The sequence below is a fragment of the Collinsella aerofaciens genome (genome assembly GCF_028209395.1).
GTDB lineage: Bacteria > Actinomycetota > Coriobacteriia > Coriobacteriales > Coriobacteriaceae > Collinsella > Collinsella aerofaciens_AZ.
Window position 1 is genome coordinate 1 of record NZ_JAQLDQ010000003.1, and the last position, 57671, is coordinate 57671.

Annotated in this window: 48 protein-coding genes and 1 riboswitch (1 of these 49 running past the window's edge); of the genes, 32 read left to right on the forward strand and 16 right to left on the reverse strand. The window is 59.9% G+C overall.

Annotated features, from left to right (window positions below; all coding sequences use genetic code 11):
* Positions 1-155 precede the first annotated feature (155 nt).
* Complete coding sequence (locus PMW67_RS02110; protein ID WP_271738615.1) at positions 156-1241, forward strand: Mbeg1-like protein; 1086 nt, start codon at positions 156-158, stop codon at positions 1239-1241.
* Positions 1242-1352: 111 nt separating this feature from the next.
* A complete protein-coding gene (locus tag PMW67_RS02115) occupies positions 1353-2357 on the forward strand; it encodes a nucleoid-associated protein (protein ID WP_022094136.1) in 1005 nt (334 codons plus the stop codon).
* Positions 2358-2608: 251 nt separating this feature from the next.
* Here the strand turns inward: PMW67_RS02115 and dapD are convergent, their stop codons facing one another.
* Genes dapD through dapA form a run of 3 tightly spaced genes read right to left on the reverse strand, consistent with a single transcriptional unit; the run spans position 2609 to position 6410 of the window.
* Complete coding sequence (dapD, locus tag PMW67_RS02120) at positions 2609-3328, reverse strand: 2,3,4,5-tetrahydropyridine-2,6-dicarboxylate N-acetyltransferase (protein ID WP_271738616.1); 720 nt, start codon at positions 3326-3328, stop codon at positions 2609-2611.
* A gap of 39 nt (positions 3329-3367) precedes the next feature.
* Positions 3368-4108 carry a 4-hydroxy-tetrahydrodipicolinate reductase gene (dapB, locus tag PMW67_RS02125; protein WP_271738617.1) on the reverse strand — a complete coding sequence of 247 codons (741 nt, stop codon included), beginning with the start codon at positions 4106-4108 and terminating at the stop codon, positions 3368-3370.
* A complete protein-coding gene (dapA, locus tag PMW67_RS02130; RefSeq protein ID WP_271738618.1) occupies positions 4101-6410 on the reverse strand; it encodes a 4-hydroxy-tetrahydrodipicolinate synthase in 2310 nt (769 codons plus the stop codon). The genes dapB and dapA overlap by 8 nt, the downstream gene beginning before the upstream one ends.
* Before the next feature lie 65 nt (positions 6411-6475).
* A riboswitch (Lysine riboswitch) is annotated at positions 6476-6644 on the reverse strand.
* A gap of 145 nt (positions 6645-6789) precedes the next feature.
* On the opposite strand from dapA, the gene PMW67_RS02135 reads away from it, so the two are divergent.
* The 5 genes from PMW67_RS02135 to PMW67_RS02155 all read left to right on the forward strand — a co-directional run bounded on the left by PMW67_RS02135 (position 6790) and on the right by PMW67_RS02155 (position 10841).
* Complete coding sequence (locus tag PMW67_RS02135) at positions 6790-7977, forward strand: N-acetyldiaminopimelate deacetylase (RefSeq protein WP_271738619.1); 1188 nt, start codon at positions 6790-6792, stop codon at positions 7975-7977.
* Positions 7978-7979: 2 nt separating this feature from the next.
* Complete coding sequence (locus tag PMW67_RS02140; protein ID WP_271738620.1) at positions 7980-8300, forward strand: hypothetical protein; 321 nt, start codon at positions 7980-7982, stop codon at positions 8298-8300.
* A 164-nt stretch (positions 8301-8464) separates the two neighbouring features.
* Complete coding sequence (locus PMW67_RS02145) at positions 8465-8908, forward strand: FxLYD domain-containing protein (protein WP_055309781.1); 444 nt, start codon at positions 8465-8467, stop codon at positions 8906-8908.
* A 32-nt stretch (positions 8909-8940) separates the two neighbouring features.
* Positions 8941-9363, forward strand: coding sequence for an XRE family transcriptional regulator (locus tag PMW67_RS02150; RefSeq protein WP_148332723.1), 423 nt, complete (start codon positions 8941-8943; stop codon positions 9361-9363).
* Positions 9364-9461: 98 nt separating this feature from the next.
* Positions 9462-10841: a serine/threonine protein kinase gene (locus PMW67_RS02155; protein ID WP_271738621.1), complete on the forward strand. Its 1380-nt coding sequence runs from the start codon at positions 9462-9464 to the stop codon at positions 10839-10841.
* 37 nt (positions 10842-10878) lie between these two features.
* Here PMW67_RS02155 and PMW67_RS02160 read toward each other — a convergent pair whose 3' ends face one another.
* Positions 10879-12012 (reverse strand): coiled-coil domain-containing protein, encoded by a 1134-nt coding sequence (locus tag PMW67_RS02160; protein ID WP_271738622.1) that lies wholly within the window; start codon positions 12010-12012, stop codon positions 10879-10881.
* A 234-nt stretch (positions 12013-12246) separates the two neighbouring features.
* Positions 12247-12879, reverse strand: coding sequence for an MOSC domain-containing protein (locus tag PMW67_RS02165; RefSeq protein WP_271738623.1), 633 nt, complete (start codon positions 12877-12879; stop codon positions 12247-12249).
* A 220-nt stretch (positions 12880-13099) separates the two neighbouring features.
* On the opposite strand from PMW67_RS02165, the gene PMW67_RS02170 reads away from it, so the two are divergent.
* Positions 13100-14356, forward strand: coding sequence for a carboxylate--amine ligase (locus PMW67_RS02170; RefSeq protein ID WP_271738624.1), 1257 nt, complete (start codon positions 13100-13102; stop codon positions 14354-14356).
* An 84-nt stretch (positions 14357-14440) separates the two neighbouring features.
* The gene (locus PMW67_RS02175; protein WP_254881658.1) at positions 14441-15187 is read left to right on the forward strand and encodes an aspartate/glutamate racemase family protein; all 747 of its coding nucleotides are present in this window, start codon (positions 14441-14443) and stop codon (positions 15185-15187) included.
* 126 nt (positions 15188-15313) lie between these two features.
* Here the strand turns inward: PMW67_RS02175 and PMW67_RS02180 are convergent, their stop codons facing one another.
* The 5 genes from PMW67_RS02180 to PMW67_RS02200 all read right to left on the reverse strand — a co-directional run bounded on the left by PMW67_RS02180 (position 15314) and on the right by PMW67_RS02200 (position 22265).
* Positions 15314-16060 carry an energy-coupling factor transporter transmembrane component T family protein gene (locus PMW67_RS02180; RefSeq protein WP_055309787.1) on the reverse strand — a complete coding sequence of 249 codons (747 nt, stop codon included), beginning with the start codon at positions 16058-16060 and terminating at the stop codon, positions 15314-15316.
* Positions 16053-17804 (reverse strand): ABC transporter ATP-binding protein, encoded by a 1752-nt coding sequence (locus PMW67_RS02185; protein WP_271738625.1) that lies wholly within the window; start codon positions 17802-17804, stop codon positions 16053-16055. The genes PMW67_RS02180 and PMW67_RS02185 overlap by 8 nt, the downstream gene beginning before the upstream one ends.
* Positions 17805-18016: 212 nt before the next feature.
* Positions 18017-18589: a hypothetical protein gene (locus PMW67_RS02190; protein WP_271738626.1), complete on the reverse strand. Its 573-nt coding sequence runs from the start codon at positions 18587-18589 to the stop codon at positions 18017-18019.
* A gap of 400 nt (positions 18590-18989) precedes the next feature.
* Positions 18990-20939 carry a C69 family dipeptidase gene (locus PMW67_RS02195; RefSeq protein ID WP_271738627.1) on the reverse strand — a complete coding sequence of 650 codons (1950 nt, stop codon included), beginning with the start codon at positions 20937-20939 and terminating at the stop codon, positions 18990-18992.
* Between the two features lie 408 nt (positions 20940-21347).
* Positions 21348-22265, reverse strand: coding sequence for a diacylglycerol/lipid kinase family protein (locus PMW67_RS02200; protein ID WP_138339781.1), 918 nt, complete (start codon positions 22263-22265; stop codon positions 21348-21350).
* Between the two features lie 98 nt (positions 22266-22363).
* Between PMW67_RS02200 and rnd the strand changes: the two genes are divergently transcribed.
* The 7 genes from rnd (at position 22364) to PMW67_RS02235 (ending at position 29304) form a co-directional block, all read left to right on the forward strand.
* A complete protein-coding gene (gene rnd, locus PMW67_RS02205; RefSeq protein ID WP_006234315.1) occupies positions 22364-23497 on the forward strand; it encodes a ribonuclease D in 1134 nt (377 codons plus the stop codon).
* A gap of 64 nt (positions 23498-23561) precedes the next feature.
* Positions 23562-24266: a zinc metallopeptidase gene (locus tag PMW67_RS02210; protein ID WP_161159686.1), complete on the forward strand. Its 705-nt coding sequence runs from the start codon at positions 23562-23564 to the stop codon at positions 24264-24266.
* Between the two features lie 115 nt (positions 24267-24381).
* Positions 24382-25833 carry an exodeoxyribonuclease VII large subunit gene (xseA, locus tag PMW67_RS02215; protein WP_334204041.1) on the forward strand — a complete coding sequence of 484 codons (1452 nt, stop codon included), beginning with the start codon at positions 24382-24384 and terminating at the stop codon, positions 25831-25833.
* Between the two features lie 42 nt (positions 25834-25875).
* Positions 25876-26142 (forward strand): exodeoxyribonuclease VII small subunit, encoded by a 267-nt coding sequence (gene xseB / locus PMW67_RS02220; protein WP_271738628.1) that lies wholly within the window; start codon positions 25876-25878, stop codon positions 26140-26142.
* A 156-nt stretch (positions 26143-26298) separates the two neighbouring features.
* The gene (locus tag PMW67_RS02225; RefSeq protein ID WP_035137921.1) at positions 26299-26634 is read left to right on the forward strand and encodes a histidine triad nucleotide-binding protein; all 336 of its coding nucleotides are present in this window, start codon (positions 26299-26301) and stop codon (positions 26632-26634) included.
* A 148-nt stretch (positions 26635-26782) separates the two neighbouring features.
* Positions 26783-27961, forward strand: coding sequence for an acetate/propionate family kinase (locus PMW67_RS02230; protein ID WP_055309796.1), 1179 nt, complete (start codon positions 26783-26785; stop codon positions 27959-27961).
* A gap of 164 nt (positions 27962-28125) precedes the next feature.
* On the forward strand, positions 28126-29304 hold the full coding sequence (locus tag PMW67_RS02235) for an acetate/propionate family kinase (protein WP_271738629.1): 1179 nt from the start codon (positions 28126-28128) through the stop codon (positions 29302-29304).
* Positions 29305-29654: 350 nt separating this feature from the next.
* On the opposite strand, the gene pta is transcribed toward PMW67_RS02235, so the two are convergent.
* The gene (gene pta, locus PMW67_RS02240) at positions 29655-30635 is read right to left on the reverse strand and encodes a phosphate acetyltransferase (protein ID WP_271738630.1); all 981 of its coding nucleotides are present in this window, start codon (positions 30633-30635) and stop codon (positions 29655-29657) included.
* A gap of 231 nt (positions 30636-30866) precedes the next feature.
* On the opposite strand from pta, the gene glf reads away from it, so the two are divergent.
* A complete protein-coding gene (gene glf / locus PMW67_RS02245) occupies positions 30867-32069 on the forward strand; it encodes a UDP-galactopyranose mutase (protein ID WP_271738631.1) in 1203 nt (400 codons plus the stop codon).
* Entirely contained in the window at positions 32062-33093 is a 1032-nt protein-coding gene (locus PMW67_RS02250) for a glycosyltransferase family 2 protein (protein WP_271738632.1), read from the forward strand. The genes glf and PMW67_RS02250 overlap by 8 nt, the downstream gene beginning before the upstream one ends.
* 343 nt (positions 33094-33436) lie before the next feature.
* Here PMW67_RS02250 and PMW67_RS02255 read toward each other — a convergent pair whose 3' ends face one another.
* The 5 genes from PMW67_RS02255 to ppk1 form a co-directional block, all read right to left on the reverse strand.
* Complete coding sequence (locus PMW67_RS02255) at positions 33437-34438, reverse strand: P1 family peptidase (RefSeq protein WP_271738633.1); 1002 nt, start codon at positions 34436-34438, stop codon at positions 33437-33439.
* A gap of 101 nt (positions 34439-34539) precedes the next feature.
* A complete protein-coding gene (locus tag PMW67_RS02260; protein ID WP_055309802.1) occupies positions 34540-35121 on the reverse strand; it encodes a Maf family protein in 582 nt (193 codons plus the stop codon).
* On the reverse strand, positions 35118-35660 hold the full coding sequence (locus PMW67_RS02265; protein ID WP_055287259.1) for a DJ-1 family glyoxalase III: 543 nt from the start codon (positions 35658-35660) through the stop codon (positions 35118-35120). Before PMW67_RS02265 ends, PMW67_RS02260 begins: the two co-directional genes overlap by 4 nt.
* 105 nt (positions 35661-35765) lie before the next feature.
* Complete coding sequence (gene rlmD / locus PMW67_RS02270) at positions 35766-37094, reverse strand: 23S rRNA (uracil(1939)-C(5))-methyltransferase RlmD (protein WP_117745918.1); 1329 nt, start codon at positions 37092-37094, stop codon at positions 35766-35768.
* A gap of 98 nt (positions 37095-37192) precedes the next feature.
* Positions 37193-39601 (reverse strand): polyphosphate kinase 1, encoded by a 2409-nt coding sequence (gene ppk1 / locus PMW67_RS02275; RefSeq protein WP_416378090.1) that lies wholly within the window; start codon positions 39599-39601, stop codon positions 37193-37195.
* A 549-nt stretch (positions 39602-40150) separates the two neighbouring features.
* Between ppk1 and arcA (PMW67_RS02280) the strand changes: the two genes are divergently transcribed.
* The 14 genes from arcA (PMW67_RS02280) to PMW67_RS02345 all read left to right on the forward strand — a co-directional run.
* Positions 40151-41392: an arginine deiminase gene (arcA, locus tag PMW67_RS02280; protein ID WP_271738635.1), complete on the forward strand. Its 1242-nt coding sequence runs from the start codon at positions 40151-40153 to the stop codon at positions 41390-41392.
* A 149-nt stretch (positions 41393-41541) separates the two neighbouring features.
* Entirely contained in the window at positions 41542-42666 is a 1125-nt protein-coding gene (locus tag PMW67_RS02285) for an aminotransferase (RefSeq protein WP_148332923.1), read from the forward strand.
* A gap of 573 nt (positions 42667-43239) precedes the next feature.
* Positions 43240-44481, forward strand: a complete 1242-nt coding sequence (gene arcA / locus PMW67_RS02290) for an arginine deiminase (RefSeq protein ID WP_055309804.1) — start codon at positions 43240-43242, stop codon at positions 44479-44481.
* A gap of 105 nt (positions 44482-44586) precedes the next feature.
* Positions 44587-45582 carry an ornithine carbamoyltransferase gene (argF, locus tag PMW67_RS02295; RefSeq protein ID WP_006234279.1) on the forward strand — a complete coding sequence of 332 codons (996 nt, stop codon included), beginning with the start codon at positions 44587-44589 and terminating at the stop codon, positions 45580-45582.
* Between the two features lie 138 nt (positions 45583-45720).
* On the forward strand, positions 45721-47208 hold the full coding sequence (locus PMW67_RS02300) for a YfcC family protein (protein WP_411161277.1): 1488 nt from the start codon (positions 45721-45723) through the stop codon (positions 47206-47208).
* 605 nt (positions 47209-47813) lie between these two features.
* Positions 47814-49295: a DUF1846 domain-containing protein gene (locus PMW67_RS02305; protein ID WP_006234276.1), complete on the forward strand. Its 1482-nt coding sequence runs from the start codon at positions 47814-47816 to the stop codon at positions 49293-49295.
* A 256-nt stretch (positions 49296-49551) separates the two neighbouring features.
* Positions 49552-49890, forward strand: coding sequence for a helix-turn-helix domain-containing protein (locus PMW67_RS02310; RefSeq protein WP_040358312.1), 339 nt, complete (start codon positions 49552-49554; stop codon positions 49888-49890).
* 178 nt (positions 49891-50068) lie between these two features.
* Positions 50069-51730, forward strand: coding sequence for a CTP synthase (locus tag PMW67_RS02315; protein ID WP_055286060.1), 1662 nt, complete (start codon positions 50069-50071; stop codon positions 51728-51730).
* A gap of 2 nt (positions 51731-51732) precedes the next feature.
* Positions 51733-52674 (forward strand): site-specific tyrosine recombinase XerD, encoded by a 942-nt coding sequence (gene xerD / locus PMW67_RS02320; protein ID WP_271738636.1) that lies wholly within the window; start codon positions 51733-51735, stop codon positions 52672-52674.
* Positions 52675-53135: 461 nt separating this feature from the next.
* Positions 53136-53570 carry a division/cell wall cluster transcriptional repressor MraZ gene (locus tag PMW67_RS02325; protein ID WP_271738637.1) on the forward strand — a complete coding sequence of 145 codons (435 nt, stop codon included), beginning with the start codon at positions 53136-53138 and terminating at the stop codon, positions 53568-53570.
* A 20-nt stretch (positions 53571-53590) separates the two neighbouring features.
* Positions 53591-54556, forward strand: a complete 966-nt coding sequence (rsmH, locus tag PMW67_RS02330) for a 16S rRNA (cytosine(1402)-N(4))-methyltransferase RsmH (RefSeq protein WP_006234266.1) — start codon at positions 53591-53593, stop codon at positions 54554-54556.
* 90 nt (positions 54557-54646) lie between these two features.
* Positions 54647-55117: a hypothetical protein gene (locus PMW67_RS02335; protein ID WP_055309808.1), complete on the forward strand. Its 471-nt coding sequence runs from the start codon at positions 54647-54649 to the stop codon at positions 55115-55117.
* A 260-nt stretch (positions 55118-55377) separates the two neighbouring features.
* Complete coding sequence (locus PMW67_RS02340) at positions 55378-57000, forward strand: peptidoglycan D,D-transpeptidase FtsI family protein (protein ID WP_271738638.1); 1623 nt, start codon at positions 55378-55380, stop codon at positions 56998-57000.
* Between the two features lie 126 nt (positions 57001-57126).
* A protein-coding gene (locus PMW67_RS02345; protein WP_117746964.1) for a UDP-N-acetylmuramoyl-tripeptide--D-alanyl-D-alanine ligase crosses the window boundary here: on the forward strand, positions 57127-57671 show its beginning. 880 nt of this gene lie beyond the right edge of the window; the window shows 545 of its 1425 coding nt (coding positions 1-545); it begins with the start codon at positions 57127-57129; its stop codon lies beyond the right edge, outside the window.

Consider the following 57671-nt stretch of genomic DNA (forward strand, 5'->3'; position numbering starts at 1 on the left):
GGCGTGTTGGCACCACCAGCGTAGTGGCGGCGGGGAGGCACGGTGGCCATTATTCGGTGACCGGGATTGGTCAAAATCGTTTGACTATTAGCGGCTAAAATCGCCCGGCGCTAACAACGGCGTTTGATCCGTTTGAGGAGCGGCCGTTCTGCGCGGTGGATAGCCTGGTCTTTGCGTGGCTGTCCTATTTGCGTTTGCCGGGTGATATGGCGGAGCTGACGAACTGGCAGGGCCTAGACGTACGCGAGCTGCTGCGTGCCGAGTGCTACCGGGACATGATTGACGACTTGTGGGACCCGGAAGGGAGCAGGGCCTTGTTGGAGGCCGTGGCAGCAAGTCCTCGCTACCGCGGCGTGCACGTTTGCGGCTATCGTGCCGTGAGCGATGTGGTGGCGACGGAGCAGTTTGCAGCCATGGCGTTCCGGTTTCCGGCGGGGTTTAGCTATCTTTCCTTCCGGGGGACCGACAGTACGATTGTGGGCTGGAAAGAGGACTTTAACATGGCGTTCCGGTGTCCTGTGCCGGCCCAGGAATCCGCGGCGCGCTATGTGGACGAGGCGGCGGATGCGATTGACGGGCCGCTTTTGTGCGGAGGTCATTCCAAGGGTGGAAACCTTGCGGTGTACGGTGCGGCAATGTGCTCCGATGTCGCCCGTGAGCGAATCGAACGGGCGTATTCTCATGATGGTCCGGGCTTCGTCGAGGAGTTTCTGAACGGCAACGCCTTTGCCGGTCTTTCCGGTCGAATCGACAAGACGCTTCCTCGGTCGTCGATCTTTGGCATGATGTTCGAGACACAGGAGGACTATGCCATCGTTGAGAGCACCGAGTTCAGCCTGCTGCAGCACAATCCCTTTAGCTGGGTGGTTGATGGTCGCGACTTCGTGTACTGTGAGCGCCTGTCCGCCGGTGCTCGATACGTTGATGGTTCCATTCGCGAGATGCTGCTTGCAGTGTCGCCTAGCGAGCGCGAGCGTTTTGTAGATGCGTTGTTCTCCGTGTTTGAGGCTACGGGTGCCGAGCGGTTTGCGGATATCGCTGGGAATCTGCGCGAGAGCCTGCCCGTGATGCTCCAGGCTGCACAAGACTTTGACAAGGATACACGACGTTTTGTCTCGCAGACCATCGTGGCAATCCTTAAATGCGCACTGCTGCCCAAACGCCCTCAGATCGACATGCCCGCTGCCGGCAAGAGTTTGGCAGAACAGCTCGAGGCTTGGCAGTCCGAGCTCCTGCGCTAGCCATTGGTGCAAAGCAGCCTGTCCCCGATGCGCCAATCTTCGATGCGCCTGGGGCGGGCTCGACCGCTATACTGGTTCGTGCCGAAATCGATCTAGAACGGAATGCCGTATATGAAAATCAATCACGCGATCCTGCATATCCTGGACTTTGACTCTGCCGTCAACGTCATGAGCCAGCGCGAGCTCGATATCGAGAGCCGTACCGTGCGCAACTTCGTGACCACGCATCTGCGCCGCGCGCGTACCTCGGCCGACAATAAACGCGCCACGTTTGCCGAGAACTCAGCGTTTGGCGGCGAGCTCAAGGGCTATTTCTTTGGCGAGCGCGAGTTCGTGGACCTGTCGCAGCAGATTGCGGAGTTTATCTCCTCCGAGCTCACCAAAGCCGAGAAAGCCGAGTCCACCGACGTACTCGTGGCCGATTTTGACGACGATGAGGATGCCCGCTGGTTTGCCGTGATGCTGCTGGGCTCCAAGCAGGCTTTTATGCACGAAGTGGGCCGCGAGGAGGGGGAGGTGCGCAACGACATCGCGCGCCACTACGCCATTCTGCCAAACCCCTCGCAAAAGGTGCCGAGCTATGCCATCGTGCGCGCGAGTACCATGGAGATCGGCTACGTGGACAAGAAGCGCAAGATTGCCGGCGAGGATCGTATGCTCATTCCCGACGGCCTGCTGCAGTGCGACACGGGCGTATCGGGCAAGGAGGTCATCGACACCGTGACGCGTGTGGTCGAGGAAGTCGCCGAGGAGCACGGTGCCAACACGGCTGTAGCGCTCGCTAAGGTTAAGGCTGCCGTTGCCGAGAAGGTTGAGGATGACGAGGAGCTGCCGCCTTGGGATATCGTCGATGAGGTCTTTGAGGACGAACCGGTTATCAAGGAGAGCGTGCGCGCGGCACTGACCGAGGAGAAGGTGCCTGAGCGTGTGCCCGTGGAGCGCAAACAGGTCGAACGCGCGGCGGTGCGCAATCATAAGATCCGTACCGACACGGGTATCGAGATCAGCTTCCCGGCCGAGATGGGTTCGAACTCCGAATACATCGAGTTCGTCAACGAGCCCAACGGCCTCATCTCCATCGAGCTCAAAAACATCGGCAGCATCGAGAATCGATAAACTGCGCTTGGACGCTGTGGAAAACAAAGGCCGAAACCCTTCGGGACTTCGGCCTTTTTGTTTTCGGCTTGGTCGCTGACATTGCGCCGTAGGTTGAGCATACGCCAGCGAAAACGCCCCTAGGCGAGCAAGGTGACGCGAAAGAGGAGGGCATTGACCTTCTGGTCATGCCCGACGATTGAACGTCAGATTGCCGCCTAGGGGCGTTTGCAGCGTCGACCTGTTACGCGGTTTGGTAAAACCGCGTAACCCTACAGCTTGCGCAGACCTTCCTCGAGACCGGTCTTGCTGTCGGTCTGGGCATCGCGCATCTTGATGACGCGGGCGGGAACGCCAGCCACGACGGCACCGGCGGGGACGTCCTCGATGCATACGGCGCCGGCGGCAACGACGGCGCCCTTGCCCACGCGCACACCCTCCAGGACCACGGCGTTGGCGCCGATCATGACGTCGTCTTCGATGATGACGGGCGTGGCGCTGGCGGGCTCCACGACACCTGCCAGCACGGTGCCGGCGCCGATGTGGCAGTTCTTACCCACGGTGGCGCGGCCACCCAACACGGCGCCCATGTCGATCATGGAGCCTTCGCCAATGACGGAGCCGATGTTGATGATGGCACCCATCATGATGACGGCGCGGTCGCCGATCTCGACGCGGTCACGGATGATCGCGCCCGGTTCGATGCGGGCGTTGATGCCCTTGAGGTCGAGCATGGGCACGGCGGAGTTGCGGCAGTCATTCTCGACGTCGTAGTAGTCGATGGAGTCGGCATTGGCATCGAGGATGGCCTTGAGTTCATCCCAGTCGCCAAAGACGGTCTTCCCACGACGACCGCCGTAGACGTGTGCGTTGCCCCACTGGACCTTCATGCCCGGCTTCTCGCGCACGTACAGTTTGACGGGCGTCTTTTTGGGCGCGGTGGCGATGTAGTTGATAATCTCCTGTGCATCCATCTCGGCTGCGTTACTCATATGCTGTTTCTCCTTTGCGTGGATACGGTTGATATCTGGTTAGGCAAACATGACCTGGTCGAAGGTGTAGAAGCCGGGGTCGCGGGTGACGAGCTTCTGGGCGGCGGCCAGGGCGCCGTTGACAAAGATCTGGCGGCTCGTGGCACGGTGTGTAAGCGTGACTTCCTCGTCCTGGCCAAAGAAGCTCACCTCGTGCACGCCGGCGACGGTGCCGCCGCGCAGCGAGTGTATACCGATTTCCTTGGGGTCGCGCACGCCGCACATGCCCTCGCGGCCATAGACGGGGTGGTAGCCTGCCTCGGGTTCGGCCTCAACTACGGCGTCGAGCAGCAACTTGGCAGTGCCGCTGGGGGCGTCAACCTTTTGGTTGTGGTGCGTCTCGACAATCTCGCAGTCAAAGCCGGGCAGCTCGCGTGTGGCCTGTGCTACCAGATGACGCAGGGCTGCGATACCGATGGAGTAATTGCCGGAGTGCATGACGCGGGCGTTCTGACCCAGCTCACGCAGGCGGTCCATCTGATCGGGTGTGTAGCCCGTGGTGCCGGAAACGAGTGCGGCGCCCGTGCGCTCGACATAGGCGACGACGGCATCGAAGGTCGCAACGTTCGAGAAGTCGATGATGACGTCGGCTGCCGGTGCGCTCTCGAGCTCGGACAGATCAAAACCGATCTGGGCGACGATATCAAAAACGGGCTGACCGGCGGCGTCGACAACGCCCTCGGCGGTGGTGCGGATGAGCGAGCCCATGCGGCCCGTTCCCATAATGACGGTCTTAATCAAGCAGACCAGCTCCCTTCAGAGCATCGGTAAGTGCAGCGCGCGTGTCGTTGGCCATGGGGCATAGCGGCATGCGGTAGTTTGCCTCGATCATACCCATCTGAGCGAGCGCTTCTTTAACGGGGATGGGGTTGACCTCACTAAAGAGGGCGTTGATGAGCGGCTGGCCGGCAATTTGGATGTCGCGGGCACGTGCCACGTCACCGTCCAGATAGGCACGGCACATGTCATGCACGAGCTGCGGCTGAACGTCGGCCCACACGCTGATGGTGCCCGAGGCGCCCAGGCTCATGAGCGGCACGGTGAGCGCGTCCTCGCCCGAGTACATGCGGAAGTCGTCGGACAGCAGGTGGGCAATCTTGGCCGCGTAGGCGACGTTGCCCGAGGCTTCCTTAATACCCATGATGTTGGGGTGTGCGGCCAAGCGCTCAACGTTGCGCTCGCTGATGCTGCAGCCGCAGCGGCCGGGGATGTTGTACAGGATGCAGGGGATGTCCACGGCGTCGGCGACGGTCTTAAAGTGCCGATAGATACCCTCTTCATTGGACTTGTTGTAGTAGGGGGTGATGAGCAGTAGGCCGTCGGCTCCCAAGCCCTGGTAGGTGAGCGACTTGGTGAGCATGGTTTGCGTGGAGTTGGAGCCCGAGCCGGCGATGACGGGGATGCGTCCTGCAACTTGCTTGACCACTGCGGCGACAACGGAGTTGTCCTCGTCATCGGTCATCGTGGCGCTCTCGCCGGTGGTGCCCAGGGTGAGGATGGCGTCGGTGCCGTTTTGCAGGTGGAAATCGATAAGGCGCTCGAGTGCGTCAAAGTCGACACTGCCGTCCTTTTTAAATGGCGTGACGAGGGCGACGATCGAGCCCTCGAGGTTGCGGACATCCATATTCTTCTCCTTCGCTTCTGCGATCTGGATGCGTTTGTTCCATTGGGCGGCGACGGCCAAGCATTTGTCCTGGGCGCGACGACGGGCGCTTTCGGCGCGCGACTTTGCCAGCAGCTCGCGGCCGCACGGCAGCACGTCGAGCGTGGCAAAGTAGTCGCCTGGGCGCTCGGCGCGACGAATGAGGTCTGCCGAGCCGTCGGGGCGCAGCAATACCTCGGCGGAGCGCAGACGGCCGTTGTAGTTGTAGCCCATGGAGTAACCGTGCGCGCCGGTATCGTGAATCACGAGCACATCACCCATGTCGATCTGCGGCAGCTCGCGGTCGATGGCGAACTTATCGTTGTTCTCGCACAAGTTGCCCGTGATGTCATAGGTGTTCGTGACGGGCGCCGTGGCCTTGTCGGCGCCGCCCGGCTGACCCATCACCGTAATGTGGTGGTAGGCGCCATACATGGCAGGGCGAATCAAATCGACGGCGCTTGCATCGACACCGATATAGTCCTTGTAGATCTGCTTCTCGTGGATAGCCTTGGTGACCAGGCAGCCGTAGGGGCCCATCATAAAGCGGCCCATCTCAGTGCAGATGGCCACATCGCCCATGCCGGCGGGAACCAGGATCTCGTCGTATGCCGCGTGTACTCCCTCGCCGATGGCGTGAATGTCGTTGGCCTGCTGCTCGGGCAGGTAGGGGATGCCGACGCCGCCGGACAGATTGATGAAAGCGACGTGTGCGCCGGTCTCGCGCTCCAGGCGTACGGCAAGCTCAAAGAGGATGCGCGCGAGCTTGGGGTAGTAGTCGTTGGTGACGGTGTTGCTGGCAAGGAATGCGTGGATGCCAAAGTCCTCGGCGCCCTTGGCCTTGAGCATGCGGAAGGCCTCGAAGAGTTGCTCGGTGGTCATACCATATTTGGAGTCGCCCGGGTTGTCCATGATGCCATTGGAGAGCTGGAACAGACCGCCTGGATTAAAGCGGCAGCTGACCGTCTTGGGGATGGGCCCCGCAACGCGCTCAAAGAACTCGATGTGGCTGATGTCGTCAAAGTTGACGATGGCACCCAGCTTGTCGGCGAGCTCAAAGTCGGCAGCCGGCGTATCGTTGGACGAGAACATGATGCCGTGTCCCGTGATACCCAGCGAGCGGGCGATCATGAGCTCGGTATAGCTCGAGCAGTCGCAGCCGCAGCCGTATTCGTTGAGAATGGAGATGAGCGCCGGGTTGGGGTTGGCCTTGACGGCAAAGTATTCCTTAAAGCCCGGGTTCCATGCAAAGGCGTCGCGCACTTCTTGCATGTTGCGGCGGATGCCCGCCTCGTCGTATAGATGAAACGGCGTGGGGAACTGCTCGACGATATGCTCGAGTGTCTCCTTGTCCACAAACGGCTGCTTGGCCGCATATGCCTCGTTGGGGGTCAATGCCATGTCCCGTAAACCTCGCTATCCAGACGGCGCCATCTGCGCATCGAATCCGCATAGCGTGGACCCCATGTCCGGATAGCGCTCCCGCATTGCTGCAGACAGTCCTGTGGGTGTTTCCCACAGGCCCACCAGGTTGTTCGTGCCCGAAAAACCCAGTTCGGCGGGTTTCGCCTCCCCACGGGGTCAAAGCCTGCCGGCTCGCCCGCGGCTCTTCGTGCCCGCGCCTCTATCAAGTGGTAAAGACCCTATCACGTTGCACTTTACCAAACAAGAGTATTCGTATATAACGTTTAAAAAATGCAGGGATATGTTAGAAACAAGGGCGTCACAATTCTGCATCACAATATTGTGCGAATGGATATGCCCCATGGAAGGATCCTTTATGACCGAGCTCCAAGAACTTCGTCGCTATCGTCGCGACCTGCATCGCATTCCGGAGCTCGATTTCGATCTTCCGCAAACCATTGCCTATATCGAGGGCGTGCTGGCACCGCTCACCTGCGAAGTGACCCATCCGTGCCCCAGCTGCGTCTGTGCTTTCTTCGACGCCGGCGTTGATGCCGCGCATGCCACGGCGATTCGCGCCGATATGGACGCGCTGCCCATCGCGGAGGCGACGGGAGCAGCCTTTGCCTCGACCCATCCCGGCAAGATGCACGCTTGCGGACATGACGGACACATGGCCATGGCGCTTGCCGCCGCGACGTATGTCGACCGTACGATTCGCGAACAGCCGGGCGCCATTAGGCGCAACGTTCTTTTTGTGTTCCAGCCGGCCGAGGAAACGACCGGTGGTGCCAAGACGGTATGCGAGAGTGGTGTGTTCGAGCGCTATGGGGCCGACCGCATTTTTGGCTTCCATGTGTGGCCCGATCTGCCTGCCGGCACGTTGGCGAGTTGTTCCGGTCCGCTGCTGGCGCGTTCGAGCGAGACGCATATCCATATTCACGGTACGAGCATCCACATTGCTAAGACCTATGGTGTGCCGGTTGGGGAGTCGCACGATGCCGCGTTGGCGGCAGCTAAGTTTTTGGTTGCCGAGCGCGAGCTGATGGACGAGCTGGGCACCGACGAGCCCTGTATCGGCAAGTTTGGCCTGCTGCAGGCTGGCACCGTTTGCAACGCGGTGGCGGGGGAGGCCCATGTTGCCGGCAGCCTACGTGTGTTTACGGACGACATGTTCGACCGTGCGCGCGAAGGCGTACGCCGTGTGCTCGACGAGGCGTGCACCGCAACGGGCTGCACGTATGATCTTGACTTTGCCGAGGGCTATCCACCGGTCGATAACGACCCTGAGTTGTTTGCCTGCATTGCGCCTGCCTTGTCCGAGTTGCAACTTGTGGACGAGCCGCTGCTAATCGCCGAGGATTTCGCGTTCTATCAGCGCCATCTGCCGGGCGTGTTCTTCTTGCTGGGCACGGGCGTGCCGGAGGGTCAAGAAAACCCGAGTGATCCGGATGGCTGTCCCGCCTATGCCACGAGCGCTCTGCATACCGATACCATGCTCTTTGACGAGGAAATTCTGCTCAAAGGCCTCGATGTCTACAAACGATTGCTTGACTTGGAGTGATGATGAGGCGCCGACAGACTGCCGTGTATAGTCCTGGTGGGTGCGGGTGCGGCCTGCTGCTGCTTCCGGTTATTGCTGTGAGCATTGGCGTGATGTTTGCGCTTGCCGGGTTGGCAGCAGCGGCACTCGTGCTGTTGATTGTGACTATTGGCGTGACGATTTGGCTCTGCCGCAATCGCGAGCAACGCCGTGCCGACGGTAAAACCAATGTCGGCTGGGTCGTCTTCCTGATCATTGCGTACCCGCTGAGTGTCAGCTACCTGGTGTTCTTTGCCCTGTTGATGATCAGTGCCTTTACCGGGAAATCCGTCACGGTGGGTTGATGCGCTGCCAGCAGACGGTCGCGCAAAGTGCGTTTGCTCGGCGTTTGGATAACTGCATTGGCCGTTTACCGCAACCTTAGCTCTCAGCTAATGAATTCAAGTTTAATCCTTCCTACGATGTGCTGTGTGCCGGCGCGGTAGCCGGATCGTAGGAAGGATGAATAATGGCAAAAGAGGGAAAGAAGCCGATCGGCAAGATTGTCCTAGGCGTCATCGTGGTGCTGGTTATCGTCGGTGCCGTGGGCTCTATGGGTGGCAATTCAACCGATTCGTCTGCGAGCGATTCGGCAAAACCTGCCGAGGCGACACAGCAGGCTGAGGAGCAAAAAGAACCGCAAGAACCGTATACCATTGCTGATGAGGCTGAAGACACCTCCAATCAGTTTGCCTATAAGATCACGGGCACGCTGACCAATAACACGGACAAGGAAAAGAGCTACATTCAGATTGAGTATGTTCTGTATGATGCCGATGGCAACCAGGTTGGAACGGCTCTTGCAAACACCAATCATCTGAAGGCGGGCGGCTCCTGGAAGTTCGAGGCGCTGGGTACAGTGTCTCCCGACCAGGTTGCTAGCTGGGAGCGTTCGGACGTAAGTGGTTTCTAGCATGTTGCATGCACTGGGGGAGGTGAAGCCGTATGCCCGATAAAAAGCTGACTGACGAGTTACTCAATGAGCTTCTCGACGCGCCAAACATCGATGGCTATATCAAGGAGCACGACTTTGCCACCCCGTCGCTTTCGGACTACCTGAAGCAGCTGCTGCAGGAAAAGGGCTTGGAGCGCTCGCGCGTGGTTCGTATGGCCGATCTCAATGAGACCTTTGGCTATCAGATCTTTACCGGTGCGCGTCATCCGAGTCGCAATAAGGTGCTGCAGATTGCCTTCGCCATGGCGCTAACGCTCAAGGAGACCAACCGCGCCTTGACGGCGGCGGGTGCCAACATCCTCAATTGTAAGGACCGCCGCGATGCGATTATCATCTTTTGTATCGATCGCGGGTGCAGCCTCCAAAAGGTCAACGAGGAGCTGTATCGCTTTGGCGAGGAGACGGTGAGTTAGCGGTTGATATCTGAGCTGGCGGAGCTGCCGAACAACGACGCAAACGAACGGGGCGCGGATGCCATGGGGTGTCTGCGCCCTGCGCTATGATGGAGGCTATGGATACTCAGACCCCAACATATTCCGATGACGAGCTGACCGCAGCGCTTGTCGAGCACCTGGCGTCGCTCGATCGCGACGACAGCTATCGCGTGGAGCGTGTACTTAAGCGCTCGTCCGTTGAAACAACCGAGCTCGTGTACTTTGAAGGAACCGGCGGTGGTTCGCTCGGCCCCTTTGTCCGTAAACGCATCGATGCTTCGGCTCAAATCGGAGGGGCATACGAGCGTCTATTTGCCGCTCAGCGGGCAGGCAGGCGTTTTGAGCACCTGCCCAGAATCGTCGATTGTCGTCGTGTGGGCGACGAGCTCAACGTGGTTATGGAATACATCGAAGGGGAGACACTCGGGGCGCTGGTGGACCGTCTGGGAGCCACCCCCGATTATGCGCGTGAATTGTATCCTGCCCTTTGCGACGCCGTGGGTGAGCTCCATGCCGGTTTTGCAATGGCGGGGGAGACGTCGGCGCCGGAGATCCATCGCGACCTCAAGCCGTCGAATATCATCGTGACAGGTGCCAACTATACGCCTAATGACGGCCTGACATTTTCATCGCTGGTGATTATCGACTTGGGGATCGCGCGCGTATGGCGCGATGGCGCCGATGCCGACACCGTCAAGTTTGGGACACGGCCCTATGCGCCGCCCGAGCAGTATGGGTTTGGGCAGACGAGCGTGCGAAGCGACGTCTACGCACTTGGCGCCCTGTTGTTCTTCTGCTTGACGGGAGTCGACCCTAAGCCAGGGCTCGACATGCGCGAGCAATGCGAGGCGCGAGGCATTCCCACTTCACTTGCCGATGCCGTCTGCATGTCGATGGCGCTCGACCCGGCCAAGCGTTTTGCGAGTGCGGAAGCGTTGGGACGGGCGACGCGCGCGGCATACGATCTGAGTCGCCCCGTGCGGCCTTCTGCGCCTGCGCCTGTCCGTACTCCGGCCTCGGAGACGGCGTTGACGCCCCAAGGGCTCCAGAACCCCGCAGGGCTTCCTAGGCCTGCCGCCTCCGCTGCATGTGGTCTGCTCTCTCGCGTTCCGGAGTCTCTGGGGCGCATTTGGAATACGCTCGTCTGCTTCTCGCTGCTTGTGTTCTTTGCCGGAAGTCACTTTGCCGTCTTTCACCCCACCGGAGCAAACCAAAGCTACCCGACGTGGCTTCTCATAATCGAGTATTTTTTCTTTGTCGATGGCCTTATGGTGCTTATGCATTTTGCACTGCTCGATAAGCGCCGTCTTCGTCGGCGATTCGCATTGCTCGACAGCTATCGCGGCAAGAAGCTCGCGAAACTCTGGCTCAAGGCATTGGGTGTGCTGCTCCTATGCATGATCGTCATAGTTGCGGTTGCCAATGCGACCGGCGTCGTCGATACCTCCGCTACCTAAAAGAAAAGGGCCCCATTGGGGCCCTTTGCAGTTGCACTTAGATGCGGTTCATTTGAGCGGCGACTTTGTTGTACCAGTCCTGCCACGTGGGCGGGCAGTACTTTTTGGCCGCAGCCGGGGTAAGGGTGGAGCCGTAGTTGGCGCCCAGATAGGCAACGTGGGCGGAGATGCCCTCGCTCCAGCTGCCAAAGCTGCGCCAACCGCCGCCACGTGCACTCCAGCCCCAGGCGTTGTAAGAATTGGCGCAATAAGCACCCTTGGTGCTCTCGATGCAGGCGATGGCGGGGGACCAACGGGGGTCGACACCGGTATTCCAAGCGGCGACGGCAAAGTTATAGCCCTGGCCTGCCATGGGGGAGCCGGCGAGATAATTGTCGATGCGGCTCGTCCACTCATTAATGAACGAATCGTAATCGGAGCTACCGGTATTGGCGTTGTTCACCGTGGTGTCGATGGTGGTGTTGGCGTTGTTGGCCTGGCTGCTGGAATTGCTGCCGCTTACGCCCTCGCCCGAGAGCTTCTCGGCGGCAGCGGCCTTATCGGCCTCAAGCTTGGCAAGCTCGGCGGCATTTTCCTGCTCGGCTTTTGCCTGCGCCTCGCTGCGGAGCTGCTGGGCCTGCGCCAGCGCGTCCTCGGCGTTTTTCTGCTCTGCCTCAAGCTGAGACTTGGCCTGCTGGAGCTCAGCCTTGTTCTGCTCGAGTTCGGTTTGCATGTTATTGAGCTCTTCGATCTCGTCGACGCTCGAGCTCGTGATCTGGTTGGTGTATTTGCAGGTCGTGATGAACTCACCCAGGCTCTGTGCGTTGACCAGGAAGCTCACAATGGGATTGGTGCCCTTCTGATACTTGTACAGATCGCGCATGGCGGAGCTTGCCTTGGCCTGCTGCTCGGGAAGCTTGGCTTCGATTTCCTCGATGCTTGCCTCATTGGAGTCAATCTGCTTTTGCAGGTCATCGAGTTTGGTGCGGGCGTCGTTGTAGGCGCTCGTGGCGGCTTCGATCTTCTGCTGGGCTGCGGAAAGCTGGTCCTGCGTTGCCTGCGAGGCGGCATACGCCGCAACGGGGGAGAGCATCGGCGTGGCCGTCAGCGCAACGGCGAGCGCGGCGCTCGTGATGATACGAGCCGGCGTCGACGCAATGAGCGCTGCGGTGCGATGATTCGAATGCTGCATCCAGTCCCTCTGCAATCAATCGTAGGTTATGGTTCGAGGTGTATTCTACTACTGCTTTCGACCTCAACTTGAACCTTAAAGGTCCCAAAGGGTCAAGTTGAACTTGAGGCTTTGGCTTTGACCTGCAGTTATGATGAATTGTTGAGAAACCATAGAGTTCAACTTTAACGTTACGGCACCCTATTGCAACGGGATTCTTGGCTGTAAAAGCTACTTCAACGTGGGATTTTGCAACTACAGGGTTCCTTCGCGACGAGCCTGCTCAATCTCTTCGAGCGCCTCGGCGGGGGTGAACGAGCAAGTGCCGTCGCCGAGCTTGACCACCTGGATTTCGTCGCCGGTATGGACCTCTCCGCCCTTTAGCACCACGCCAAAAACGCCCTCGTGGGGAAAGATGCAGTCGCCAGCGAGATAGTAGATGGCACAGCGGGTGTGGCAGACCTTGCCGATCTGACTGATTTCGACCAGGACATCGTTGCCAATCTTGAGCTGCGTTCCCAGGGGGAGCGAGAGCAGGTTGATACCCTGGGTTGTGAAGTTCTCGCCAAAGTCGCCCTCGTGCACATCGAGCCCGCGCGCCTGCGCCGTCTGGATAGACTCTGCAGCTAAAAAGGAAACCTGGCGGTGCCAATGCCCGGCGTGCGCATCGGAGGCGAGGCCAAACTGCTCGATGACGGTGTCGTGCCCGTCGGCGACGGGTGACTTACGCGTGCCTTTGTGCTCCGACGTGTTGATTGAGACGATACGGGCAGGCCCGTTGTAAGCATCGTTTGCGGTGCGTAGGGGAGCTGTCGTCTGGGCACGATCTGCAAGTTCGCGCTTGGCGGCGTCAATGATGGGGTTGTTGATCGGATGAGCCTGGGGCACGGTGCACCTTTCGACGGGGCAGGCAACATGTTGAATCCTACAACAATGGTAGGTTCATTGCCCATTGTCGTACAACGGTGAGCGCCGTCCTCGTGCTGGACGATTACGTCGATTGTCATAGATACGGTGGAGCTTTGGGCGCCGGCGGCTTGGCACGCTAAAATAAATCAGTTGCGCAAAGACCGCCCGTTGTGTGGGCAGTTCATGATAGGAAGTTTCCATGGCATTGCAGTTTACAGAGCGCGAGTTCATTCCCGTGCTGCTCGGTGGCGACATCAACGCCTATTCGGTGGCGCGCGCCTTCTACGAGGAGTACCAGGTCAAGAGTCTGGTCTTTGGCAAGTACCAGACGGGTCCCGCGTACCGCAGCCAGATTATCGACTACACGCCCAACGTGGATATCGATACCATGTCCGTGATGCTCAAAACCGTCAACGGCATTGCCCAAGCGCATGCCGACAAGACGATTGTCCTTGTGGGTTGTGGCGACAACTATGTCGCCCTCGTGGCTCAAGCCAAAGATGCTCATGAGCTGGCGGATAACATCGTCGCTCCCTACGCGCCCTACAGCATGCTCGAGCAGTGCCAGAAGAAGGAGATCTTCTACGAGCTGTGCGAGAAGCATGGCGTGCCCTATCCGCACACGTTTACCTTTACCAAGGCGATGCTCAATGCCCAGGGTGAGGCGCCTGCCGAAGTGCTCGACCAGATCGATTTTCCTTACCCGATGATTCTGAAGCCTTCTGATGGCATCATGTGGTGGCAGCATGAGTTCGAGGGCCAGAAGAAGGCCTATGAGATTGCCGACCGCGCCGAGCTGGAACAGGTCATCCGCGATTCGTATGCCAGCGGCTACACCGACGATCTGATCTTGCAGGATCGCGTGCCCGGCAACGACGAGTACATGCGCGTGCTCACCAGCTATTCCGACCGCAACGGTAAGGTCCGCATGATGTGCCTGGGCCATGTGCTGCTCGAGGAGCATCAGCCCCACGGTGTCGGCAACCATGCCTGTATCATTACCGAGCCCAACGACGAGCTCATGGGCGGCGTGCGCAAGCTGCTCGAGGACCTTCACTTTGTGGGCTATTCCAACTTTGACGTTAAGTACGACGAGCGCGATGGCTCGTTTAAGTTCTTCGATTTCAACACGCGCCAGGGTCGCAGCAACTACTACGTCACCAACAGCGGCTTTAACGTTGCCAAGTATGTGGTGGACGAGTATGTGTTCAACCGTCCGTTTGAGCCGGAGTTTGTGACGGCTCAGGACGAGGCCCTGTGGATGGTCGTCCCCATGGGCGTCGTCGACAAGTACGTCAAGGATCCCGAGCTGCGTGCTAAGGTGCATCGCCTGGACAAGGAAGGCAAGGGCGCCGACCCTTCGTTTATGAAGGGCGACTTTGTCTTTAACCGCTGGCTGCGCATGTGGCACACCAAGCTGCGCCACTTTAAGCTGTTCAAGACGTATTACAAGTAGATGAGCGCGGCGCCCGTCCGGTTTGCATCGGGCGGGCGCGGGTATGATACGCGCAATTGCGCAAGCGTCACCAAGGAGGCGGCGATGGAAAAGCTGGGAGTTATCGGCGGCATGGGCGCCGAGGCAACGTCGTATTACTACGACCAGGTGGTGCGTCATACGGCTGCTGCCTGCGATCAGGAACATATCGACATGGTGGTACTCTCCAAGTCGACCATGCCCGACCGCACGCTGGCCATTAAGACCGGCGAGCATGCCAAACTGCTGGCGACCATGAAAGAGTGCGCCCAGGCACTCGAGTCGCTGGGCTGTGCACACATTGCCATTCCCTGCAACACGTCACACTACTTCTATGACCAGATCCAGTCGTTTACGAAGGTGCCGATTATCCACATGCCGCGTGAGTCGGTGCGCTATGCTCTGGCCGGTGCGGTGATGGGGGAGTGCGAGTTCGACCCCAACCTGAGTATGCCGGCCGAGCCGGTGCATAAGATCGGCATCATGGGCACCGACGGTACCGTGGGCGCGGGCGTCTACGGCCGCGAATGTAAGGCTGCGGGTGTTGAGGTTGTCTATCCCAGCGAGAAACGTCAGAACGATGTGATGTCGCTTATCTATGATGATGTGAAGGCCGGACGTGAGCCCGATATGGATAAGTTCGACCGCGTGATGTGGGAGTTCGCCCGTAGCGGCTGCGACCGCGTCATCCTGGCCTGCACGGAGCTCTCGGTGCTGCAGAAATACCGCGAGATGCCCGAGATTACCCTCGACGCCATGGACGTCTTGGTGCGCGAATCCGTCATCCGCAGCGGCGCCCCCTACCGCCAATAGCCCTCGATCTGCCAAAAAGGGACAGGTTTATTTTTGGTAGGTATTATCTGGGGAAACAGTAAAGGCCTCGGCTCGTTTGGTGCGAGCCGAGGCCTTTTGCGTTGGGTGGTTGCTGTCGGTGGTGAACTAGAACAGGAAGCCGATGGCGATGAGGGCGATGCTGACGATGAGCACGGCGATGTCCAGACCCTTGATGGGATAGCGCTTGTACGAGCTGGCGCGTGTGCGCAGATAGAAGCCGCGCTGTTCTGCCGCCAAGGCTGTGGCATCGGTCTTGCCCACGCTCGAGATGAGCAGTGGCACGCACAGTGGCAGCATGAGCTTAAGCTTCTTGATGGGGTTCTTGGTATCGTACTCGACGCCGCGTGCGGTCTGCGCCTCCATGATGGCATTCATCTCCTGACCAAACACCGGTACAAAGCGCAGCGCCGTGGTAAAGGTGAAGGCATAGCGATACGGCACATGCAGCACCTCGACGCAGGCGTTGGCAAGGTCGTTGAGCTTGGTCACCATGAGCATGAGGATGAGTGGTAACGCCACACCCAGCAGGCGCAGGCAGGCCTTCGATCCTGTGATGAGGCCCGTGTCGGTGATAAAACCCCACACCACGTTGCCATCGCGCATAAAGGCCAGCTGGAGCATCAGCATGATAAGCGCGAGCGGAATCAGCAACTTGAGCAGCGAGAACAGACGGTCGACGACGCCGGCGTAAGCTCCCAGTGCGAGCGTGAGCGCCAGAAAGCCCAGCAGCGCCACGTAGGTGTCGGACAAAAAGATGCCGACGATGATGGCGGCGGCGAGGCCCAGTTTGACGACGGGATTCAGGCGATGCAGCAGCGTATCGCCCGGCATGTAGTCGATGACGTTAACCACGGTGGACCATCTCCTTGGTAATTCGAACGACATCGGTGACCTCGCTCACCTGCGCAAAAGCGGGCGAGACGGAAGATGCCAGACGGCGCGAGAGTTCGATGACCTGGGGCGGCTCAACGTAGGCATGCTGCATGAGTTCGATGTTCGAGAACAGCTCGTGCGTGCGGCCGCGATCGAGGATGCGACCGTCGGCCATTACTACGATGCGCTCGGCAAAGTCGGAGACGACTTCCATGTCGTGGCAGACCATGATTACGGCGCAGCCACGCTCGGCCATGGTACGCACCGTTTCCATGACGGTCATGCACTCGCGGTAATCAAGGCCGCTCGTGGGCTCGTCGAGCACCACGATTTTGGGCTCTACGACCACGACGGAGGCGAGTGCCACCATTTGTCGCTGGCCGCGCGAAAGCGAGAAAGGCGCCTCGTCGGCCGGCAAGCCAAAGCGGTCGATGACGAGTTGGGCACGACGCAGAGCCTCGGCGCGGTCCATGCCGCCAAGCTCCAAGCCAAAGGCGACCTCGTCGAGCACGGTGTCCTTGCAGATTTGACGGTCAGGGTTTTGGAAGAGGGTTGCGACCTCGCGGGCAATGCGGCTCGTGGGGACGGTTGCGGTATCCAGTCCCGTGACGCGCACGCTGCCCGAGGCGGGCTTGAGCAGACCCGCGAGCAGCTTGGTGAGCGTGGTCTTGCCGGCACCGTTTTGGCCGACGATGCCCACGAGCTCGCCAGGATAGAGCGTCAGGCTAAGGTCGTGTACGGCGGCTCCGCCATTGGGATAGGCAAACTCAACATGGTCGAAGGTGAGTACGGGTTCGGCGTCCTTGGCATGAGGGCGCAACGACGGTGCATGCGGGGAACCGGCGGGCGCCTGGGCTTCGATAGCCGCGCGTGCGGGGTCGACGATGCCCGAAATCAGGCACTCGGCCTCATCGACATCCAAGCAAGGGGTACCGCTTACTAGACCATCGGTTTCGAGGCTATTGAAGATACGCGTGACGCGAGGGCAGTCGACGCCGATGGCACGAAGCTCGTCGGTATGCGCGAAGACCTCGTGTGGCTCGCCCTGCAGCGCGATTTCGCCATGGTTGAGCACGAGCACGCGGTTGCAGTACTCCGAGAGCAGGGCGACCTTTTGCTCAACGACGACGATGGTGATTCCAAGTGTGCGGTTTGCCTCACGCAGCGTCTCGAAGACCAACGTGGAGCTGGCGGGGTCGAGTGCCGCGGTGGGCTCGTCGAGAACCAAGACGCGCGGACGCATGGCGAGGATGGCGGCGATGGCTACCTTTTGCTTCTGTCCGCCCGAGAGGGTGGCGATCTCGCGGTCGCGCAGGTCGCTGATGCCGACGGTCTCGAGCGTTTCGCTCACGCGCTGCTCGATCTGGTCGTGGGGAACGCCAAAGTTCTCGAGGCCAAAGAGCATCTCGTCCTCGACGACCGAAGCGACCATCTGCGTGTCGATATCCTGCAGCACACTGCCGACGATTTGCGACACGTCGGTCAGCGAGACCTCGCAGGTGTCGTGGCCGTCAACCATGACGGACCCAAAGAACGTGCCGGTGTAGTGGTGGGGCACGGCACCCGACAGGCAGGCGGCAAGCGTGGACTTGCCGGCGCCCGAGGGCCCGATGATGCCGATGAAATCTCCCTTGTTCACGCTGAGCGAGATGTGGCTGAGCGCCTGCTCGGTTTGCGTGCCATAGGAGAACGAGACATCGTCGACGTTGATGATCGTTTCCATGGATACCTTTCATAGTCATTGGGGATGTTCTTACATGACTAGTCGTTTAAGAACGTCCCCAAAAGCTCGTTGTTTGGGACGGTCTTTGGTGGTGAAGCACGGAGACGGCTTTACGAGGTGCCCCAGGTTGGCGCGAAAGAGGAACGAAGTGTACTTGGGTACGCGAGCGACGAATGAACGCCAAGATGGGCTGGCTTGTAAAGCCGAGCAGGTTAGTTGAGCTTAAGGGCCTTCTGGATGGGCAGGTAGAGGGCGCCGACCAGAATGGCGTTAAACACGGCGGTCATGGCGACGACGGGCAGCATGGCTGCGGCGAGCTCGCCCACAACGCCGAGCATGGCCATCTTGATGACCATGAAGATGACGCCCGAGACAAAAGTGGTCACGAATGTTGCGACGATGGCGACGACAGGCTTAACCTGGCCGTCCTTGGCGGCGGCGTTGACAATGACGGCCATGAGCATGGCGGCGATGCCCTCGGCGGCAAAATCGACAAACGGCGAGGTGGTGGTGATTTGGATCACGGCCGCCGAGATGAGACCAATGACGAGCGCCTGACCGATGTTGGGGCGAACGACCAGGATGGTGAGGCAGAAGGCCGAGATAATGAACTCGGGGCTGATCATGCCGCCCGAGATGCCGGAGATGGCCTTGCCGACGGTGAAGTTGAGGATGAAGCCGGCAGCGAGCAGGATGGCGAGCAGGACGAGGGCGCGGACGTCGAGTTTGCCGCGGTCGGCGGTCTGGACGGTGCGGGGCTGGGCGGCGGTGGTGTTCTGAGACATGGTGAAAATCCTTTCGGAATGGGGGTGCAAGAGAAAAGTGGAGGCGCGTGATGCGAATGCGATCGGGCTCGAGATAGAAAAAGGCCCCCGGTCGAAACCGGAGGCCTTCCAATCACCTAGAGCGCAAAAACAGGCGTGAGGGACTCACTGTCGACCGATCGTATTCGCATCACGCCACCACCAGTTGTTGAGAGACTTCATCGTGTTCTTCATGTTGGTGGCTCCTTTCGTGATGCCGTGGCGCGGTCGCACCTAGTTGCTGTTGCGCTGCACTATAGCACAGCGAAGTGTGTGCGGGGAAATCTTTTTTAAAAAGATTTCAGGCGGGTTTCCCGCCGGTCAAAAGAGCGGGCTGAGCGGGCGAGGCTGCCATTGCTGCCTTGTCCGCTCAGCTAAGACGTTACTCCTTATTGCGACGGTAGAGGAAGTAACCGCCCGCGGAGATGACGGCAACGCCAGCGATGGCGAATGCGGCCACCATGCGGCCATCAAAACGATCACCGGTGGTGGGCAGGCCGCCCTTGGTGTTCGTCTTGTTGGTGGTTACCGTGGTCGTGGTGTCCGACTTGCCAGGCTTCTCGGGCTTGGTGGTGGGCTGCTCGGGCTTAGCGGGCTGCTCGGGGGTACCGGGCTGCTCAGGAGTACCGGGCTGCTCAGGAGTACCAGGCTGATCCGGGGTTACCGGGTCGGTGGCAAGAGCGTCCTTGGCGTAGGTGATGGACACCTTGAGGCCGTTGGTCTCGGTGTTCAGGTCGCTCGGGGTGAAGGGCTGGTCGAAGTTTTCGGCCTTCTGATAGGCGCGCATCTCCTGGAGCAGGGCCTTGCACTTCTTGTAGGTGTTCTCGGTAGCAGCCTTGCCGGCCTTGTTGGCCAGGGCAGTGCGGCCCTCGGTGGTCGTCTCGGCTAGCATGGCGGCGTCAACTTCCTTGTTCTGCTCGATGAGCTCGTTCTGGAGCGCATCGAGGTAGGCACGGACGCTGATACCAAGGGTGTCAGGGTTCTCAAAGCAGAGCGAGCTGATGTCCATGAGGACGTAGTTGATTGAGTTCTCGGGCTCCTCGTTGTACACGACGTCAGTCTGTTTGCAGTGATCGAAGGAGACGGTCTGATCGCTGAAGTACGGGCTGACCTCAGTTATCAGAGCGGAGTACAACGGGATGGCGACGGAGTACGCGGCGCGGGAGAGCATTTCCCACTGGATGGTAGCGACTTCGGGGTCATACCCGCGACGAATCTGGAAGAGGTTGATCTCGGTGTTGCGCTCGCTGCCGATGCAATAAACACCATCAGTGTTCGCGTTGAGGCCAGGGACGTTCTCGCCGCGGTTGCCGAAGGCGCGAATCAACTCGAAAGTGCTCCAACCAGACTTGCCAGGCTTGAAGAACAGGGGCTGGATTTCGCTGACCATGGCTCCCTTTTGGTCAGGTTTTCCTTTCTCCTTTACTGTGATAATGTCGTAATCTGTGCCTTCGGTCAGCTGACTACCAAAATAATCGCGGCCTTGCACATAGCGGGACCACTGGTTTACGCCGGAATCGGCGAGGCTTTCGCCATACGTTTGGGCGACATCGAATTTGCCGTCAGCGGAGTATTTGGCGAAACCCTTTTCTTCGGGCATGGATTGGATCTTTTCAGAGTGGAGGCAATTCTCGGTGTCATTGAGGTCGACATCGTAGTTGAGGCTCCCGATATTAGGGTTGAGCGACGCGACGTCGTCAGCGAGCTTCATGGCGATCCACTGATGGGCGGAAAGTGTGGCGAACAGCCAGGTCTCGTTGTTGTCGGCGATGATGATCTGGTCGTTGGTGCAGACGCCTTGATCATCGATCAGGCTGCCGAGAAGCTCGACGCCCTCGCGGGCCGTGGCGCTCTCGCCCAGGATGATGCTGCCGTAACTGTACTCGCCCAGACCCACTTCCTCATCGATGAGGTCTGCTGCAGCGGCCTCCTCGTTATAGGAGGTGCTTAGCGTGGCGGAGCAGGAGACGCCCTTCTCGTTGATGCCGGCCTCGGAGTAGGCGTCGGTGCGACCCATCCAGTTGGAGGGGTGGTCGCGTACATAGCTGTAGCGATAGGTAGGCTTGTTCGAAGTGTATTCAAAAGCAGATTCAATCGAGCTGTACTTAAAGCCAGGTTCGTGGGCAGGTTCGATGCCGTAGTGCTTAAGATAGCGCTTGCCAAAGTCCTCGGCGCGGCCGTAGTACGTGTTGCCGTCCGCCGTGAGCTTGCCGCCCATGTAGATCTGCGTGCAGGCGAGCGCAGACGTCGGCATGGACATGATGGTTGCAGCTCCAAAGGCGAGGCCTATGCCAAGCTTTTTGAGCGCGTTGACGGGGTGAGTTTTCCTCATTTTCCCTCCCAGCGTGCGAAAGCTCTCCGTTGCCAGAGAGCTTCAGCCAATAAAGACACCCCATTAGCGTAACGAACTGGAAACAATATTCATCTATGAAAGAAACTTACTCGATAAGCGTAATGAAATATGCGATGAGTGGTTAATTATACTCGGTTTGTAGCTTTACTTTAATAAAGACGTCCTGCAATTACATTACCTGAATAAAGCGCCTTGCACGGGGCGCAAAGAAAATTCCCCGCTGTTTGGCAAATGCATAAACAGCAGGGGAGACGATAATTGGATGAATATCATACCAATGTGGAATTACTTCTTCCGGCGGTGGATCACGTTGATCGCATAGCCGACGAGCATGGCCAAAACGATGATGATAAAGCCGAGCAGGGGATTGTCGTTCATAGGGTCCTCCTATTTTCCGAGCGGGGAGAATTCGTCGACGATGAGGTCGAGGCATTGCGGAAGCGCGCGGGCTCCAAAGACGCCCGAATTGCTGGAGATAATCTCGCCATCGAACTGCATGCCCAGCGACGGGGTGCAGGTGATCTTGGCTTCCTTGGTCTGGATGATCTTGAACTGCGGGCGGCCGAGTACCTTGCCGGCGGGGTCGAGTGCGGCGGTGATCACAGTCGGTAGAAGCTGCACAGTTTTTACGGGTTCGATGACCGCAATGTCGACCATGCCATCGTTCATACGGCAGTCGGGGAACAGGTTGATGTCGTTTTGGATGACCGAGGTGTTGCCGGCCATGCAGCAGATGCCGTCGAGCTCCTCGACAATGCCGTCATGCTCAATCGTAAAGTGCGCCACCGTGGGATTGGGCGTGGCGAGCGCGGAGAGGAAGTAAGCGATCTCGCCGATGTCGTTTTTGGTGGGGGCGGCCTTCATCATGATCTCGGCGTCGAAGCCCGAGCCGGCGATGATGATAAAGCCGTGGCGCTTCTCGTTGCCGTTCTCGTCGAGCCAAAAGAGCTCGCCCATGTCGACTTTGACCGTGCGACCGGCACGGCAGGCCTTGGCGAGCGCCGCCGCCTCGGGGGCATTACCGATGTTGTTGAAGAACAGGCAGGCCGTACCGGAGGGGAAGACGAGCGTGGGGACACCGCATCCGCGCATCTGGTCGAGCACGTTGGAGACAGTGCCGTCGCCGCCCGAAACGACCACGCGGTCAAACTCGCGCACGTCTGCCACGGCGTCCTCGGGTTCCATGCCATCGCCGATAAAGCGCATCACGACCTCGTCGCCGCCCTGTGCAAGGGCGTGCGTGAATGCGAAGATTTCATCTGAGCTGGGGCCCGATGCCGGGTTGTGGATGATAAGGCAGCGCATACTTACGTTCCCGTTCTGTGACTAACCGAGTATAGTTGTAAGGCAATGCCGATATCCTACCCGTGTTTTTCGGGCCTAACCTTATTCGATGGGTTGATATGTACATTTCCACACATCAGGCTCTACTCGACTTTTGCCAGCGCGCCCGTGAGTTCGACGCGATTGCCGTCGATACCGAGTTTTTGCGCGAGCGCACGTTCCATCCGCGTCTGTGTTTGGTTCAGATTGCCACCCCTGCCGAGAGCGTAGCGGTCGATCCCCTGGTAATCGACGACCTATCGCCGCTGGCCGAGCTTATGGCCGACGAGAGCGTGACCAAGGTCTTCCACGCCTGCTCGCAGGATATGGAGGTCATGCTCCATACCGTAGGCGTGCTGCCGCGTCCGATTTTTGACACGCAGGTGGCCGCCGCCTTTTTGGGCGAGCGTCAGCAGATTTCCTACGGCGCGCTCGTGCAGACGTTTTGCGGCGTCTCATTGCCCAAGACCGAGTCACTGACCGACTGGTCGCGTCGCCCGCTGACCGATAAGCAGATTGAGTACGCGATCGATGACGTCAAGTATCTGATCGTGGCCTATACCGAGATGATGAGCCGCCTGCGCGAGCTGGGCCGCGTGGACTGGGTGCTCGACGAGCTGCGCCCGCTGGCTGACGAGTCGCACTATCGCGCCGATCGCCACGAGGCGTTCCGCAAGGTCAAACGCATCAACTCGTGCAGTCGTCACCAGCTGGGTATCGCGCGCGAGCTCGCCGCCTGGCGTGAGGACCGCGCCGAGCGCCGCAACATCCCGCGCAAATGGGTCATGTCCGACGACACGCTGCTTGCGCTCGTTAAACGCAATCCCGTGCGCGTTGAGGAGTTCCGCAGCATTCGCGGTACCGATCAGTTGGGGGAGCGCGACGTGGACGGTGCGCTCATGGCCATCAAGCGCGGCGCAAGCTGCCCGCACGATCGCCTGCCGCTCATGGTGCGCGGGCATCGCCAGATCTCTCCGGAGTTGGAGAGCGTGACGGATCTCATGTACGCGCTCATCCGCCTGGTTGCCGAACGCTCGGGAGTGGCGACCTCGGTCATTGCCTCGCGCGATGACCTGGCCGACTACATTGAGCATCCCGAGCAGAGCCCCTTGCGCGAAGGCTGGCGCTTTGAGCTTGTGGGCTCGCGCCTGGACGATCTGCTCTCGGGCAACATGGGGTTGACGGTCAAAGATGGCAAAATTGAATTGCTGTAAGGAAGCCTAGCCGCTTGAGTGGGTAGAATGCCTCCAACGTGTAACTCGATTCGGAGGAATTCGCATGCCTTATTACTATGGATACGGCTTTGGCATCGACCCGCTGTACCTGCTGGTTGTTCTTGTCTGCACGGTGATTGGTCTTGCCGCACAGAACTATATCAACTCGACGTACAAAACCTGGTCCAAGGTTCGCTCGGACGGCGACACGGGCGCCACGGTCGCTCGCCGCATGCTCGACGCCAACGGCTGCAACGCCGTGGGTATCAAGGGTGTCGCCGGCGAGCTCACCGACCATTACAACCCGCAGGACAATAACCTGTATCTCTCGGATGCCAACCGTTCGGGCGGGTCGGTCGCAAGCGTTGCCGTCGCCTGCCACGAGGCGGGCCATGCCGCCCAGCGTCAAAGCGGTTACGCCATGATGAAGGTTCGCACCGCCCTCGTGCCGGTCGTCAACTTTACCCAGAACACCTGGACCATCGTGTTGCTCTTGGGCCTGTTTATGAACATCGCGGGACTCACGACCCTCGCACTGATCTTCTTCTCGTTTAGCGTGCTGTTCCAACTGGTTACGCTGCCGGTTGAGATTGATGCCAGCCGGCGTGCCGTGGCGTATATTGAGCAGTCGGGTATGAGCTCCAAGCAGGTCAACGGTGCCAAGAAGGTGCTGACGGCCGCCGCGCTTACCTATGTGGCTGCGGCGCTCACCTCGATTATTCAGCTGCTCTATCTTATGGCTCGCTACAACAGAAACTCCAACCGATAACAAATGGGACAGGCAGGCGCCGCGGGGATTCGTGTCCCCGCGGCGCTGTACTATGTGTTGGACTTGAATTTGCGCAGGGCCGGAGCCCATGTGCACGATGACGAAAGGAGGCTGCGTGGCGGGCTGGAATCTAACCGGCAATGCCGTTTCCGCCGAGTTCGACGGTTCGGACGATCAGGAGCGCAAGGAGCTCAGCGTGAGCCAGGCGGTGGAGATCGCCGCCGGCGCGCTCGATGCCATTCCGCAGCTGAGCGTTTTGGGCGAGGTCACGGGTTTTCGTGGTCCCAACGCCCGAAGCGGCCACTGCTACTTTCAGATCAAGGACGACTCGGCGGCCGTCGACTGCATCATCTGGAAGGGCGCCTATCTCAAGCGCACGTTCGATCTGCGCGACGGCATGCAGGTGAGCTTTAAGGGCAGCTTCAATCTCTATAAGGCCACGGGCCGCATGAGCTTTGTCGCTCGCTCGTTTTCGCTGGCGGGGGAGGGTCTGCTGCGTCAACAAGTGGCGCAACTGGCCGAAAAGCTACGCCGCGAGGGCCTGATGGACGAAGCGCGTAAGCGCCGCATCCCGGTGTTTTGCTCCCGCGTGGCGGTCGTTACCTCGCTTTCGGGTGCCGTAATCGACGACGTCAAGCGCACATTGCGTCGTCGCAACCCGCTCGTCGAGCTCGTCTGCGTGGGCGCTAAGGTTCAAGGCGAGGGTGCGCCGGCCGAGCTTATTGAGGGCCTGCGCCGTGCCGCCGCCATCACGCCAGCGCCCGACTGCATCTTGCTGGTGCGCGGCGGCGGCTCCTTTGAGGACCTCATGACCTTTAATGACGAGGAGCTTGCCCGCGCGGTGGCGGCTTGTCCTGTGCCCGTGGTGACCGGCATTGGCCATGAGCCCGATACCTCGATCTGCGATATGGTGAGCGACCGCCGCGCCTCCACGCCCACGGCGGCGGCCGAATCGGTGGCGCCGGCTATGACGGAGTTGGCCGATGTACTCGAGGCGCGCCATCAGCGCCTGGGTGCCGCGATGGCATCGATGATTGGGTCGAATCAGGTTGATCTGGAGATGCTCGACCAGCGCGGTCGCCGCGCCTGGGATACCTATACGGCCCGCTTGGGCGATGCGCTCGATGCGGCTGCGTGCCGCCCGTGCCTCAACGACCCAACGTTTATGGTCGAGCGTCGCGAATCGGAGCTTGCGCTGACTGCCGATCGCCTGTCGGGCGCCATAGTACGTTCGGTCGGGACATTCCGCTCCAACTTTGAGCGCCTGCCCGAGCGTCTGGTTGCAAGCACCTCGGGGCTCGATGGCAAGCGCCATGCGCTCGCGCTTGCGAGTTCCCGTCTGGAGCATCAGGGGCGCACGATGCTCAACAAGCCCGCGTCCGACCTGGGCCGTGCGGCAGCCTCACTCGATGCCCTGTCGCCGCTCAAGGTGCTTGCCCGCGGTTACTCCATCGCGTACAGCGATGACGGTGTGGCTACGAGCGCCAAGACCTTTAAGCCGGGCGACGCCATCCGCGTGCGTATGGCAGACGGCAACGTGGCTGCAACGGTCGATACGGTCGAGTAGGCCGCGTTTCATAGCGATAAACCTTTAGGAAAGGAAACAGATATGGCAGAGAAGACCCCGGTCGAGCAGCTTACGTACAAGCAGGCCTCGCAGGAGCTGGAGCTCATCATCCGCAGCTTGGAGTCGGGCGATATGGAGCTCGAGGAGTCGCTCGAGAGCTATACCCGCGGCGTCGAGCTCCTCAAGAGCCTGCGTAGTCGCTTGTCCGATGCCGAGCAGAAGGTCTCGGTGCTCTTGAAGGACGTCGACGGCAACGACGTGCTCGCCGACGGCGAAGCCGCCAACACCGACGACAGCCTCTCGTTCTAACCACCTCGCAGCCTACTTTGGGGTAGTCTTTTTGGGACGGGGCTTTTTTGACTACCCTTGCGCGATGGCTCGCCGAGTGCTTGCGCTTGCAAAAAAAGTAGTCAAAAAAGCCCCGTCCCAAAAAGACTACCTTGGTCTGTGAGAAAGGAACCAACCATGTGTGATTGCATCTTCTGCAAAATTGCCAACCACGAGATCCCCTCGACCGTTGTCTATGAGGACGACCAGGTCATCGCGTTCGACGACCTCAATCCCCAGGCGCCGGTCCACACGCTCGTGATCCCCAAGAAGCACTACAGCGACATCGCCGACAACGTACCGGCCGAGACCATGGGCGCCATGGCTCACGCCATCCAGGAGGTCGCTAAGGCCAAGGGCTTGGAGGACGGTTTCCGCGTCATCTCCAACAAGGGCGTTAACGCCGGCCAGACCGTCATGCACTTCCACATGCACGTTCTCGGCGGCAAGAACCTGGGCGAGAACCTCATCTGAGGGCGCCTCTTCCGTGCAATGAAACGGAAGCTCAGGCATCGATAACTTATATATCAACGCCAATAAACCCGAGCGCGAGGGCGTTTGGGTTTATTATTGAAGCGTATGTAACCTGGCGGCGCCACACCGCCTGTTAGTAGGGAGACACATGAACGTTCTGGTCGTCAACGCAGGATCTTCGACCCTTAAGTATCAGGTCATCGATACCAAGTCCCACAAGGTGTCCGCAAAGGGCTCCTGCGAGCGCGTCTGCTTTACCGGCGGTACCTTCACCCACGCTGCCAACGGTTCCAAGAAGGTGACCGAGAACATCGAGTTCCCCGACCACAAGGTCGCCATCGAGGTCGTCCTGAAGGACCTCGAGGCCAACGGCGTCAAGATCGAGGGTATCGGCCACCGTATCGTTCAGGGCGGTTGGTACTTCGGTGATTCCTCCCTCGTCGACGAGGACGTCCTCGCCAAGATCCGCGAGGTTGCTCCGCTCGCCCCGCTGCACAATAACCCCGAGGCCAACGTTATCGAGTACTGCCTCGAGCAGTATCCCGACCTGCCCAACGTCACGGTTTACGACACCGCTTTCCACTTCAACATGCCCGAGGTCGCCAAGACTTACGCCCTGCCCAAGGACGTCTGCGACAAGCTGCACATCCGTAAGTACGGCGCCCACGGCACCAGCTACCGTTACATCTCCAAGAAGGTCGCCGAGATGACCAACGGCGAGGCCCGCAAGGTCGTCGTGTGCCATATCGGCTCCGGCGCTTCCCTGTGCGCCATCGAGGACGGCAAGTGCATGGACACCACCATGGGCTTGACGCCGCTCGACGGCGTTATGATGGGCACCCGCTGCGGCTCCATCGACCCGGCTACCGTGTGCTACCTGCAGCGCGAGGGCGGCTACACCTTCGACGAGGTCGACGAGATGATGAACAAGAAGTCCGGCCTTTTGGCTGTGACCGGCGGCAAGACCAACGACTGCCGCAACGTCGAGGAGCTCGCCGCCGCTGGTGACCCCGATGCTCAGCTCGCCTTCGACATGTTTGTCTACAAGATTGCCGCCAAGGCTGCCGAGATGGCTACTTCTATGTGCGGTATGGACACCCTGGTCTTTACTGCCGGTATCGGCGAGCACGCTCCGGCTGTTCGCGCCGGCGTTGCCGACCGTCTGGCCTTTATGGGCGTCAAGATGGATCATGCCCGCAACGCCCTGCGTGGTGACGGCGCTTGGTGCCTGTCTGCCAAGGATTCCAAGGTCAAGATTTTCGTCATCCCCACGGACGAGGAGTTCATGATCGCTTCCGACGTCGAGCGCATCGTCAACGGCAAGTAATTGCAAGAGGGGAGGGGCTGGACGACCGAGCGCCGTTCGGCCCCTCTTTTGCGCTCGTTGGGCGATATGACTGATAGTTATTTATTAAGTTGTGATAACTTCTTATTAAAATGCGGCCGCCTTAAGGGGTCTGCGTCGACCGTATTGCACTGCAAAGGAGTCTCATGAACGTACTTGTTGTCAACGCCGGCAGCTCAAGCCTTAAATATCAGCTTTTGGATACCGATACCCGAGAGGTTTTCGCCAAGGGCAACTGCGAACGTATCGGTTCGGACATGGGCATCTTTGGCCACTCCGAGAACGGTGGCGCCAAGCAGACCGAGGAGGTCCCTTTCCCCGATCATCGCTCTGCTATCGCTCGCGTGCTCGAGGAGCTCGAGAAGACCGACTTTACGATTGATGGCATTGGCCATCGTATCGTTCAGGGCGGCTGGCACTTCGATGATTCCGCGGTCGTCGACGATGAGGTCATGGCTAAGATCCTTGAGGTGGCCCCGCTCGCTCCGCTGCACAATTACGGCGAGGCCGCGGCAATCGAATATTGCCGCGAGAAGTATCCGGAGCTGCCCAACGTGGCCGTCTTCGACACCTCGTTCCACATGACCATGCCCGAGGTCGCCTACACCTACGCGCTGCCCAAGGACGTGTGCGACAAGTACCACGTGCGTAAGTACGGCGCACACGGTACGAGCCACCGCTACGAGTGGATGATGGCCAAGGAGATCCTGGGTTCGCGCTGCCACCGTCTGCTTTCGTGTCATCTGGGCAACGGTGCTTCGCTTGCTGCCATCGAGGACGGTGTGTGCCGCGATACCACGATGGGCCTCACGCCGCTTGACGGCCTGATGATGGGTACCCGCTGCGGTTCCATTGACCCGGCCACCGTGTGTTATCTGCAGCGCGAGGGCGGCTACAGCTATCAGGAAGTCGATGACATGATGAACAAGCAGTCCGGTCTGCTTGCCATCTCGGGCATCTCCAACGACGCTCGCGACATCCGTACACGCGCCTCCGCGGGCGACGAGCGCTGCCTGCTCGCCTTCGATATGTTCGCCTACAAGGCCATGCAGCAGGCCGGCTCCATGATCGCTTCCATGGCGGGCGTGGATACCATCACCTTTACCGCCGGTATCGGCGAGAACGACTGGTCGATCCGCAAGGCCTTCTGCGACTGCTTTGAGTGGCTGGGCGTGCGCATCGACACCAACAAGAACCGCGAGGCCGTGGGCAACGGCCCGCAGGTCATCAGCGCCGCCGGCTCTTCCGTCACGGTCATGGTCATCCCCACCGACGAGGAATACATGATCGCCCACGACGTCGAGCGCCTGACCGCGAACAACTAGCGCGTTCGATTGCGATTGAACGAAAGGCCTCCCGAGCAGTTCGGGAGGCCTTTTTGCTAGCAGGCGGAAATTCCAGCCTCAAAGTGATTACCACCAGCAACGCCTGCGCTCCCAGCAACGATACCCATCCATTCAGATCTTCAGCTCCAGCTCGTAGCCAAGCCGCCGTCCACCCCAGATACCCTAATTGCTACGTTGCGGTAGAAGGCCGTACGGGCTAACCCCTGAAAAACAATCCGCAGACCAGAAACGCCCCCGTTCGTAGCTCCGGAGGAGCAGAACGGGGGCGTTTCATTGGTCGAGGACGTTTTCAGGGGTTAGCCCGTACGGCCTTCGGGCGAGTGCGTACGCTACTCAGCCATCTGAGCCTGGACGGCGGTGATGGCCACGACACCCACGATGTCGTCGGCAGAGCAGCCGCGCGAAAGGTCGTTAACCGGCTTGGCGATGCCCTGCAGGATGGGGCCGTAGGCGTCGGCGCCGGCGAAGCGCTGGACCAGCTTGTAGCCGATATTGCCTGCCTCGAGGTCGGGGAACACGAGCACGTTGGCCTTGCCGGCAACGGAGGAGCCGGGAGCCTTGAGCTGGGCGACGGTGGGGACGATAGCGGCATCGAGCTGCAGGTCGCCGTCGATGGCGAGCTCGGGAGCCTTCTCCTTGCAGAACTTTACGGCCTCTTGGACCTTCTTGGCGACCTCGCCGCCGGCGGAGCCCATGGTGGAGTAGGAGAGCATGGCCACGTGCGGCTCAACGTTGCCCATGAAGGTGGACCAGGAGTGAGCGGAGGCGATGGCGATCTCGGAGAGCTCGTCGGAGGACGGGTTGATGTTGAGGCCGCAGTCGGCGAAGATCAGCGTGCCGTCGGTGCCGAACTGCGGGGTGTCGGTGCACATCACGAAGAAGGCCGAGACCAGCTTGGTGCCCGGGGCGGTCTTGAGGATCTGAAGTGCAGGGCGCAGGGTGTCGGCGGTGGAGTGGCAGGCGCCGGAGACCAGGCCGTCGGCGTCGCCCATCTTGACCATCATGGTGCCAAAGTAGGTGGCGTCCATCACCTGGGCGCGAGCCTGCTCGATGGTAACGCCCTTCTTGGCGCGGATCTCAGCAAACTTCTGCGCATACTCCTCGTGCTTCTCGGCATTGCGCGGGTCGATGACGGTAGCGCCGGGAACGTTGATCTCGTCGGGGTTGCCCAGGATGACGATCTTTGCCAGGCCCTCCTCGATGATTTTGGTGGCCGCGACGATAGTGCGCGGATCCTCGCCCTCGGGCAGGACGATCGTCTTAAGGTCGGCCTTGGCGGCAGACTTCATACGGTTTAGGAAATCGCTCATGTTACTCCTTACAAGCGTTTCGCTAAGCTCCAGGCACCCGGCTGTTCACGAATAAACCCGCTGCTAGCGGGTTTACCTTTCAATTATGTACGCCGCGGTGCTTGAGCTTTCCTTGTGTGGCAAGCTCATTATAGGACGCATTAGCGCTATAATCGCTCTGATAAATATGTCTCGAAGAATGTTCGAGAAAAGCCCAGCTAACGAGCCCGTGGCTTTTGACAAGGAGTATCGATGCAGATTACCTCAGGCCTGCCTGAAGGCTTTAACGCCGGCGCGTACGACATGATTGTCGTCGGTGCTGGATATGCCGGTGCCGTTTGCGCCCGCCGTCTTGCCGAGACCATCGGCTATCGTGTTGCCGTTTTGGAGCGCCGTAGCCACATTGCGGGCAATGCCTATGACTGCACTGACGAGGCCGGAATCCTGATTCACGAGTACGGTCCGCATATCTATCACACCTTTAACGAGCGCGTGCACAATTTCCTGTCGCGCTTTACCAAGTGGACGGATTATCAGCACAAGGTGCTCGCCAACATCAACGGTACCCTTATGCCCGTGCCCTTCAACCATGCGAGTCTCAAGCTCGCCTTTGGTGACGAGCGCGGCGAGGAGCTGTATCAGAAGCTCGTGGAGACCTTTGGCAAGGATGTCAAGGTGCCCATTATGGAGCTGCGTAAGAAGAACGACCCGGATCTTGCCGAGGTCGCCGATTACGTCTACGAGAACGTCTTTTTACATTACACCATGAAGCAGTGGGGCCAGACGCCCGATCAGATCGACCCCTCGATCACCGGCCGCGTTCCCGTCTTTGTGGGCGATGATGACCGCTACTTCCCGCAAGCTCCCTTCCAGGGCATGCCGCAGGAGGGCTACACGGCGCTCTTTGAGCACATGCTCGACCACGACCTGATCGACGTGTTCTGCGACGTGGACGCCCGTGACCTCTTTGAAATCGACGACACCACCGTCAAGATCGACGGCAAGGTCTATGGTGGCGAGATCGTCTACACCGGTCCACTCGACGAGCTGTTCAACCTCGACTTGGGTGCGTTGCCGTACCGCACGCTCGATATGAAGTTCGAGACGCTCGATATGGACCGGTTCCAGCCCGTGGGCACTGTCAACTACACCACGAGCGAGGACTACACGCGCATCACCGAGTTCAAGAACATGACCGGTCAGGTCCTGCCCGGCAAGACCACCATCATGAAGGAGTACTCCAAGGCCTATACGCCCGGCTCGGGCGAGACGCCGTACTACGCCATTCTTGAGCCCGAGAACCGTGAGCTCTATGAGCGCTATCTTGAGCGCGTCCAGAACCTGACGAACTTCCACCCGGTGGGTCGTCTGGCCGAGTATCGTTACTACGATATGGACGCCGTGACCAATTCTGCCCTCGATCTTTCGGATGAGATTATCGCCTGCCATGCATAAAGTCATAACATTCGGTATTCCCTCGTATAACGCCGCCAAGGACATGGACCATTGCATCACCTCCATCTTGGAGGGGAGCAATTACGCTACCGATATCGAGATTATCGTGGTGGACGACGGCTCCAAGGACGAGACGGCCGATAAGGCCGATGAGTGGGAGGCACGTTATCCTGGAATCATCCGCGCGGTGCACCAGGAGAATGGCGGTCACGGTATTGCCGTCCTTTCGGGTCTGCGCGAGGCGCAGGGCACCTACTACAAGGTTGTCGACTCGGACGACTGGCTTGACGGCGCTGCCCTTTCGACCATGCTGTCGATTCTGCGTGGCTTTGAGGAGCGCGACCAGCGCGTTGACCTGTTTATCTCGAACTACGTGTACGAGAAGGTTTACGAGGGCACGCATACCGCTATTGGCTACAAATTTGCCCTGCCGCGCAAAAAGATCTTTTCCTGGGATCAGATCGGTCATTTCCGCCTGGACCAGAACCTTCTCATGCACAGCCTGTGCTATCGCACGGATGTGCTGCGCGAGTCCAACCTTCCCATGCCGCCGCACACGTTCTATGTGGACAACATCTACGCCTACGTGCCGCTGCCGCGTTGCAAGACCATGTACTACGCCGACATCGACCTCTACCGCTACTTTATCGGTCGCGAGGGCCAGAGCGTCAACGAGGCAACGATGGTCAAGCGTCTGGACCAGCAGTTCCGTGTTACGCGTATCATGATGGAGTCGTACCACTTGTACAGCGATGTTGGGTCGTCGCGCCTGCGTTCGTACATGATGGGCTACTTCACCATGATGATGGCGATCTGCTCGGTGCTTACCAAGCTTTCCGAGGAAGATTGCGCCGACGAGCGCCTAAAGACGCTGTGGAATGATTTGAAGGCCTATGACGAGCGCATGTATCGTCGTGCCCGCTACGGCGTGGTCGGGTTCTTCACCAATCTGCGCGGTCGTGCCGGTGACAAAACCACACTCGGCCTATACCGTCTTGCCTCAAAGATCTTCAAATTCAACTAGCTGCTGAGTAATCGCTGCTGATAGGTTGACTGGGCCCCTTGGCCTTTAGTTTGCTACTGCGAACAGTCCGGCTCGTGCGGAACTTGTATCAAACTAAAGGCCAAGGGGCCTCTGCTATAAGAATCGATTGTCGGGTTATTTGAATTTGAAGATCTTCGAAGCGCGGTACACAGGGGCCTGGGCTGAAAAGAATTAGGTTGGAAGTCGGTCGGAGGCGGGCGGGCATTACGTTTGTCGCGAGTTCCGCATGCAAAGAAGGCCACTTAATGTGGCCTTCGTCTTGCATAGGACTGTAGAGCAGCAAACGTAACGCCCGCCCGTCTCCGACCGACGGTCGAGTGGACTACTTCGCGGCGCCGGGGATGCCGTGGGAGGTTTTGGCGGTTTTGGCTCCGTTTACGATGGCGGTCTGTAGGGCCCTTACTGCGAGCATGCCCAGCAGGTCTAGGGGAACGGCGGCGCTTGCTTGGGCGCCCAGTTTGCCGCTGGCGAGGGTGTAGATGGTGTCGCCATCGTTGGTGGTGTGCGTGGGACGGATGGCGTGTGCGTAGGCGTCTGCGGCCATCTGGGAGACCTTGGTGGCTTGTGCCTTAGTGAGTTCCACGTTGGTGACGATGCAGCTGATGGTGGTGTTGGTGCGGTCGAGCGGCATCTGCATGGATCCGGCGGCGGCAAAGGCTGCGAGTTCCATGTCGACGATCTGGTCGCTATCGGCTGCGGCGCGCATACCGGCGACCCACTCGCCGGTGAAGGGGTCGACAACGTTGCCGCAGGCGTTGACCGAGACCACGGCGCCCACCTTGATGGGGCCGAGAGCCAAAGCGGCAGCGCCAAGGCCGGCCTTCATGCAGGTAGCGGGGCCCATGAGCTTACCCACGGTAGCGCCCGTGCCGGCGCCTACGTTGCCCTGTTCGAGCTTGGTGGGGGTGTGGTCGAGTGCTTCGCGCACGGCGGCGATGCCGGCCTCAATGTCGGGGCGAACGGTGGGGTTACCAAAGGCGAGATCGAAGATACAGCTGGAGCACACGATAGGCACCTGCGTGGGGCCGACGGGAAGGCCGATGCCGCGGCTCTCAAGCTCGCGAGCGACGCCGCTTGCAGCCTCGAGGCCAAAGGCCGATCCACCCGAAAGGCAGACGGCGTGGACCTTGTCGACGGTGTTCTCGGGTCGCAGCAGGTCGGTTTCGCGCGATGCTGGAGCACCGCCGCGAACGTCAACGCCGCCGGTGGCGCCCTCGGGTGCCACGATTACGGTGCAACCGGTGCCGGCCTCCTCGTCCGTATAGTTGCCATAGCAAAAGCCATCGATATCGCAGACGTCAATGGCCTCGAGCAGTGTATCCATGTTTAACTCCTATCGGTTTTCCGCCGCGCCTTGTGCCCGGTCGGGATCCGTACGGTACGCCAAAATTGTAGGCGCCGGGGGATACCCAGCGCCAGATGCAATTACGAGAGTTTTTGAATCGCGCGCGCGACGCGGGCGATGGGTAGGCCCACCACGTTATAGAAGTCGCCCGAAATATCGTGCACGAGCATGCGTCCTCCTGTGCCCTGAATGCCGTAGGCGCCGGCCTTGTCCATGGGCTCACCCGAGGCGACGTAGTGCTCGATCTGCTCGTCGGTGAGCTCGTAGAACGTCACGTCGGTCACATCGACAAAGGACAGGCTTTCGGCGGCATGCGGGGCGGCCGTATCGCCTGCCTTAACGATGCAGACGCCGGTTGCGACCTGGTGCGTGCGGCCCGAAAGCTCACGGAGCATAGTGCGCGCCTCGTCCTCGGTTGCCGGCTTGCCCAGAATCTTGCCGTCAAAGGTGACGATGGTGTCGGCCGCGACCGTCAGCTCATTGGGCTCGGCATACTCGGCAGCAACGGCAGCCGCCTTGGCGCGTGCCAAGCGCTCGACAAGCGTGAGCGGGGCCTCGCCATCAAAGGGCGTTTCGTCGATATCCGCGGGAATCACGCGAATGTTGTAGCCTGCCTCGCGCATCAGCTCTATGCGTCGCGGCGATTGCGAAGCCAAAATCATAGTTGGATGCCCTCGGCGACCTTCTCGACGGCCTTGTCGCCGGCGAGCGTGCGCAGCAGCTCCAATGCAAAGGGGAGGGACTGTGCCATGCCGCTGGCAGTGATGATGTTGCCGTCTTGCGTGACCTTCTCGCCGGTATAGGCGCCTTCGGGGAAGCTTTTCTCAAAGCCAGGGAAGCACGTGGCATGGCGCCCCTCGAGCAGGTCGAGCTCGCCCAGGATAAACGGGGCGGCGCAGATGGCGGCGACGTGCTTGGTTGCGGCGAACTCGCAGACCACGTCGCAGACGCGCTGATCTGCGCGCAGGTTGGTGGCACCGGGCAGGCCGCCGGGCAGCACGACGCAGTCGTACTCGTCAAAGTTGATCTCATCAAAGAGCGCATCGCAGGTCACGGGAATCTGCAGCGAGCTTACGACCTCGCGCGTGGGCATGATCGAGACGAGCGTGGCACGCACGCCGCCGCGACGCATGACATCGACCATGGTCAAGCATTCAATAGTTTCAAAGCCATCGGCGGCGAGAACGGCAACGCTGGGCATGAGGGTTCCTTTCATAGGCGGCATACAATTAGCCGTCTTATACCCCGAAGACCTCCGCTTGCCACGCTCGATTTCCCAATGATTTTCTGAGCAATGATTAAGCGGCTAGTTGCGCCTAAGGTGGACGACGGTCTCGCAGTGGAAGGTTTGTGGGAACAGGTCGACTGGCGTGATCTTTACGGGGGAGAAGGTGCCTTCTTCGACAAAGCGTTTGAGATCGCGCGCCAGGGTGGCCGGGTCGCAGCTCACGTAGGCGACATCGCGGGCACTCGTGCTGGCGATAAGGCCGATCGCCTCGGGGGCGAGGCCTGCGCGCGGCGGGTCGACCACCAAGATGTCGGCATCCTGGTCGGGGAACTCGCGCACCGCGTCTCCGCCAATGACGTCGACGTTATCAAGCTTGTTGATTTCCAGGTTACGGCGTAGATCGCGCACGGCGGGGCCGTAGGCCTCGACGGCAGCGACAAAGTCGCAGCGGCGGGCGAGCGGCAGGGTAAAGGTGCCGGCACCGCAGTACAGGTCCACGGCAAGCTCGTCTTCCTGCGGGTCGAGCGCTTCCATGACAAGATCGATCAAAATCTCGGCACCCTTGGTGTTGACCTGGAAAAAAGACGGGGCAGACAAGCGCATCTGATCCTCGGCGATATTCTCGGTCCATGAGCCCTCTCCGGCGAGCATTTCGACCTTGGAGACACGGCGGGCCTTCTTTTCGCCCTTGCTCATCACGCGTACGATGCTCGTAGGATGAGCGGCGTCCGCCAGCACGCGGGAGACCTGCGAGCGCGGAAAAGAGCCTGTGGGCGTCCAGAGTGCGACCTCGAGTGCCTTGGTGCGGCGCGATGCGCGAATGCCCACGCGTTCGAGCCCCAAGTCATGGCTGCCGCTTAGATAGTTGAGTGCGCCGACGACCGATTTGAGTGCCTTCGGGAAGCGCTTATCGAACAGCGGACACATATCGACGGTCACGATTTTGCTGGGGTCGACACCGTGCATGCCAAGGCGCACGCGACCGTTGACGACGGTCGGTTCGAGCTCGATTTTATTGCGGTAGCCCCAGTCGTCCTTGGTGTGGCAGATGGGCTGTACCAACTCATCTGCCAGCTCAGGAGCGAACTTGCCGATGCGCTCGAGCGTGGAGCGCAGGTTTTGCTCCTTGGCGGCGAGCTGTGCCGTGCGTGAGAGATTGCCCCACGAGCAGCCGCCGCAGATGCCCACGAAGGGGCAGGGAGGCTGAATGCGATTGGGGCTTGGCTCCAGAATCTCGGTGGTGCGGGCGCGCATGAATGACTTGCCGTCCTGTACGACCTCGGCCTCGACGGTGTCGCCTGCCACGGCACCCTGCACAAAGACGGCCTTGCCGTTGTCGGCGTGCGCCAGCCCGTCGGCGCCGTAGGTCATCGATTCTATAGTGAGCTTCATATTCCTGCCTGTCATTCGCGTTGTTGTTCGCACCATGGTAGCAGGGAAAAGCGCCCCGCATCCGAGGCTTTCCTCAAATGCGGGGCGCTTCTACAAACTGCTTCTACAAACGACTATTTCGTCTTGCCGGTAATGAGCGTCTTAAGACCCAGGCCGATCAGACCCAGGCCCATGCGCACGCGGCCGGGGCGATGGCGCTCGATGGCCTTGGTCGTGCCAGCGGGCTTCTTGCGACGGGCACTCGTCTCGGGCACGGGCTTAGCTGCCTGCGGCTCGGGCTGAGGTGCAGGTGCAGGCTCGGGCTCAATGACGGTCGCCTGGACCTCTTGGACTTTGGGTGCTACCGGCTGCGGCTCGGGCTCGGGGGCGGGTTTCGCCTCAATGACGGGCTCGGGCGCGGGCTCAGCGTTGCGATAGGCACGCTCCAGCAGGGCTTCCTGCGAGTTGAAGGGTTTCTCACCCTCTGCACGCTCCACGGGGACCCAGGTGCCGTCGCTCGTGAGGCTGCGAGCCTTCACGTTGTCGCGCAGCTGCATGCCCATGTACTCGTGCACTAGGGCGCGGCAGGTGGGGTCGAGCACGGGGAAGGCAATCTCCACGCGGTGCTCGGTGTTGCGCGTCATCATGTCTGCCGAGCTCAGGTAAATCATGTCCGAGTCCACGCCGAAAGCATAGACGCGCGCGTGCTCCAAAAAGCGTCCGACGATGGAGCGGACATGCACGTTCTCGGTCTTGCCAGGAACACCGGGCTTGAGGCACGAGATGCCGCGGATGATCATGTCTACGCGCACGCCGGCACACGATGCCTCGGCGATTTTGTCGATGACCTCGCGGTCGGTGAGCGAGTTGAGCTTAAAGAACACACGGGCGGGCTCGCCAGCGAGAGCGCGCTGAATCTCGCGGTCAAGCCCGCGCATGATGAGCGGTTTCAGTCCGACGGGCGCCACACCCAGGAAGCGGTAGTCGCCGCGCAGGTTGCCCAGCGACAGATTGCGGAAGAACAGGTTGGCGTCTTCACCGATGCCGGGATGGGCTGTCATGAGCATAAAGTCGCTGTAGAGTTTGGCCGTCTTCTCGTTAAAGTTGCCGGTGCCCAAAAGCGTGAGGCGGGTGAGCGCCATGCCCTCGCGATAGGTGAGCTGGCAGATCTTGGAGTGGCACTTAAAGCCCTCGGAGCCGTAGATGACGGTGCAGCCTGCCTCTTCCAGACGCTCGGCCCACTCGATGTTGTTCTGCTCGTCGAAGCGGGCGCGGAGCTCCATGAGCACCGTGACCTCTTTGCCGTTCTCAGCAGCGTCGATCAGCGACTCGCACAGGCGGCTCTGCTTGGCCACGCGGTAGAGCGTGATGCGCAGCGAGATGCACTCGGGGTCGTAGGCGGCCTCGTGCACCAGATCCAGGAAGGGGTTCATGGCCTCGTAGGGATAAAAGAGCAGCTTGTCGTGCTGCAGCACCTGCTCGCGGATGGAGCGGGTCATGTCGATGGTGGGATTGGGCTGCGGCCTAAACGGCGTAAAGAGCAGCTCGTTGCGCAGGTGCTCGGGAATCTTGCCCTCAATGCCAAAGACGTAGCCCAGGTCGAGCGGGATATCGCAGGTAAAGACAGAGCGGCGCGAAAGCTCGAGCGCCTTGCGGATGGTCTTGAGCGTTGCCTTCTCGAGCGACCCCGAGACCGCGAGCACTACCGGCTGCAGACGCAGGCGCTTCTTGAGGATGCGCTTCATGTGCTGGCGGTAGTCCTCTTCCTCTTCGACGCCCTCGCCGTCCGGATCGATGTCGGCGTTGCGGGTGACGCGGATCAGCGCACGATCCAGCGGCTTATAGGAGCCAAAGCAGCTGTCCAGGCAGGCGAGGATGACGTCCTCGAGCAAGATGTAGGAGTAGGTGCCGGTGGGCGAGGGGATCTCGACCACGCGGTTCATCGAGGTGGGAATCTCGATAAGGCCCAGCAGGCTCTCCTCGTCGGTGGCGCCGTCCAGACCACAGGCCAGATAGAGCGCGCCATTGCGTAGGTTGGGGAAGGGGTGGCGAGGATCGATGACCAGCGGCGAGATGACCGGCGACACGTAGGCCTGGAAGTAGCGGGTTACAAAGGTGCGCTCCTCGGGCGTAAGCGAATCGATGCGGGCGCGGTGAACGCCCAAGGTGTCGAGCTTGCCCTCGATGCTCTTAAAGATGGACTCCCAACGGGTAAGGAGCCCGGGCATTTCGGCCATGACAGCATCGACCTGTTCGGAGGCGGTCATATTGCTCTTGTTGTCGACAGGTTGCTTTTTGAGCTCTGCCAGATCGGACAGGCCGCCCACGCGCACCATGAGAAACTCGTCGAGGTTAGACTCGAAAATCGACACGAACTTTAGACGCTCGAACAGCGGAACGGTCTCATCGAAGGCTTCGTCAAGCACACGGTTGTCAAAGCGTAGCCAGCTGAGCTCTCGGTTCTGCGTGTACGAGAAGTCGCGAGGCGGTTTGCGCAGCTTTGCGGCGGCTTGCTTTTTTTCGATTTTGCTCGGCATATGCATCTGTCCGTTCAGTCCCCGCAGGGGACGGTAGCCTAACCCTATTCACTATTGTCTCAATTTAGTCGACTTGTGGCACGGACGTATTGTGCGAACGGTATCTTTACCTACTTCTTACGCTGACAAGTCATAGGACTGACGCCCTGCTCGTCTGCAAGCGGTCTATATCCTCACTCAACTGGTACGTAAGTGTGAATAAGAATGATGGATAGCTGAATATCATTGAATGCAGGCGGAAACGTAAACAAACATCATTTATATACATAAAACCGATTTAGCTATGCAATTCTGAATCAAAAGTTTAGAGATGCAATTGCAAATAGTTTTTAGGAAAAAAGAGCGTTTACCTTAGAAAAGTTACTTTAGAACGCCGAAGTACATTATGGGGGAATCTCATGCGATATACCGTTCATCGCACTTTGTTGACCGTTCGGGGGCGAGGTGGAATTGCGGGTGGAATTTGGATATAACTAGAGCTGTCAGCAAGCAGCGTCCGCTATGGAAGGGCGCTGAGAGATTCGGCCGAAAGGCCCGAAAGAAAGGTAGGAGGCCATGACGAAAGGTCTGCACGTGCCTTCCGAGATCGGCAAGCTCAGGAAGGTCTGCCTGCACCGTCCCGGCGACGAGCTCCTCAACCTGCCGCCCGACGAGCTCGAGCGACTCCTGTTCGACGACGTCCCGTTCCTGGAGGTCGCGCAGCAGGAGCACGACACCTTCGCCCAGATCCTGAGGGACCAGGGCGTGGAGGTCCTCTATCTCGAGAACCTCGTCGCCGAGGTGTTCGACCAGGTCCCCGGCGCCCGCGCCGAGTTCACCGACCAGTACATCGCCGAGGCCGGCATCCGCGGCCAGCACATGCCGCAGATCGTCCGCGAGAAGCTGGACTCCATCGAGGACAACCTCGAGTTCGTCAAGAAGACCATGGCCGGCATGACCAAGTCCGAGATCGACATGCCCCTCACGGCGTCCACGACCCTCGACTCCCTGGTCAACTCCGAGTCCGAGTCCGACCTGATCATCGACCCGATGCCCAACCTCTACTTCACCCGCGACCCGTTCGCGGTCATCGGCGAGGGCGTCAACCTCAACCGCATGTACTCGGTCACCCGCAACCGCGAGACCCTGTACGGCAAGTACATCTTCAAGTACCACCCCGACTACAAGGACGTCTCGCTGTACTTCCGCCGCGACTGCCAGTTCCACACCGAGGGCGGCGACGTGCTGAACATCAACGAGAAGACCCTCGCCGTCGGCATCTCCCAGCGCACCCAGGCCGCCGCGATCGACGTCATGGCCCAGCACATCTTCTGGAACTCCGACTCCAAGGTCGAGCGCATCCTGGCCTTCGACATCCCGGTCTCGCGCGCCTTCATGCACCTCGACACGGTCTTCACCCAGATCGACGTCGATAAGTTCACGATCCACCCCGCCATCATGGGCACCCTGCGCGTCTACGAGCTGACCGCCGGCAAGAACCCGGGCGACGTGAACATCCGCCTGATCGAGGACACCCTCGAGCACGTCCTGGAGGACGCCACCGGCGTCGACCAGGTCAAGCTGATCCCCTGCGGCGGCGGCGACCCGATCGCGGCCTCCCGCGAGCAGTGGAACGACGGCTCCAACACCCTGTGCGTCGAGCCCGGCAAGATCTGCGTCTACGCCCGCAACACCGTCACCAACGACGTGCTGTACAAGGAGGGCCTGGACCTTCTCGTCGTGCCCTCCGCCGAGCTCTCCCGCGGCCGCGGCGGCCCGCGCTGCATGAGCATGCCCTTCTGGCGCGAGGACCTCTAAGGTCTTCAAGGACTCGTACGGGTCATAATACATACATCTAGCTGCCATTAGATGTCTCCCATTGGGGCGGTGCGGGTTTTCGCACCGCCCCAATCTTGTATGAGGAACGTCAACACGATTGGATGACTGCTTTTGTAAGGAGCTTGGCCATGGACATCAAGACGATTGGCGTTGAGGAATGGCTCAACGTTTGGGAGAAGAGCGCCACGTGGGACATCGCCCAGTCGACGATCTCGTCGCTCACCATGGGCGAGCTGCGCGCGCTCGATGAACAGGACGGCGCCACGTTCTACGAGCGCCTGGACCGCGAGAAGATGAACTACGGCTGGATCGAGGGCTCGCCGGAGTTTAAGGCCGAGGTTGCCAAGCTGTATCGTCGGGAGGTCAATCCCGATCACATTCTGCAGACCAATGGCTGCACGGGCGCTAACCTCAACGCCATCATGGCTGTGGTCGAGCCCGGCGACCATGTTATCGCCGAGTGGCCCACCTACGCGCCGCTCTACGAGATTCCGCGCACGCTGGGCGCCGAGGTCGAGTATTGGGAGCTTCGCGAGGAACTCGGCTGGAAGCCCGATATCGAGGAACTCAAGCGCTTGGTGCGTCCCAACACCAAGCTCATCTGCATCAACAACGCATCTAACCCCATCGGTACGGTGCTCGATGCCGATATGCTCGGCCAGATTGCCGAGATCGCCCGCTCGGTGGGCGCCTACGTGCTGTGCGACGAGGTATATCTGCCGCTCGAAAACACTGAGTCCTTTATGTCGATGGTCGACGTGTACGAGAGGGCCATTGTCACCAACTCGTTGTCGAAGACCTATTCGACACCTGCGGCCCGCGTGGGCTGGGTCCTGGCAGACGAAGAGATATCCAGCCGCATCCGCACCTATCGCGATTACACCATGATCTGCGTCGGTGTGTTCAACGACGCCCTGGCGACCTATGTGCTTGAGCACAAGGATAAGATTCTCGAGCGCAATCGCAAGATCGTGTTTGGCAACCGCGATATCGCGCAGGCTTGGATCGATACGCAGCATCGCGTTTCCTGGACGGCCCCGCAGGGCGTGTCCACCTCGTTTATCCAGCTGGATATTCCCGAGGATGACGAGGAGTTCTGCAGGCGCCTGCTGTCCGAGAGGGGAGTGCTGCTGGTCCCCGGTAGCCGTTTTGAGCTTCCCTGCGGCGCACGCCTGGGCTACTGCGCGAGCGAGGACGTTCTGCGCGAGGGCCTGAGGCTTTTGGGCGAGGCACTGGCGGAGTTCGATCGCTAGGATTCCGATGGTCTTCGGGGGCCTTATCCAAATTAGCCGAAGATAATCGAAAACGGACCCGTTTCCCTAGGGGAAGCGGGTCCGTTTTTCTATACCGAGAAGTCAAGTTGTTACAAACGGGGCCGTAAAGCGAGGCGGTATCCGCTGGGCCTTATACTGAGTTTCCGGTGAACGGTATCAAGCGTCTGGTAAACGGTAATTTATTTATCAGAAATGAATAGGACAAACTTTTTTCTGAATAAAAATGAAAATGGTTGAGACGCGGTGTGAACCGCTAATTCTATTCATAGCTTTATTGGAAATATGCAATTTGAGGATGGTTTAACAAAGTTTAGTTCCATTTGATTTTAGGATTAAAACGCGTTTAAGCACGTAAATACGCTTTATTAAGATGAAGTGTGCCATGCGTGAAGTATATGTGTATGCCGTTCACCCCCTATAAAAAACCGTTCGGGGGCAAGGTGGAAGTATGAGCTGATTTTGGATATAAATATGTCGTCAGCAATAACGCCTCACACGGAGGGGCGCTAACGAATCGGCCCTGACAAGGGCCCGAAAGAAAGGTAGGAGGCCATGACGAAAGGTCTGCACGTGCCTTCCGAGATCGGCAAGCTCAGGAAGGTCTGCCTGCACCGTCCCGGCGACGAGCTCCTCAACCTGCCGCCCGACGAGCTCGAGCGACTCCTGTTCGACGACGTCCCGTTCCTGGAGGTCGCGCAGCAGGAGCACGACACCTTCGCCCAGATCCTGAGGGACCAGGGCGTGGAGGTCCTCTATCTCGAGAACCTCGTCGCCGAGGTGTTCGACCAGGTCCCCGGCGCCCGCGCCGAGTTCACCGACCAGTACATCGCCGAGGCCGGCATCCGCGGCCAGCACATGCCGCAGATCGTCCGCGAGAAGCTGGACTCCATCGAGGACAACCTCGAGTTCGTCAAGAAGACCATGGCCGGCATGACCAAGTCCGAGATCGACATGCCCCTCACGGCGTCCACGACCCTCGACTCCCTGGTCAACTCCGAGTCCGAGTCCGACCTGATCATCGACCCGATGCCCAACCTCTACTTCACCCGCGACCCGTTCGCGGTCATCGGCGAGGGCGTCAACCTCAACCGCATGTACTCGGTCACCCGCAACCGCGAGACCCTGTACGGCAAGTACATCTTCAAGTACCACCCCGACTACAAGGACGTCTCGCTGTACTTCCGCCGCGACTGCCAGTTCCACACCGAGGGCGGCGACGTGCTGAACATCAACGAGAAGACCCTCGCCGTCGGCATCTCCCAGCGCACCCAGGCCGCCGCGATCGACGTCATGGCCCAGAACATCTTCTGGAACTCCGACTCCAAGGTCGAGCGCATCCTGGCCTTCGACATCCCGGTCTCGCGCGCCTTCATGCACCTCGACACGGTCTTCACCCAGATCGACGTCGATAAGTTCACGATCCACCCCGCCATCATGGGCACCCTGCGCGTCTACGAGCTGACCGCCGGCAAGAACCCGGGCGACGTGAACATCCGCCTGATCGAGGACACCCTCGAGCACGTCCTGGAGGACGCCACCGGCGTCGACCAGGTCAAGCTGATCCCCTGCGGCGGCGGCGACCCGATCGCGGCCTCCCGCGAGCAGTGGAACGACGGCTCCAACACCCTGTGCGTCGAGCCCGGCAAGATCTGCGTCTACGCCCGCAACACCGTCACCAACGACGTGCTGTACAAGGAGGGCCTGGACCTTCTCGTCGTGCCCTCCGCCGAGCTCTCCCGCGGCCGCGGCGGCCCGCGCTGCATGAGCATGCCCTTCTGGCGCGAGGACCTCTAAGTCTTTAACGTTCCGGTGCGGTCCCCCTACAACCGCACCGGCTTCGCCCGTTAAACGGGCAACACTAATACTTACGTAATTCATTTCTTCGAAAGGAATCGAACCATGGGTGTTAACCTCTCCGGCCGTAGCTTCCTCAAGCTTCTCGATCTCACCACCGAGGAGATCGAGTACCTGCTCAAGCTCTCCAAGAACTTCAAGGATATGAAGCGCGCTGGCGTTCCGCACCGCTATCTCGAGGGCAAGAACATCGTTCTGCTCTTCCAGAAGACCTCTACTCGTACCCGCTGCGCCTTCGAGGTCGGTGGCATGGATCTGGGCATGGGCGTCACCTACCTCGATCCGGGTTCGTCGCAGATGGGCAAGAAGGAGTCCATCGAGGACACTGCCCGCGTTCTCGGCCGCATGTATGACGGCATCGAGTTCCGTGGCTTTGCCCAGGACGACGTCGAGGAGCTCGCTGCTAAGTCCGGCGTGCCCGTGTGGAACGGCCTGACCACCGAGTGGCACCCCACCCAGATGCTCGCCGACATCCTGACCGTCCAGGAGAACTTCAACTACGACATCAAGGGCAAGACCCTCGTCTTCATGGGCGACTGCAAGAACAATGTCGCTCGCTCCCTCATGGTCGTCTGCTCCAAGCTCGGCATGAACTTCGTGGCCTGCGGCCCCGAGGAGTGCATGCCCGCCGACGACGTCATCGAGGCCTGCAAGCCCATCGCCGAGGCCAACGGTTGCACCATCAAGCTGACCACCGACGTCAAGGACGGCGTCACCGGTGCCGACGTTATCTACACCGACGTGTGGGTCTCCATGGGCGAGCCCGACGAGGTCTGGGCCGAGCGCATCGCTCAGCTCACCCCGTATCGTGTCACCTCCGAGGTCATGGCTATGGCCAACCCGGGTGCCATCTTCCTGCACTGCCTGCCCAGCTTCCACGACACCAACACCACCATTGGCGCCGAGAAGTGCGAGCAGTTCGGCATCACCGAGCAGGAGGTCACCGACGAGGTCTTCGAGAGCCCCGCTTCCAAGGTCTTCGACGAGGCCGAGAACCGCATGCACACCATCAAGGCTGTCATGTACGCCACGCTCAAGTAAGAGCATCTAGCATCTCGCTCGGGGTGTATTGCTGCACACCCCGAGCAGTTTTATCTGGTAATAATCTCGCATCAAGCGGCAGGCACGGCACGGAAGAGCCGCTTCTGGCGAGATCAGTAAATGATTTATGAAGGGGGGATGAGAACTATGACTGAGACCGCTAAGAAAAAGCGCGGTATGCCTTCATCGTTCACCATTCTTCTTGCTCTGCTGGCAATTGTCGCAGTGATTACCGTTATCGTCTCCGGCACGTCCGGCGGCGCGGTTACTGCCGCCCGTCTGAGCGATTTCTGCACCGCCCCGATTAAGGGCTTCGCTGACGCTCTGCCCGTCTGCCTCTTCGTTATGATCCTGGGCGGCTTCCTCGGTATGATGACCGAGACCGGCGCCCTGGACAACGGCATCGCCGTTCTGGTGCAGAAGCTTAAGGGCAACGAGATTATGCTCATTCCCGTGCTGATGCTCATCTTCTCCCTCGGTGGTACCACTTATGGTATGTGCGAGGAGACCGTTCCCTTCTACGCCCTGCTCGCCGCTACCATGATGGCCGCTGGCTTCGACCCCATGGTCGGTGCCGCTACCGTCCTGCTCGGCGCTGGCTGCGGCTGCCTGGGCTCCACGGTTAACCCGTTCGCCGTCGGCGCTGCCGTCGACGCTCTGACCGGCGTTGGCATTGAGGTCAACCAGTCCATCATCATCGGCCTCGGTGCCGTCCTGTGGATTGTCACTACCGCTATGTCCATCTTCTTCGTGATGAGCTACGCCAAGAAGGTCAAGGCTGACAAGGGTTCCACCATCCTGTCGATGCAGGAGCTCAAGGACGCCGAAGAGGCTCACGGCAAGGCTGCTTCCGAGGTCCACAAGGAGGTCAAGCTCACCGGTCGTCAGAAGGGTGTTCTGATTGCCTTCGCCTTCACCTTCGTCGTCATGATCGTCGGCTTCATTCCGCTGGCCGACCTCAACGAGGGCGTCGCTAACTTCTTCGACGCTGGCGCTGTCTACGACGCCGACGGTAACGCCGTCGTCCAGGGCTGGTCTGCCCTGATCACCGGCCTGCCCATTGGCCAGTGGTACTTCGACGAGGCTTCCACCTGGTTCTTCCTTATGGCCGTCCTGATCGGTATCATCGGTGGCCTGTCCGAGAAGCAGATCGTTAACACCTTTATCACCGGCGCTGCCGACATGATGTCCGTTGTTCTCGTCATCGCCCTCGCCCGTGGTATCTCCGTCCTCATGGCTAACACCGGCCTCGACGTCTTCGTCCTCGACGCTGCCGCCAATGCTCTGGCTGGCCTGTCCGGCGTGATCTTCGCTCCCATGAGCTTCCTGGTCTACTTCGGCCTGTCCTTCCTGATCCCCTCGACCTCCGGTATGGCCACCGTCTCCATGCCCATCATGGGACCGTTGGCTGTTAAGCTCGGCTTCTCGCCTGAGGTCATGGTCATGATCTTCTCCGCCGCCATCGGTGTCGTGAACCTGTTCACCCCGACCTCCGGCGCCATCATGGGCGGTCTCGCCCTGGCCAAGATCGAGTGGACGACCTGGCTCAAGTTTGCCCTTAAGCTCATCGTCGCGCTCTCTGTCGTCTGCGCCATCATCCTGACCGTCGCCTGCGTGTTGATCTAAGTACCCAACGGGTACCCCACGGAAACCTTGACGATCCTGTAGAGGATCACCTGGTCATCGTCTGTCCGGTGGGGTAAACCCACCGGTAGACTCCTACCTTTAGCCCCCTTCCGTTCCGTGCGCGGGAGGGGGCGCTCTTGTGTTCCGGCGTTTTACCAAACGCCGGAACCACTCGACGCTGCAAGCCCGCCAGAGCGGCAATCTGACGTTCAATCGTCGGGCATGGCCAAAAGGCCTATGCCCTCCTCTTTCACGTCACCTTGCTCGCTCTGGTGGGCTTTCGCTGACTTATGCTCAACCTGCGGCGCTGCCATTGTTGGCGCAGGGGGCGGCTTGCTCGCTCTGGTGTCTGTTCGCTGTTCGTTCTCTGCCCGCGACGTTTCTGCTGTTGGTGCAAAGGGGTCAGGTTACTTTGCGCCAAAAGGGGAAGTTGCGGTGGAATAGTTCCCGTTTGGCCGTCTTGAGGGGTTAAACAGGAGCTATTTCACCGCAACTTATCGATGGCGTGTTTGGTTGGTGCCTGTTGATGGCCTGGGCATCGGGGAGGGCAGGCTCCGTTATAATCGCGTAGGAACTTAATTTACGAAACGGGACGGGAGCCATACATGCGCCAGGGTTTCGACAACGCGAAATATATCGAGCTGCAGGCCGCTCATATTAAGGAGCGCATCTCGCAGTTTGGCGGCAAGCTGTATTTGGAGTTTGGCGGCAAGCTGTTTGACGACTATCACGCGAGCCGCGTGCTGCCGGGTTTTGAGCCGGACAGCAAGTTTCGCATGCTCAAGAGCATAGCCGACGACGTCGAGGTCATCATCGCCATTAACGCGAACCACATCGAGAAGAACAAGGCTCGCGGTGACCTGGGCATTACCTATGACGAGGACGTTTTGCGCCTGGTCGACCTGTTCCGCGGCAACGGCTTTGCCGTCGCGGCTGTGGTCATCACCCAGTACGCCGGCCAGCCCGCTGCCGATGTGTTCCGCAACCGCCTGAACGCGCTCGGTATTCCCGCCAAGCTGCACTATCCCATCGAGGGGTATCCGCACGATGTCGATCTGATCGTGTCCGACGATGGCTATGGCAAGAACGAGTTTGTCGAGACCACCCGACCGCTCGTTGTGGTCACTGCCCCCGGTCCTGGCTCGGGCAAGCTTGCCACCTGCCTGTCTCAGCTCTATCACGAGCACAAGCATGGCACGGCCGCCGGCTATGCCAAGTTCGAGACCTTCCCGGTCTGGAATCTTCCTCTGACGCATCCGGTCAATATTGCCTACGAGGCCGCCACGGCTGACCTCGATGACGCCAATATCATCGACTCCTTCCACCTGGAGGCCTACAACAAGACCACGGTCAACTACAACCGCGACGTCGAGGCCTTCCCGGTAGTCCGTGCCCTGATGGAAAAGATCCTGGGCAAGAGCCCCTACCAGAGCCCTACGGACATGGGCGTCAATATGGTCGGCTTTGCCATCACCGATGACGATGCCTGCCGCGACGCTTCCAAGATGGAGATCGTTCGCCGCTACTTTACCGCGGTCGAAAATGTGCGCCGTACCGGCGTGGGCGATGAGCAAGTCGACCGTCTCAAGATTATTATGAAGAAAGCCGGCATCGATAAGAACTACTCACCGGCGCGCTCGGCGGCCCTCACCAGGGAGCAGCTGACGGGTGGTCCCGTGGGTGCCATGGTCATGCCCGATGGCTCCGTGGTGACCGGTAAGACCTCCACGCGCCTGGGCGCCGCAAGTTCGCTCATTATGAACGCCCTCAAGCATGTCTCGGGCGTCGACCTTGAGCTCGAGGTCATTAGCGATGAGGCGATCGAGCCCATCAGCAAGCTCAAGACGCATTTCCTGGGCAGCAAAAACCCGCGCCTCCACACCGACGAGACGCTTATGGCGCTGTCGATCACCTCGGCCACGAGTGAGACGGCCGCTCGCGTCCTTTCGGGCCTGGAGCAGCTGCGCGGTTGCGATGCCTTCTTTAGCGTGATTATCTCGCCGACGGACGAGACGGTACTGCGCAAGTTGGGCATCAACGTGTGCTGCGAGCCCAAGTTTGAGCGCCGCGGTTTCTTCCATCGCTAAGTTTGAAGCACCGCGGTAATTGCATTGCATTTTGGCCGTATCGGGTTAGCGCCCGGTACGGCTTTTTGATCAATAAAGCGTCTATTTCGGCGAAAAATAGCTGTTTACCTGCCTAGAAACAATTTGAGCGGTATACAATAACCGTAACTGTTTCATCCTTAGCGGGATGCCGCATGATGGATATTACCTGCCATCGTGAGGTGTGTCGGTCGCGCACGGCGCGTTAGATGCTCGTGCTCGGTTTGAGGAGGCTGCTATGGCGGGCAAGGGTCGTGCGAGTGTCAACGATATGAAGCGTGTCGAGGTGCTGGTGTTGATGGAGATCGACCAGCAAACCGAAGACAATGGCGGGCCGTATGGTTTCTCGCGCAAAACGCTTGCCGAGCGCGTGGGGGTTTCGCCGTATCGTGCCCGCGCCGCAATCGATCGCTTGGATTCCGAAGGTATGATTGATGTCGTCTCGCGTTATAGCGACGACGGCGGTCAGCTTGCAAATGGCATTTGCCTCACCGAACGTGGTGAGTGGTATCTTGAGGGCGTCCGTACCGGCATGCTCGTTCAAGAAATGCTTGAGGACGAGGTTGCTGATCGATAGCAGCATGTAACCCTTGCCATAGCGACGCCGCCTGGGAAACCGGGCGGCGTTTTGTTTCAAGATCGAGAAATGCAATCGCACGCGAGAAAAATTGCGGACGGTCCGCGGCGCGAGTATTACAATGAAGACCCGTAAGATGTGGATAAACAACTTCTACGGGAAGCGCAGGTAACTCAATATGACCAAGCATGTGTTCGTAACCGGTGGCGTGGTTTCGTCCCTGGGCAAGGGTATCACCGCGGCCTCGCTGGGCCGTCTGCTCAAGTCGCGTGGCTACAAAGTAACGATGCAGAAGGCCGATCCGTATCTGAACGTCGACCCCGGTACCATGAGCCCCTTCCAGCATGGTGAGGTCTTCGTTACCGAGGATGGTTACGAGTCCGACCTGGACCTGGGTCATTACGAGCGCTTTATTGATGAGAACCTGACCCGCGATTCCAACTTTACGACCGGCGCCATCTATAAGAGCTTGATCGCCCGCGAGCGTCGCGGCGACTTTTTGGGCGGTACCGTGCAGGTGATTCCTCACGTCACCAATGCCATTAAGGACAAGTTCCGCCGCATCGAGGAGCAGACCGGCTCCGATGTAGTCATCACCGAGCTGGGCGGCACGATCGGCGACATCGAGTCCCAACCGTTTGTCGAGGCCATCCGTCAGTACCGCAAGGAGGCCGGCCCCGAGAACGTCTGCTACATCCACGTGTCGCTCGTTCCCTATATCGCCGCCGCCCACGAGGTCAAGACCAAGCCCACGCAGCATTCCGTCAAGGAGCTCCGCAGCTTTGGCATCCAGCCCGATATCATCGTGCTGCGCTCCGACCACCATATCGATGACGCTATCCGCGGAAAGATCGCAAGCTTCTGCGACGTCGACACCGATTGTGTCTTTACCAACGAGGACTGCGCGAGCATTTACGATGTTCCGCAGCTGCTTGCCGAGCAGGACTTTGACCTGCGCATTTGCGAGCGCCTGGGTCTGGACCCGCGTGAGCGCGACATGAGCGAGTGGAATGAGTTCCTGCGCAAACAGAATCACGCCAACCATCACGCCGACAAGGTGAAGATCGCCGTCGTGGGCAAGTACACGCAGCTGCCCGATGCGTACCTGTCGGTTATCGAGGCCCTGCACCATGCGGGCGTCTTCTACGATCGCCATGTGGACGTCCAGCTGGTCGACGGCGAGAGCCTCGACGAGCAGAATGTCTCCGAGGTTCTGGGCGACGCCTCGGGCATCCTGGTCCCCGGCGGCTTTGGCAAGCGCGCCCTGGAGGGCAAGATCCTCGCGGCCGAGTTTGCCCGTGAGCACAAGATTCCGTATCTGGGCATTTGCCTGGGTATGCAGGTGGCCGTGTGCGAGTTCGCCCGCAACGTCGTCGGCCTTGCCGGCGCCAGCTCCTCCGAGTTCGATCCGGACGGCCCGTTTAGCGTCATCGATCTGATGAGCTCGCAGGAGGACGTGACCGAGAAGGGCGGCACCATGCGCCTGGGCGCCTATCCGTGCAAGCTCGCCGCCGATACCCTTGCTCGCGAGGCATATGGCGAGGAGCTCGTCTACGAGCGTCACCGTCATCGCTTTGAGTTCAACAACGCCTTCCGTGACCAGCTCGAGGATGCCGGCTTGGTTATCTCGGGTCTGTCGCCCGACGAGCGCCTGGTCGAGATGGTCGAGCTGCCGCGCGACGTACATCCGTGGTATGTGGCAACCCAGGCTCATCCCGAGTTCAAGAGCCGCCCGACCAACCCGCAGCCGCTGTTCCGCGAGTTCGTGCGCGCTTCGATCGGCCAGCACGAGGGTGTCGACCGTCTGCAGGTGACGCCCATGAACCTCGCTACGGACTAAGGGTGCCGGCGAATAAGGAACATACCGAAGCTACTCCCTCGTCGCTCGCCGTGGCGGCGGGGGAGTATCTCGATTACCTCGCGGTCGAGCGGGGTTTGGCGCGCAACACGATTGCGGCCTATCGTCGTGACCTGACGACGTACTGCGCCTATCTGGAGCGGGCGGGTATTGTGTCTTTTGAAGAGGTGACCCGTCAGGTCGTGGAGGGCTTTGTCGCCGACCGTCGCGATGGGGGCTATTCCGATGCCTCGGTGGAGCGTGCGTTTGCGGCTGTGAAGGGCCTACATGCCTTTTTGGTGCGCGATGGGGCTGTGGCCCAAAATCCAACGGCGGCGTTGCGCCTGCCTAAAAAGGCTGAGCGTTTGCCGGAGTATCTATCGGTGGAGGATGTCTCGGCGCTGCTCGATCAAGACTTCCCCGAGGGCGAGATGGGCTTGCGCGACCATGCCATCTTGGAAGTGCTCTACGGATGCGGTTTGCGTGTGAGCGAGTTGGTGGGGCTCGATGTGGGCGATATCCATATCGACGATGGCTTTGTGCTCGTTCGTGGTAAGGGCTCGAAGGAACGCCTGTCCCCGCTGGTAGGAAGCGCGGCGCGAGCTCTGACGCTCTATGTAACTGAGGGGCGTTCTCGCTTGGCGGCCCATGCCCGCGGAACCGAGACCTCGGCGGTCTTTTTAAATAAGAACGGCCGCCGTCTGTCGCGCCAGGGCATCCATGCCATCTGTGAGCGCTACGGGCGCCAGGTGGGACTGGTGGGGCTCCATCCCCATACCTTGCGCCACTCCTTTGCCACCCACATGCTCGCGGGCGGTGCCGACCTGCGTGTGCTGCAGGAGATTTTGGGCCATGCCGATATTTCGACCACGCAGGTCTACACGCATGTCGACCGAACGCAACTGACCGAGGTCTATCTGGCGGCGCATCCGCTAGCACATCGCTAGCACCTCGCTGACCTGCATATTTATAAATATTAAATGGGACGGGCCCCAGATTGCCGAGACGCACTTTTGCGCGCATGGGCAATCTGGGGCCCGTCCCATTTTTCGCCAGACACCGACGCGGTGGTGGGCCGTGTGTGTCGTGGGTGGGGGAGTTTGGGGGCGATGTGAACGGCGTGTAAAGGGACGTAAAAATCGCCTCAAGGTCAACTTGAAGGTTGAGGTTCGCGGGCGTGGTTCTACAGGTGGCATCACGCCTTTGCTGCAAACACAACATATTGTGTTCTCGAACATATGCTCGGGGGTGTTTTACAACATATTGAGGGTGGAGTGGTGGGCGGGGTGGGGGAAGGGGTGGGGAAAGGTGTTGAAAAATGGGGCGATTCCCCATATTATTGATGACGTCGACAGGCGGGGTGGTTCCCCGCGTACGTGCCATCTGAGTAACCGAGGGGAGGGCGCACATGGGAATGACGGGTGCATACGAGCGCAATCTCGATGCAAAAGGTCGTCTGTCCCTGCCTGCACTCCTTCGCGAGGAGCTTGGAGAGCACGTTCGCGTGTTCAAAGCCCTGGATGTCGATGCTCTGTACGTGTTCTCTGCCGAGGCCTTCGATAAGTGGGTCGAAGGACTCTTCGCGGGTCGTGAGGGCCACGAGGGTTTTAACCCGCGTGACATCAACGACCAGAAGCTCATGAGGGCGATCAACAAGCGCACCACGTCGATGGACGTGGACAGCGCCGGTCGTATCGGTCTTTCCGAGTCTCTCCGCAAGCAGGCGAACCTCGACCGCGAGGTCACGGTTGTGGGCAACTACGACCACCTTGAGGTTTGGGATCGCGCCGCGGCCGATGAGGACGATGACGATGAGGCCCTGCTGGACCTCTTCTTCTCGTAAGGGCAAGGCACGGGTAACGGATGGAGCGTGGGATCTTGACACAAGAATATCGGCATGAACCTGTCATGCTCGGCGAAGTGCTTGAGTCGCTGCGGCTAAAGAGCGGCTCCGTTGTCTGCGATTGCACCCTTGGCGGTGCCGGCCATTCGGTAAAGATGGCCGCGCAGGTGGGGGAGACGGGCCTTTTGCTCGGCGTCGATCAGGACGACATGGCCCTCGAGGCCGCTGGTGCCCGTCTGGACCGCGAGGTTCCCGGCGTTCCGCACCAGCTGCTGAAGGGCAACTTCGGCGACTTGGACGAGCTGCTTTGCTCGGCCGAGGTGCCCGGGGTCGATGGCTTCCTGTTCGATTTGGGCGTTTCGTCACCGCAACTCGATATCCCTGGCAGGGGCTTTTCGTATAACGAGGACGCCCCATTGGACATGCGGATGGATCCGGGTAATAACACCTTAAACGCAGCTGAGGTCATCAACACCTATAACGAACACGACCTCGCCCGGATTCTACGCGTCTACGGAGAAGAGAAGTTCGCCTCGCAGATTGCGCGCGAGATCGTGCGCCGCCGCGAGCAAGAACCGATCGAAACCACCGGCCAATTTGTCGAGATCATCAAGGCGGGTATCCCGGCTGCCGCTCGTCGGCATGGCGGACACCCGGCCAAGAAAAGTTTCCAGGCCATTCGCATCGAGGTCAATCACGAGCTCGATGTGCTCGAACGAGGGCTTGATGCCGCCACCAGGTGGCTCAACCCGGGCGGACGTATCTGCGTCATCTCGTATCACTCGCTCGAGGACCGTATCGTAAAGAACCACTTTAAGGAGATGAGCCAGGGGTGCACGTGTCCGCCGGAGATTCCGGTGTGCGTGTGCGGCAACGTGCCGATACTCAAGGTCATCACCCGCAAACCCTTGGTTGCCCAGCCTGATGAGGTTGAGCGCAACCCTCGGGCGAGATCAGCCAAAATCCGCGTGGCGCAGCGTCTGTAGGCGCGACCGCGCGATATTGGACCTCCCGCTCGCACCATAAACGAAGCTTAAACACACTACCAACGTACTCGGGATGGGAGGCGGCATATCATGGGCTACAACACTTCAAGCGCAGCACTCGCCTATGATATGAACGCCATGCCCGCCTATCGTGAGACGCCGCAGGCCCCCGTTGCTCCCCGTGAGCAGCGCGCGCCGCGCTTTGATGTCTACACGGGCGCGGGCCGTCAGGCAAACCAGGCGGTAAGCCCGGTTTTCATGAGCGTTCTTAAAACGTTTTGCATCATTGCGGCTATCTTCATGACGATCGGCGTCGCCCGCGTGGCGCTCGCCGGCGTTACGGCCCAGGTGCTCAACAGCAACGCCGAGCTTACCAGCACGCTCGAAAAGGCGACCGATGAGAGCTCCGACCTGGAGGTCATGCATTCGGTCTATGGCGCCGACACGCGCATTCGCGACCTTGCGGGCGCTTATGGCATGGTGGAGCCCAGCGAGAGCGTTACACTTGACTTTTCGCAGGATGCAGCCGCGGGCGCCAACGCGACCGCGACCGCTCAGTAGCAAGACGGTAGCTGAGTATGACAAATGACTATCGCCGCGGTTCCGATGGGGGCCGCGGTTCTGGACGTCCCTCGTCGCGGGGACGTTCTGGTTATCAAGGAACGGGTCGGCAATCTTACAACGCCGGGCGGTCCCGTGGCAACGACCCGGCGTCGCGACTTCGCGGCTCGGGCGGCCCTCAAGTGCATAACACCAGGTCGCGCAAGAGTTCGTCGACCGAATGGCTCACAGGCGCGCCTCTGCCTCGCCGCAAAGCCGTCATGGGCTTCATCGGGCTTGGCTTGGGCTTGGGCGTCTTTCGCCTTGCCGACTATCAAATTGTCGAAGCCGATAAACTGCGCGAGCGCGCCGATGCGCGCCGCCTGCTTGCGCAGACCCTCTATGCCAAACGCGGCACCATCTACGACCGCAACGGCAACGTGCTGGCGTCGTCGGTCGAATGTCGCAACATCGCCGTGAACCCGCAGCTTGTCGAGGATGTTGACAAGACGGTGTCGGCGCTGGTCAAGGCAGCTGGAATCGATAAAAAGACCTGCCGCAAGCTCGTTGAGTCCGATGGAACCTGGGTGTATATCAAGCGCCAGGTGGACGAAGACGATGTTGCGGCGCTGGAGAAGAAGAACCTGCCCGGCGTGCTTTTTGAGCAGGCCATGAAGCGCGTATATCCATACGGCAATCTGGCATCGCAGGTGCTGGGTGTAGTGAATGTAGACAACGACGGCTTGACGGGTCTCGAAAAGCAATACAACAAGCTTCTGACCGGCACGAACGGTTCTCTCGTACGCGAGCGCGCGAGGGACGGCAGCTATATCGCGGGCGGTGCCTATAAAAAGGTGGCTGCGGTCGACGGCGTTGATATCGTGACGACGCTCGACGTCAATATCCAGCGTGCGGCCGAGGATGCCCTGGCAGAGGCAGTTGAGAAGACTAAGGCCAAGAACGGCTCGGCGCTGGTCACCGATCCTACGACAGGCGAGATTTTGGCAGCCTGCTCGTACCCGACCTACGACCAGACCGATCTGGAGAATGCCAAGACCGAGGATATGAATCTGCGCCTGGTCACCGACGCCTACGAGCCCGGCTCGGTCTTTAAGACGCTCGTGGCGGGCGCCGGCTTCGACTTGGGCGTCGTGCGATCGAGTACGTCGTTTGAGGTGCCGGCGAGCATCAAGGTGGGCGACGATACCGTCACCGATGCCGACAAGCGCGACTATGCCATGACCATGGATGTGCGCGAGATGATGCGCCGTTCGTCCAACGTGGGCTTTGTCCTAGTGGGGCGCAAGATCGGTGCCGACGACTTTGCCGCCTATGTGGACAAGTGGGGCATCGGTCACAGCTCGGGTGTCGATTTTCCGGGAGAGAGCCTGGGTATCGTCAAGGAGCGTGACCAGTATGACGGCGCCACGCTGGGCTCGATGAGCTTTGGACAGGCACTGTCCGTCTCGCCGATTGAGATCGCACGTGCCGTGGGCGGTATCGCCAACGGCGGCGTGATGATGACCCCGCACTTCTATAAGTCCAGCAAGGGCGACGAGAAGGACTGGGGCGAAGGCGAGCGTGCGATTTCTGAGGATGCCGCATCCCAGGTGACATCGTGCATGCAGACGGTCGTGTCCGAGGGAACGGGCGTTGGCGGCGCGGTTGACGGCTATGACGTGGCGGGTAAGACCGGTACGGCCGAACGAGCCGACGAGAACGGCGGCTACCTCAAGGAGAACTATATGTCGTCCTTTATGGGCTTTGCACCGGCACAATCGCCCAAGGTGCTGTGCTATATCACGCTCGACGGAACGCCGAGCGGCTCGGATGCCGCTGCGGTGCCGTTCCAGTCCATTATGGCCAACGCGCTCGACGTGCTGGGTATCCCGCACACGAGGTAGGGGGTTACAATCTTTGGGGCCTGGTTTGTTGTCCCATATGAGGGTGTTCACATGCCCTGCACCACGCATGCGCGGCGCTGGGATACAATACGCCGATAGCATTATTAGGTTTACAGGGGAGCTGCAATGATAGAGATCGCCGTCAACAACCTCGCGGCCGCAACAGGGGCCCGAACCGTGACGGGAGAAGCCGATCGGGTATGCCGCGGGTGCGTTATCGACTCGCGCCAGGTCGAGGAAGGGACGATTTTCGTCGCCTTTCCCGGTGAAAACGTCGACGGCAATGATTTTGCTTCCCGTGCCGTCCAGTCGGGTGCCGGCGCCGTCGTGATGACGCGTGAGCCCGAGGCCGAGCTGGTCTCGCTGGCACAGGACAGGGGCTGTGCCATCTTGCTGACCGATGATCCCGAGGAGTTTCTGCTGCGTTTGGCGCACACGTATCGCCTGGAGCTTGGCTGCCTGGTCGTTGGCATTACCGGTTCCATCGGCAAGACGACGACCAAGGACGTGCTCGCCGCTGTACTCGCCAAGCGCTATCGTGTCTGGGCCACCAAGGGCAATTTCAATAACCTGATCGGCATGCCGCTCACGGTGCTTTCCGCTCCGGCCGATACCGAGGTCCTGGTGCTCGAGATGGGCATGAACCATTTCCACGAGATTGAGCGTCTGTC

What these genes read in the sequence shown, in the direction of transcription:
- PMW67_RS02115 (WP_022094136.1), top strand. Translation starts at nt 1,353, where the DNA reads ATGAAAATCAATCACGCGATCCTGCATATCCTGGACTTTGACTCTGCC.
- dapD (WP_271738616.1), bottom strand. Translation starts at nt 3,328, where the DNA reads ATGAGTAACGCAGCCGAGATGGATGCACAGGAGATTATCAACTACATC.
- dapA (WP_271738618.1), bottom strand. Translation starts at nt 6,410, where the DNA reads ATGGCATTGACCCCCAACGAGGCATATGCGGCCAAGCAGCCGTTTGTG.
- PMW67_RS02135 (WP_271738619.1), top strand. Translation starts at nt 6,790, where the DNA reads ATGACCGAGCTCCAAGAACTTCGTCGCTATCGTCGCGACCTGCATCGC.
- PMW67_RS02140 (WP_271738620.1), top strand. Translation starts at nt 7,980, where the DNA reads ATGAGGCGCCGACAGACTGCCGTGTATAGTCCTGGTGGGTGCGGGTGC.
- PMW67_RS02145 (WP_055309781.1), top strand. Translation starts at nt 8,465, where the DNA reads ATGGCAAAAGAGGGAAAGAAGCCGATCGGCAAGATTGTCCTAGGCGTC.
- PMW67_RS02150 (WP_148332723.1), top strand. Translation starts at nt 8,941, where the DNA reads ATGCCCGATAAAAAGCTGACTGACGAGTTACTCAATGAGCTTCTCGAC.
- PMW67_RS02155 (WP_271738621.1), top strand. Translation starts at nt 9,462, where the DNA reads ATGGATACTCAGACCCCAACATATTCCGATGACGAGCTGACCGCAGCG.
- PMW67_RS02160 (WP_271738622.1), bottom strand. Translation starts at nt 12,012, where the DNA reads ATGCAGCATTCGAATCATCGCACCGCAGCGCTCATTGCGTCGACGCCG.
- PMW67_RS02170 (WP_271738624.1), top strand. Translation starts at nt 13,100, where the DNA reads ATGGCATTGCAGTTTACAGAGCGCGAGTTCATTCCCGTGCTGCTCGGT.
- PMW67_RS02175 (WP_254881658.1), top strand. Translation starts at nt 14,441, where the DNA reads ATGGAAAAGCTGGGAGTTATCGGCGGCATGGGCGCCGAGGCAACGTCG.
- PMW67_RS02185 (WP_271738625.1), bottom strand. Translation starts at nt 17,804, where the DNA reads ATGGAAACGATCATCAACGTCGACGATGTCTCGTTCTCCTATGGCACG.
- PMW67_RS02190 (WP_271738626.1), bottom strand. Translation starts at nt 18,589, where the DNA reads ATGTCTCAGAACACCACCGCCGCCCAGCCCCGCACCGTCCAGACCGCC.
- PMW67_RS02195 (WP_271738627.1), bottom strand. Translation starts at nt 20,939, where the DNA reads ATGAGGAAAACTCACCCCGTCAACGCGCTCAAAAAGCTTGGCATAGGC.
- PMW67_RS02200 (WP_138339781.1), bottom strand. Translation starts at nt 22,265, where the DNA reads ATGCGCTGCCTTATCATCCACAACCCGGCATCGGGCCCCAGCTCAGAT.
- rnd (WP_006234315.1), top strand. Translation starts at nt 22,364, where the DNA reads ATGTACATTTCCACACATCAGGCTCTACTCGACTTTTGCCAGCGCGCC.
- PMW67_RS02210 (WP_161159686.1), top strand. Translation starts at nt 23,562, where the DNA reads ATGCCTTATTACTATGGATACGGCTTTGGCATCGACCCGCTGTACCTG.
- xseB (WP_271738628.1), top strand. Translation starts at nt 25,876, where the DNA reads ATGGCAGAGAAGACCCCGGTCGAGCAGCTTACGTACAAGCAGGCCTCG.
- PMW67_RS02225 (WP_035137921.1), top strand. Translation starts at nt 26,299, where the DNA reads ATGTGTGATTGCATCTTCTGCAAAATTGCCAACCACGAGATCCCCTCG.
- PMW67_RS02230 (WP_055309796.1), top strand. Translation starts at nt 26,783, where the DNA reads ATGAACGTTCTGGTCGTCAACGCAGGATCTTCGACCCTTAAGTATCAG.
- PMW67_RS02235 (WP_271738629.1), top strand. Translation starts at nt 28,126, where the DNA reads ATGAACGTACTTGTTGTCAACGCCGGCAGCTCAAGCCTTAAATATCAG.
- pta (WP_271738630.1), bottom strand. Translation starts at nt 30,635, where the DNA reads ATGAGCGATTTCCTAAACCGTATGAAGTCTGCCGCCAAGGCCGACCTT.
- glf (WP_271738631.1), top strand. Translation starts at nt 30,867, where the DNA reads ATGCAGATTACCTCAGGCCTGCCTGAAGGCTTTAACGCCGGCGCGTAC.
- PMW67_RS02250 (WP_271738632.1), top strand. Translation starts at nt 32,062, where the DNA reads ATGCATAAAGTCATAACATTCGGTATTCCCTCGTATAACGCCGCCAAG.
- PMW67_RS02255 (WP_271738633.1), bottom strand. Translation starts at nt 34,438, where the DNA reads ATGGATACACTGCTCGAGGCCATTGACGTCTGCGATATCGATGGCTTT.
- PMW67_RS02260 (WP_055309802.1), bottom strand. Translation starts at nt 35,121, where the DNA reads ATGATTTTGGCTTCGCAATCGCCGCGACGCATAGAGCTGATGCGCGAG.
- PMW67_RS02265 (WP_055287259.1), bottom strand. Translation starts at nt 35,660, where the DNA reads ATGCCCAGCGTTGCCGTTCTCGCCGCCGATGGCTTTGAAACTATTGAA.
- rlmD (WP_117745918.1), bottom strand. Translation starts at nt 37,094, where the DNA reads ATGACAGGCAGGAATATGAAGCTCACTATAGAATCGATGACCTACGGC.
- ppk1 (WP_416378090.1), bottom strand. Translation starts at nt 39,601, where the DNA reads ATGCATATGCCGAGCAAAATCGAAAAAAAGCAAGCCGCCGCAAAGCTG.
- arcA (WP_271738635.1), top strand. Translation starts at nt 40,151, where the DNA reads ATGACGAAAGGTCTGCACGTGCCTTCCGAGATCGGCAAGCTCAGGAAG.
- PMW67_RS02285 (WP_148332923.1), top strand. Translation starts at nt 41,542, where the DNA reads ATGGACATCAAGACGATTGGCGTTGAGGAATGGCTCAACGTTTGGGAG.
- arcA (WP_055309804.1), top strand. Translation starts at nt 43,240, where the DNA reads ATGACGAAAGGTCTGCACGTGCCTTCCGAGATCGGCAAGCTCAGGAAG.
- argF (WP_006234279.1), top strand. Translation starts at nt 44,587, where the DNA reads ATGGGTGTTAACCTCTCCGGCCGTAGCTTCCTCAAGCTTCTCGATCTC.
- PMW67_RS02300 (WP_411161277.1), top strand. Translation starts at nt 45,721, where the DNA reads ATGAGAACTATGACTGAGACCGCTAAGAAAAAGCGCGGTATGCCTTCA.
- PMW67_RS02305 (WP_006234276.1), top strand. Translation starts at nt 47,814, where the DNA reads ATGCGCCAGGGTTTCGACAACGCGAAATATATCGAGCTGCAGGCCGCT.
- PMW67_RS02310 (WP_040358312.1), top strand. Translation starts at nt 49,552, where the DNA reads ATGGCGGGCAAGGGTCGTGCGAGTGTCAACGATATGAAGCGTGTCGAG.
- PMW67_RS02315 (WP_055286060.1), top strand. Translation starts at nt 50,069, where the DNA reads ATGACCAAGCATGTGTTCGTAACCGGTGGCGTGGTTTCGTCCCTGGGC.
- PMW67_RS02325 (WP_271738637.1), top strand. Translation starts at nt 53,136, where the DNA reads ATGGGAATGACGGGTGCATACGAGCGCAATCTCGATGCAAAAGGTCGT.
- rsmH (WP_006234266.1), top strand. Translation starts at nt 53,591, where the DNA reads ATGGAGCGTGGGATCTTGACACAAGAATATCGGCATGAACCTGTCATG.
- PMW67_RS02335 (WP_055309808.1), top strand. Translation starts at nt 54,647, where the DNA reads ATGGGCTACAACACTTCAAGCGCAGCACTCGCCTATGATATGAACGCC.
- PMW67_RS02340 (WP_271738638.1), top strand. Translation starts at nt 55,378, where the DNA reads ATGGGCTTCATCGGGCTTGGCTTGGGCTTGGGCGTCTTTCGCCTTGCC.